This window comes from Euryarchaeota archaeon (assembly GCA_016207515.1).
Lineage (GTDB): Archaea > Thermoplasmatota > SW-10-69-26 > JACQPN01 > JACQPN01 > JACQPN01.
Genome location: JACQPN010000005.1, coordinates 56251 through 105736, shown reverse-complemented (window position 1 = coordinate 105736; position 49486 = coordinate 56251). Strand labels below are relative to the sequence as shown.

At 60.7% G+C, this 49486-nt stretch carries 38 protein-coding genes, 1 tRNA gene and 1 pseudogene (1 of these 40 cut by a window edge); 19 read left to right on the top strand and 21 right to left on the bottom strand.

The window, feature by feature from the left end; translation table 11 throughout:
• Positions 1–460 precede the first annotated feature (460 nt).
• A complete protein-coding gene (locus HY556_02875) occupies positions 461–865 on the bottom strand; it encodes a hypothetical protein (protein ID MBI4392726.1) in 405 nt (134 codons plus the stop codon).
• A gap of 184 nt (positions 866–1049) precedes the next feature.
• Positions 1050–1397: a hypothetical protein gene (locus HY556_02870; protein MBI4392725.1), complete on the bottom strand. Its 348-nt coding sequence runs from the start codon at positions 1395–1397 to the stop codon at positions 1050–1052.
• Positions 1398–2128: 731 nt separating this feature from the next.
• On the opposite strand from HY556_02870, the gene HY556_02865 reads away from it, so the two are divergent.
• From HY556_02865 to HY556_02840, 6 genes are all read left to right on the top strand, one after another.
• Positions 2129–2671 (top strand): hypothetical protein, encoded by a 543-nt coding sequence (locus HY556_02865; GenBank protein ID MBI4392724.1) that lies wholly within the window; start codon positions 2129–2131, stop codon positions 2669–2671.
• Positions 2672–3033: 362 nt separating this feature from the next.
• The gene (locus HY556_02860; protein ID MBI4392723.1) at positions 3034–3600 is read left to right on the top strand and encodes a hypothetical protein; all 567 of its coding nucleotides are present in this window, start codon (positions 3034–3036) and stop codon (positions 3598–3600) included.
• Between the two features lie 103 nt (positions 3601–3703).
• Positions 3704–4456, top strand: a complete 753-nt coding sequence (locus HY556_02855) for a hypothetical protein (protein MBI4392722.1) — start codon at positions 3704–3706, stop codon at positions 4454–4456.
• A gap of 10 nt (positions 4457–4466) precedes the next feature.
• Positions 4467–5117: a hypothetical protein gene (locus HY556_02850; protein ID MBI4392721.1), complete on the top strand. Its 651-nt coding sequence runs from the start codon at positions 4467–4469 to the stop codon at positions 5115–5117.
• A gap of 114 nt (positions 5118–5231) precedes the next feature.
• Positions 5232–7523 carry a DUF87 domain-containing protein gene (locus HY556_02845; GenBank protein MBI4392720.1) on the top strand — a complete coding sequence of 764 codons (2292 nt, stop codon included), beginning with the start codon at positions 5232–5234 and terminating at the stop codon, positions 7521–7523.
• A gap of 15 nt (positions 7524–7538) precedes the next feature.
• Positions 7539–7829: a hypothetical protein gene (locus HY556_02840; GenBank protein MBI4392719.1), complete on the top strand. Its 291-nt coding sequence runs from the start codon at positions 7539–7541 to the stop codon at positions 7827–7829.
• Between the two features lie 148 nt (positions 7830–7977).
• On the opposite strand, the gene HY556_02835 is transcribed toward HY556_02840, so the two are convergent.
• Both HY556_02835 and HY556_02830 read right to left on the bottom strand, forming a co-directional pair.
• Positions 7978–9534: a hypothetical protein gene (locus tag HY556_02835; protein ID MBI4392718.1), complete on the bottom strand. Its 1557-nt coding sequence runs from the start codon at positions 9532–9534 to the stop codon at positions 7978–7980.
• Positions 9513–9719 (bottom strand): hypothetical protein, encoded by a 207-nt coding sequence (locus tag HY556_02830; GenBank protein ID MBI4392717.1) that lies wholly within the window; start codon positions 9717–9719, stop codon positions 9513–9515. The genes HY556_02835 and HY556_02830 overlap by 22 nt, the downstream gene beginning before the upstream one ends.
• A gap of 200 nt (positions 9720–9919) precedes the next feature.
• Here HY556_02830 and HY556_02825 point away from each other — a divergent pair, with 200 nt between their 5' ends.
• From HY556_02825 to HY556_02815, 3 genes are read left to right on the top strand one after another with little or no spacing between them, the layout of a single operon-like run.
• The gene (locus tag HY556_02825; GenBank protein MBI4392716.1) at positions 9920–11233 is read left to right on the top strand and encodes a S8/S53 family peptidase; all 1314 of its coding nucleotides are present in this window, start codon (positions 9920–9922) and stop codon (positions 11231–11233) included.
• A gap of 36 nt (positions 11234–11269) precedes the next feature.
• Positions 11270–17836, top strand: a complete 6567-nt coding sequence (locus tag HY556_02820; GenBank protein MBI4392715.1) for a hypothetical protein — start codon at positions 11270–11272, stop codon at positions 17834–17836.
• Positions 17837–17875: 39 nt separating this feature from the next.
• Entirely contained in the window at positions 17876–18943 is a 1068-nt protein-coding gene (locus HY556_02815; protein MBI4392714.1) for a hypothetical protein, read from the top strand.
• 793 nt (positions 18944–19736) lie between these two features.
• Here the strand turns inward: HY556_02815 and HY556_02810 are convergent.
• Positions 19737–20084 (bottom strand): hypothetical protein, encoded by a 348-nt coding sequence (locus HY556_02810; GenBank protein MBI4392713.1) that lies wholly within the window; start codon positions 20082–20084, stop codon positions 19737–19739.
• A 1238-nt stretch (positions 20085–21322) separates the two neighbouring features.
• The gene (locus HY556_02805; GenBank protein MBI4392712.1) at positions 21323–21892 is read right to left on the bottom strand and encodes a hypothetical protein; all 570 of its coding nucleotides are present in this window, start codon (positions 21890–21892) and stop codon (positions 21323–21325) included.
• Between the two features lie 1703 nt (positions 21893–23595).
• On the opposite strand from HY556_02805, the gene HY556_02800 reads away from it, so the two are divergent.
• Positions 23596–24765: a site-specific integrase gene (locus HY556_02800; protein ID MBI4392711.1), complete on the top strand. Its 1170-nt coding sequence runs from the start codon at positions 23596–23598 to the stop codon at positions 24763–24765.
• A gap of 1 nt (position 24766) precedes the next feature.
• On the opposite strand, the gene HY556_02795 is transcribed toward HY556_02800, so the two are convergent.
• From HY556_02795 to HY556_02780, 4 genes are all read right to left on the bottom strand, one after another.
• A tRNA-Asn gene (locus tag HY556_02795) sits at positions 24767–24839 on the bottom strand.
• Between the two features lie 99 nt (positions 24840–24938).
• Positions 24939–25955, bottom strand: coding sequence for an ABC transporter permease subunit (locus HY556_02790; protein ID MBI4392710.1), 1017 nt, complete (start codon positions 25953–25955; stop codon positions 24939–24941).
• A gap of 64 nt (positions 25956–26019) precedes the next feature.
• Positions 26020–27792: a PrsW family intramembrane metalloprotease gene (locus tag HY556_02785; protein ID MBI4392709.1), complete on the bottom strand. Its 1773-nt coding sequence runs from the start codon at positions 27790–27792 to the stop codon at positions 26020–26022.
• A 39-nt stretch (positions 27793–27831) separates the two neighbouring features.
• Positions 27832–28743 carry an ABC transporter ATP-binding protein gene (locus HY556_02780; protein MBI4392708.1) on the bottom strand — a complete coding sequence of 304 codons (912 nt, stop codon included), beginning with the start codon at positions 28741–28743 and terminating at the stop codon, positions 27832–27834.
• A gap of 169 nt (positions 28744–28912) precedes the next feature.
• Between HY556_02780 and HY556_02775 the strand changes: the two are divergent.
• The 4 genes and pseudogenes from HY556_02775 (at position 28913) to HY556_02760 (ending at position 32748) form a co-directional block, all read left to right on the top strand.
• Positions 28913–29350: pseudogene (locus HY556_02775) on the top strand (pantetheine-phosphate adenylyltransferase).
• A gap of 15 nt (positions 29351–29365) precedes the next feature.
• Positions 29366–29890 carry an inosine/xanthosine triphosphatase gene (gene yjjX / locus HY556_02770; GenBank protein ID MBI4392707.1) on the top strand — a complete coding sequence of 175 codons (525 nt, stop codon included), beginning with the start codon at positions 29366–29368 and terminating at the stop codon, positions 29888–29890.
• Between the two features lie 315 nt (positions 29891–30205).
• The gene (locus tag HY556_02765; GenBank protein MBI4392706.1) at positions 30206–31543 is read left to right on the top strand and encodes an acetyl ornithine aminotransferase family protein; all 1338 of its coding nucleotides are present in this window, start codon (positions 30206–30208) and stop codon (positions 31541–31543) included.
• 53 nt (positions 31544–31596) lie between these two features.
• On the top strand, positions 31597–32748 hold the full coding sequence (locus HY556_02760) for a hypothetical protein (protein ID MBI4392705.1): 1152 nt from the start codon (positions 31597–31599) through the stop codon (positions 32746–32748).
• Positions 32749–32817: 69 nt separating this feature from the next.
• On the opposite strand, the gene HY556_02755 is transcribed toward HY556_02760, so the two are convergent.
• The 5 genes from HY556_02755 to HY556_02735 all read right to left on the bottom strand — a co-directional run bounded on the left by HY556_02755 (position 32818) and on the right by HY556_02735 (position 37675).
• Positions 32818–33099 carry a hypothetical protein gene (locus HY556_02755; GenBank protein MBI4392704.1) on the bottom strand — a complete coding sequence of 94 codons (282 nt, stop codon included), beginning with the start codon at positions 33097–33099 and terminating at the stop codon, positions 32818–32820.
• A 369-nt stretch (positions 33100–33468) separates the two neighbouring features.
• Positions 33469–35283 carry a glycine--tRNA ligase gene (glyS, locus tag HY556_02750; GenBank protein MBI4392703.1) on the bottom strand — a complete coding sequence of 605 codons (1815 nt, stop codon included), beginning with the start codon at positions 35281–35283 and terminating at the stop codon, positions 33469–33471.
• Between the two features lie 39 nt (positions 35284–35322).
• The gene (locus HY556_02745) at positions 35323–36165 is read right to left on the bottom strand and encodes a CBS domain-containing protein (protein MBI4392702.1); all 843 of its coding nucleotides are present in this window, start codon (positions 36163–36165) and stop codon (positions 35323–35325) included.
• 17 nt (positions 36166–36182) lie between these two features.
• Positions 36183–36608, bottom strand: coding sequence for a universal stress protein (locus tag HY556_02740; protein ID MBI4392701.1), 426 nt, complete (start codon positions 36606–36608; stop codon positions 36183–36185).
• On the bottom strand, positions 36584–37675 hold the full coding sequence (locus HY556_02735; protein ID MBI4392700.1) for an amidohydrolase family protein: 1092 nt from the start codon (positions 37673–37675) through the stop codon (positions 36584–36586). The genes HY556_02740 and HY556_02735 overlap by 25 nt, the downstream gene beginning before the upstream one ends.
• A gap of 200 nt (positions 37676–37875) precedes the next feature.
• Here HY556_02735 and HY556_02730 point away from each other — a divergent pair, with 200 nt between their 5' ends.
• Complete coding sequence (locus HY556_02730; protein MBI4392699.1) at positions 37876–38577, top strand: HAD family hydrolase; 702 nt, start codon at positions 37876–37878, stop codon at positions 38575–38577.
• Positions 38578–38595: 18 nt separating this feature from the next.
• On the opposite strand, the gene ilvE is transcribed toward HY556_02730, so the two are convergent.
• Together ilvE and HY556_02720 are read right to left on the bottom strand one after the other, a co-directional pair.
• Positions 38596–39510 (bottom strand): branched-chain-amino-acid transaminase, encoded by a 915-nt coding sequence (gene ilvE, locus HY556_02725; protein ID MBI4392698.1) that lies wholly within the window; start codon positions 39508–39510, stop codon positions 38596–38598.
• A 252-nt stretch (positions 39511–39762) separates the two neighbouring features.
• Positions 39763–41622: a threonine--tRNA ligase gene (locus tag HY556_02720; protein MBI4392697.1), complete on the bottom strand. Its 1860-nt coding sequence runs from the start codon at positions 41620–41622 to the stop codon at positions 39763–39765.
• A 475-nt stretch (positions 41623–42097) separates the two neighbouring features.
• Between HY556_02720 and HY556_02715 the strand changes: the two genes are divergently transcribed.
• A complete protein-coding gene (locus HY556_02715) occupies positions 42098–42322 on the top strand; it encodes an H/ACA RNA-protein complex component Gar1 (protein ID MBI4392696.1) in 225 nt (74 codons plus the stop codon).
• Between the two features lie 5 nt (positions 42323–42327).
• Entirely contained in the window at positions 42328–43275 is a 948-nt protein-coding gene (locus HY556_02710; protein MBI4392695.1) for a transcription initiation factor IIB, read from the top strand.
• 372 nt (positions 43276–43647) lie between these two features.
• Here HY556_02710 and HY556_02705 read toward each other — a convergent pair whose 3' ends face one another.
• Positions 43648–44133 (bottom strand): DUF1801 domain-containing protein, encoded by a 486-nt coding sequence (locus tag HY556_02705; protein ID MBI4392694.1) that lies wholly within the window; start codon positions 44131–44133, stop codon positions 43648–43650.
• A 149-nt stretch (positions 44134–44282) separates the two neighbouring features.
• On the opposite strand from HY556_02705, the gene HY556_02700 reads away from it, so the two are divergent.
• Positions 44283–44465: a DUF2281 domain-containing protein gene (locus HY556_02700; protein ID MBI4392693.1), complete on the top strand. Its 183-nt coding sequence runs from the start codon at positions 44283–44285 to the stop codon at positions 44463–44465.
• A 102-nt stretch (positions 44466–44567) separates the two neighbouring features.
• On the opposite strand, the gene HY556_02695 is transcribed toward HY556_02700, so the two are convergent.
• Positions 44568–44987 (bottom strand): type II toxin-antitoxin system VapC family toxin, encoded by a 420-nt coding sequence (locus tag HY556_02695; protein ID MBI4392692.1) that lies wholly within the window; start codon positions 44985–44987, stop codon positions 44568–44570.
• Complete coding sequence (locus HY556_02690) at positions 44987–45268, bottom strand: hypothetical protein (protein MBI4392691.1); 282 nt, start codon at positions 45266–45268, stop codon at positions 44987–44989. Before HY556_02690 ends, HY556_02695 begins: the two co-directional genes overlap by 1 nt.
• Before the next feature lie 999 nt (positions 45269–46267).
• Between HY556_02690 and HY556_02685 the strand changes: the two genes are divergently transcribed.
• Entirely contained in the window at positions 46268–47776 is a 1509-nt protein-coding gene (locus HY556_02685; GenBank protein MBI4392690.1) for a PQQ-like beta-propeller repeat protein, read from the top strand.
• 184 nt (positions 47777–47960) lie between these two features.
• Here HY556_02685 and HY556_02680 read toward each other — a convergent pair whose 3' ends face one another.
• Positions 47961–49486 carry the 3' portion of a DEAD/DEAH box helicase gene (locus tag HY556_02680; GenBank protein ID MBI4392689.1) on the bottom strand. Its footprint extends 538 nt past the window's final position, so the window shows 1526 of its 2064 coding nt (coding positions 539–2064); the start codon falls outside the window, past its right edge; its stop codon occupies positions 47961–47963.

Below are 49486 nucleotides of genomic sequence, written 5' to 3'. Positions count from 1 at the left end.
TGTATCTTCCCGGGAATCGGGAGAAGGTTTTCAAGGTCCGGCGGCGATACGGTCGCCGCCGGCCAGGGGGGTCGGTTTTAGAGTTACAAGGCGGGTCGGATTAGCGAGTTACACGACACCTGACGGCATGGAAATTCCAGCGCCAACGAAGAAGACCAAGGGGTTAGCTGGCGACGTTGGATTGACCGCACTGCGCAAGATGTCCTGGATGTTGTGACCATCTGCCACGGTCGAGGCTTGCCGAGATGGCGAGGAACCTTTTGTTGTCATGAATCCCAATCCGCGAGCGCCTCTCGCCGCCTAACTCCTTATTGAGAGGTTTTCCCTTCAACGACTGCATGCGCGAGTGTCGTCCGGTCTGGCAGCCGTCTGGTTAGAAGGGAGTCCATAAGCCGCGACTTCTCGCGTCCACATAATACCTCTCCATCCCACGTTATGTGGCAACGGCATAACGCCGGAGTCAGCCGCCGCGAGTCGAGCGCGGAGTCGGTTGGGCAGATTCATTGGCGTGCGGTCCTTTATTTGGTTTGCGTGTGGCGACGAATGATGAATCATCGCCTTGGTGAAAGAACATGCGTCCCTCAAGCTGTCCATCCTTTAGCACGGCGTAGCCGCGACCCGCCACCTCGTCTCCTTCATCGATTCCACGGAAACTGAACTCGATACCGGGAAGGCCGTCACGCATGACGACGCGATAGTCGAGATCCAACTCGACGGCAATGAAGGAGGCGTGGCCCTGACCCTTCGCACCCAAGGTCAACGTGGCTTCGGCTACCAGATCGAGGGCTTCACGATCCCAGACTTCGGTCTCCGTGATTCTCCAGTCGCCCAACAGGGCTTGGCCGGCTTTCGACGTCTCGTTCAAGTCTGGAACTCCTTGGCGGCGTGATCAGCGCCGGCGCGGAATGCGTCCCCGGCCTATTCAAGCCTGCCGCCGGCGTCAAAAGCAAACTCGTGATGACGGCCGGCTCCGGCGGTTTCAATTCTCTCGACGACGCTTTCGCCCGCCGAGCCCGCCCGCCCCACGAGTTCGACGGCCGACCGGCCGTCTACCCGGCGAATCCGGCGATGGGGCCGGCATCTAAGGCGCGCGCCAATTGGCTGGGTTCCCCTACGTCATCGGGATCCGGCCGAGGTTCGCCGTCCAAGTCCTCATCGCCCTCTTCCTCGCGGGCCAGGTCTTGCGTTGTGGCCTCGTAGCTCACATTGAACCCCGTCTGACCCTGCAACTGGTCCCTGGGAAGCGTCAGGCCGCGACAAGAGAGGACGACGCCGGGATACGCGCCTTCTAGCATTCGGAGCACGACGCGCGCCTGATCCTTCCGATAACGCCACCACCACGAGAAGTGCCGCCACAAGGGCTTCTTCATGATCATACGCCCCATCAGGATGGTCATCGCAAACTTGGTCAAGAGACCATCATGAATTTGGACGAGGAAATAACAACGCCCATCCTCGCCCTGACATGGACTAGGCGCGACCATCAAGCCTCGCCTCCCACGCATCCAACAAGCGAATGACGCGCTCAAGATCCCTGACACGAGTACCAAGTTCTGGCCTCACGCTGACCGCCTCCCATTTCGCTTCTTCTTGCCACCCATCTTCACCCTGTGTCGGTGCCCATTGGGGCAAACGAAGACCTCCCAAACCTCGCTCCGCTCCCTGCCGAACTCTACGTCTTGAAAAACCGCCCTCTCCGAACATTCCCCACACTGCCTCGCTATCAATCCCACATCCCCCCTCCGAACTTTTTCGCCAGGACGACCGGACCCTAGAACATGGTCACGATCGCCGGCGTAACACGAACGTTGCCGAACCCACTATTTAAATACCAATGACGACCCAGTGGGGACGACACGCGATTGCCAAAATTACGCGGTAGCTGCCGCCAGCCGATTCAGGCCATGGCTCGATCTTGTGCCTGCTGACGAGGAATTCCCCGCCTTGGATAACCTCGGCAAGCAGGCAACGGTCGGAGGAGCGGGGTAGAGCCCGGCATACGGCGGGCGCCCGGGGAGGCGGGCCGATTAGTTGAAGCAACCCGGGCGAGGGATAGAGAGCAAGACCTTATACGATTTCTGGCCCCTCTTTCCGGCGCCCGTCGCAATGGGCTACAGGAGGTTCGTGATTGCCGTCGAAAAGAACTACGAAGTCCGGCCTGTTCAAGGCCAAGAAACCGATTTGGACCGTCGAATCCGGTGGGCAAACAGTTGCCGAAGTGGCAGCCAAGACAGTCGAGGAGTCGAAGACTGCCCTGCCGCATGCGCTCGTGATAATCGCGCCTATTACCCTACGTGGCGGCGTCGGCCTTGATCATGATGCGGTGGACCTTGCCAAGCGCGTGGCGCATGGGGACCAGCGTGTGGCGATCGCGTGGGACCCAAAAAAGGGAACTATGGGTCTTCACTCGGACGAAGTCTGGCTCCGCGGCTTCATCGTCTTGGGGGAGCTCGGCCTTGGCATCCTGTCCGGCCTTGTCGTCGAATATCTCGCCAGGAAGTACGGTAGCAAGGCGCCCGAGGCCACGATGCATTTCGAGGTGGCCATTGAGGAACAAGGAAAGTCGACGACGCTCCGCTACGAGGGCCCCGCCGGCGAATTCATTGCCGACGCCCAAACGGGGAAAATAACAGCCCGCCTGCTCAAGGGTGATGACGAGCGCTCGAGGTAGGAATTCTTCTTCTGGGCCCGAGCGCCCTCCAGGACCTTCAGGGGCTCTGGACGTCTCTCCACAGAGCCGATTGGTCTACGTTCGACAAATGCTTTGCTCGACTTACGGAACGAGCCGAGACTCAAAGGCAGGCGGCACTCGCCGGCGCTGACGAACCGAAGGCCAACGCCCTACGTATAGTCCAAGTCTATCTGACGTGTGTCGGTGCATTCGCCGGCGCATGGCGGTCCTTCCGCGAAGGCAAGTACGGAGACGGGTGGAGCGATCTCGTCACAGTTGAAGAAGAGTGCAAGCGACTGGCAAGATACGTAGACCTGTCCCGCTGGGGCCTGAAAACCCTGGAAATCCTCACCAAGCGAATAATGCAGTTGTACCCATACAAGATGTTCAACAGCATCGAATTCGTTGCGCTCAAGCGCGAATGTTCGGTCTGCGGAAAGGACCCATACATGCCGGAATGCCCGCACATCCCTGGAGAACTTCACATGGGGGAGTTTGTCCATGCCACCATCTCGGACGTACAACTGCTAGGCGTCTCACTTACTGATACCCCACTTGACAAGCGTTGCATAATCACGGCAATCGAAGGCGAGCCGACCGACAACTCCAACAGCATGGTGAGGGTCAAGGCTTTGGCCGAAAGGGCCCTCAGCCCGCTTCAGGGTTTTACAGTAGACGAAACGCCGCGCGAAGTGTCGCCGAAGAGGTACCACAAGGAAGGGATGGCATCCAAATGCCGGTGCGGAAGCGGTAAGAGGTTTGGCACCTGCTGCTGGAGGCGCCGCACGATGAAAGTGCCATGGACCCACATTGGGTTGGAGCACCCGCCAAGTGTGGAGGCCCTGTACACTATCGTGCCGGCGGCATGGACAGATCCTGCCAAGACGTTAGGCGCTGACGTAGCGCCCCATGAAGGCCCAGCGTCGTGATCGTAACGGGGGCACAACGCTTCCGCTACGGCGGCTAAGGCCCACCAAGAAACCACGTAGTCTTCGTTCGATTTCAAGAAGTGCCTTCGAGAAGTAATGAGACATGGGACCATCGAACGGCACCCCCTACGAGGCTCTCCGCGACAAGTACATCGGCAGCCCCGAGGGTTTCAAGAATCCGCACGAGCGCGGCGAATGGACCCTCTACGAGGACTTCGGCGAGAAGAACGATTACAACAAGAGCCTCGCCCAACTCCTAGCGCGAAAACTACGCCAAACCGTAATCGGGCGAGAATACTGGCGGCTCGGCAGCGAATGCCGCGCCTACGGTAGCGAAGTACGCGTCTACCGCACGAAACACCAACTCCTCCACGACGACGTCCAACACGCCCGAATCCTACGACCACAGGGCCTCATGTACAGCGCGAATGAATTCTACGCCAAACCGCCCAAATTCACGGGCCAATATACGATCTGGCGCGACAAGCGCGAAATTCCGGTGACGAAGTACTATCCAGGCCTTGTGGTTGCCCTAGCAGGCGACTACCAAGCCAAACTGCGATCACACGACGGCCAACTCGCCACCATCACGAAGATAGTCGATCCCTATCACTTCAAAACCGACGTAAACGGGACGAAGAACGTCTCCATCCGTGACACGGACGTTGCTTACTGGCACAGCGATCCAAGAAACCGATACCAGTTGGTGCCAGGCCACATGGCCGAGAAGAGTCTCAAGCGGCTCGACGAAGAATGGAGCAAGAAACGGCCACCGCTACGCGTCGCAAGACAAGTCGACCAAGTCCTCGAACGAGAAGGACCCAGCCTCGCAGAGTTCGAGATCGAGACCTTGTGAGGCGTTCGACATGACCGGAAAAAAGGGGAAAATCCTCCGCTCTCGCGGACAGAAGAGCATTGAGCTTCCATACCTCATGAGCTGCGCGAACTTCCTCCTCGACAGACGATACTGGATCCTCGGAATCCGATACCCATGGTACGGCATCCGATTCGACATCGTAATCCGAGACCAAAGCCTCAACGCCCAAGTCATCCTCGTAGAAGCCAAATACAGAAGCGACCAACGACAAATACGACCCAGCGAAATCGAACACTTCCACCACGAACTCAAACGAGCAAACAGCGACACCATCTTCTACAACGGCAGAGCCTTCTTCATGACAAACACGACCCTCTCAGAAAAAGCACTCGAACTAGCAAGAAAACACGGCATCAGAACATTCCCGAACGTACCACTCATCTACAAACTGAGGAACAAAAGAGAAAACGAAGAAGCAGAGGAAACGGAAGAGGACGGAGACGCGGGAGACGAACGAGACGACGAAAAAAATGGAGACGCGAATGAGAAAGGAGAAAACGGGCGAAACGAAGAGAACGGAAAAAGAGGAGAGAAGAAAGAGAAAGAAAGGAACAAGAGAAACGAAGAGACAGAGGAGACAAGAAAGGAAAAAGAGGGGTTGAAAAGAGAGGTTGTGCGGGGTGATGCGGGTGAAGGCTGAAAAACAGCGTAAACCCGTGGACGGGCCGTCCTGTCAGCCCTATTGTAATATTCGTGCGAGGCGATGCGCCTGACACTCACCTATCTCGGCCACTACCGCCGAGCTCGAGTCAAAGTGAGCCTCTTCATGGACACGACGAAACAAGTCGTCGTCTCAGTCTTGGGCGATGAGGGGGGCGCGTCCGTCGTTCAAGCGTTCAAGAAACTCGCGACGACCGCGGTCGATGTGAAGGAACTTGACCCGGTGCGACTCGATGCCGTCCTATCGGGCCATTCCGTGAGCCTCGAACTCTTCCGAACGGCACCGACGCAGGCCATGGCCGAGCGGGGCCTCCCACCGGCCCGCGTGGAAGGCGATTATCTCGTCCACGCGCTCAAGAAAGTCGACGCGGAATTGGCCCGGGAGCGGGCGGATTACAAGGAGTGGCGCGGCGTCCGCGACGTGGACGTGGCCCAGGACCATCTCCGGAACCGGCGGGAAGAAATCTTCGGCTTGGAAAAGGACATCATCAAGCGCGCGGGTGAATCCAACTTCCTTATTGGGCACCACTACCTGACACAACCGTTCCAGGCGACCGAACGGTTCCGACTCGGCGAGTTGCGCGACCAGGCCAAGGAGCGGGCCTCCGCCTTGAAAAGTCGGATAGAGTTCACGCGCCGCAATCGCATCAATGAGCTCGAAGACAAGCGCCGAGAACTGGTTGCAGAACTCGACGCCGAAAAGAAGCAAGACAAGGCGCGGGAGAAGGAAGTCGCCACGAGGCTTGAAGCGGGTCTTGGCGTAGCTCTGCTGTTCACGATCCGGAGCACCCCGATTTTCGTCGTCGGTCGCAAGAATCCGAGCGTCCGGGAAGCCATCGCACAAGTCGCCAGAGAAAGCGCGGAACTAGCCCGAAAACTCGCCGCCATCGGGCTAGAGGTTGCTGAGGCAGACCCGTACTTTGGTCTATCTACCATCTTCGCCGCCGACCCAACCAGGATCCGCGGAGTCCAACATCCGTTGGCCGCGTCATTGGCCAATGCCCTAGAAGCCACCTTCTCGCTTACGTCCAGGGAATCCTTCGACAATGCTTTGGAGAAGTTCCTCAACAAGACATTCGCGAGTGCGGGGAATGCGCCTCTCCCCGACCTCGTCCGTTTTCCCACCTTGGAAGCCGACAAGAGTCGCCGGTTGGCATACATGGGCCTCGCGATGGGCGCAGACCTTGGCCCGAGCAGAATCCCCGTCTTCTACGACTTGGACGAGCAGGGACCACGACATACAACCGTCATCGGCGGAAGCGGCAGCGGCAAGTCCGTCACCGCGTCCCTGATCGTGGAAGGCGCCCTCTTGAACAGGATTCCGGTCCTCGTCATGGACCCGACGCGCTCCTGGACCGGATTCCTCGTGCCGGCGTCGACATTCGCAATCAAGAAGTACGAACAGTTCTCCATGAAGCCCGAAATGGCCCGTCCATTCGAACTGGAGGTACGGGATTCGTGGAACACGACCATCGAGAAAGTCATGGAACGGCGAAGCCTGACGATACTCTCGTCGCCGAACATGACGGATGAGCAAGAAGCGGGCCTCATTGCTCGAATCCTCAACGAAATCCTAGAGAAGATGAAGACGTGGCCGGACTCGAAGGAGCTACGCCTACTCGTCGCCCTCGAAGAGGCGCACCGATACCTCCGCGAAAAGAACCTCCAGCCGACCCTCGAACTCGTGGCACGGACGGCGCGCGCGAAAGGCGTCGGCCTAATGGCCGTCTCGCAAAACGCCATCGACCTCCCGCCCGCGATCAGGAACAACTGCGCCACAGTCATCCAGATGAACACCCACTACGGGGAAGACTTGAAGCGCGCAGGCCAGACCTTCGGGTCGGACTTCCAAAAAACGATACCAAGGCTCCAGCAGGGACAGGGCGCCTACCATTACCCGGAATACGGCTCCGCGTTCGTCGCGTTCCGACCGCCGCTTCACAACCACCACCCGGCGTCCGAGCCCGTCCTCCAGTTCTATGCGGTCACGAAAGAGTTAGAGAAAACGGTCGGGGGCCTCTTCGCAATGGAAGCAGTGCCTGACGTCCTCGTAGCCGATGTGCCGGACACGGAGCGGACAGATGTCCCTGAGGCGGACAAGACGACGTCCCCCACGCAAAACCACGCCAATACGGCCCAGGATGCCGAAAGGACGACGGACACGGACATCGTCCCCGCAGATGTCCGCCGTGACCCGGACGAGGCCCCTGACTGGAAGGAGGTCGCGTCCACGGTCGCCACCGATACGATGACCGCCGGCCAACTCGTCGCCATACTCAACAAACGCGATATTCGCGCGCCTACTACGCGCACTCTACGCAGATTCCTCCACGCATTCAGACAACCAGGGAGGAAGCGTCTGCCCAACGGGCCGACGCCAACATGAAGGAGAGGTGTTTTCATGACAAGATTCGAGGAGCACGAGGGCAAGCTCCACATTGACGGCAAACCCGTCCTGAAAGGATGGGAATCAGCGACCGGCTGGCATTGGTTCGCCACCGAAGACCACGGCGAAGACGTCTACGTGGTCGAGGGCCGCGAGGTCCCGGGTCGCGAATACTTCGGCCTCGTCCAAGGCCAAGAGGAGGAATGGGGATACTGGACGACGGCAGAGATGGACCCGCTGATGGAAAGGGGCAAAGTGTGGGAGATCAAGAAACACGACCTCCCATGCGCGGGACGACGAGACTGAAGGCCGCCTCGCTCAAAATGATGCCCGGGGCCTCGCCAAAGCGTCTATGCCGAAGAGGACGGCGCGTCGCCGCGGCTTGGTTTGGATATCCAAGCACCTCGCGCCACCCCATGATTCGCGCCGCCGGTCTTTCGGTGAGAAGTGCCCATCAGCGCGAAAGGGGCGGCGGACCTGACACGAAATCTGCAAACGCCGATTCCACATGAATACCCTTCTTGCGTCCCAACCTTTCGACGCGCAAGACCGCGGCGGCCGAAAGACGGTCGACGTGCCACTTGATCGTCGACTCGTGGACCCCCACGAGCCGTGCGAGCAGACGTTGGTCAACGCCGGGCCTCAGATACGCGAATTGGATGATTTGTCGCGCCCGGTGGCTTTGCATGAACGCATGGAAGACCTGGCTTGCCTCGTTGTGGGTGCCGCCGTTTTCGAAGAAACGCTTGTCTCGACCGAACTCCTTCACCACAATCAGACCTATTTCTTGAAGCCGTCGCGCATGATAATCAACGAGTTCGCGCTTGATCCCGAGGCATTCTGCCAATGCGGCCTGACGGATTCCGGGAGCACGCCGAATCTGCTCATAGAGGCGTCTTCGGACCGTGTGCTCGAGGGCCCCTTCGGGACGCAGCCTGTGGTAGAGAAAAAGTATGAAGGGGAGGACAACTAGCATCGCCGCGGCAGCCCACGCCACCAGCGGGATTTTGGGCATCGGGGCCGGCGCGCTGGGGAGTGCGGGCGTAGTAGACTTGCTGGCCGCGGCCGCACCGTCGGCGCTTCCCATGAGGAACGACGACCTGACGCCAAACCCCGGCGAGTCTTCCCGATACGTGGACGCCGGCAGGCGTGCACTGATTCCATCCTCATTAACGGTAGAGTGAGTGAAGCCGACCGGCGTTGCATCATCCTGAGGACCACCATGACCGTCACCAATCACGGCTTCGCCCCTGTGAAGCGTGTAACCAACCGCCACTTCCGGCGCCAAGTCTCGCACAGCGCCGTCAGGAAAGCTTGTGTGGTTCCCGACGCGCGACTCTGGCGTCAAGGGCGTCGAACGAATACGCGTGTTCTCAAACATGTACTCGGTCGCATTGATAAATGCCTCGACCGACGTGTTGTAGATGCCAGCGGGAAAGTGAATCTGGTCATACTCCATCGACACGCCGTACGGCGGCGCGCACCTCGGGTCCGGACAAACGTCAAACTTTCCAAAGGGGGTTCGCGCGCTCAGGTTGACTTTGTACGTGTAACGGTTGAATTCAACGTCGAACTGCTCCCTTTGTTCGGCGGACGTTCGTGAATCATAGTTCTCTTCGTCCGTCTCGTTGGCGATTCTGAAAAGCGGATAGTCGATCGTCGATTCCTGGAAATTAACGCCGTAGTCGATCGATGGGATTAGAGGCACAGCCGCAAAAGCACCCCAGCGATTGTCTACGCGGACGGACACGAGGGCCACGTTCTGCACTAGGTTTACTGAATCGTCGCCGGCCCCTGGGGACTCACCCTCGTCATAGTCAGAATGGATGGGGTCGCCGTTGGAAATCAAAAGCAGATTAATCGGGCCGATCTGCTCATTGAAGTTTCCCGCCTGCGCCGAGCCAGCAACGACAACCCAACCAACGAGGGCGACCGCTACAATCAGCGGACGATGCGATGTCTCAGACAATTCCCCTACGCGCCCCCGAACTAGTGATTTCCAGGCGGGCACTCGGGGTTTTCCGGGTCGTGTTCGCACAGAAGGGCCTCGATGAAGCAGTTGATGGTGCAATAGACATACGTAACGCACCCGGGGAGGTCCGGCTCCATGCACGCGCTCTGCTGCGGAGGGGGTGGATCGTCCGCCGCGACGCCAGGCGCGACGGCGGAAACGAACATGGCCATGATCGCCAGCATTGTTGCTACAACATTTGTTGCCCTCATCATTGAGCCCCGCCCACGCAGTTCCCCTCTGACGGCATTAACCTTTCCCGGACGCTTGGACCCGCGGTAAACAAGGTTCATATACCAGCACGCCCGGTCGACTTCTGTGGGCAAGGACTGCACAGGAACGATTAAGCGCGCCGGATTCGAACATGATGCGCCGAGGCCGGGGCATGCACACGTCGCGGAAACCAATCCTTAGCCTGCTCCTCTTTGTTTCTCTTGTGATTGGTGGATGCGTCGGCCCCACGTCCGGCCCCGGACCCCTCGTCCTCCCGCCCGGAGCCGACCCCCAACCCGCGCCGCACGTCGTCGTTGCAGTTTTCGACACCGGGATCAACCCGTATCATCCCGTCTTCAGGACGCCCGGGGCGCCCGAACCCCGAGTCATGGTCCCGACAATCGGGGATTACGCGACAATCAACCTTTCGTTCGACCTTCCGTATCCGGATGCGTTCGCAAAGGATGGCCTTGACTCGCTTGAGCGCCAAAAACTCTACTGGTTCAGGGACACACGCATATTGGCATACTCGAATGACGAGCAGGCCGCCGACCACAAGTACGCAGCGATTGACGAAGCCGGCCACGGCACGGGCACCGCATCCCTGGTTGCGCGAGCCAGCCCCAACGCGTACATCCTAGCCATAGAGAGCGTTTCGCAAACCGACGTCACATTCCCCTGGGCAGAAAAGCAGCCATGGATTGACGTGTTTTCGATTAGCCTCGGCGTTGCCGCTAATGCCCCGGTTGAACTCGCCGGCGACTTCGGCCGGACCGAGAGCCTTCGTAACGCGTCGGATTCAGGAAAGATGATAATCGTAGCCGCCGGGAACGAATTCGTCCCACCAACGGCTTCGCCATACGGCGGGCCTCCGTGGGTAATCACTGTGGGCGGCGCGTCAAGCGACACGCACGGCGAAACGATCATGGCGGCCAAGACACCGGACATAGTAAGTGACTTCATGCTCCGGATTGCAGACGACGCGACGACGGAAAACCTGTACCACTGGGCCACCGGAACGAGCTTCGGCGCACCCCTAATAGCAGGCGTCGTGGCCCAGGCAATCTACGAAGTCCGCACGACGCTAAACTACTCTGACGGCTTGCGAGGAGGCGCGATTGCGAAAAACGACACGCTCAAGATCACGGCAGCCGACGTTCGCAGCGCCATTAACGAAACGGCTACCTATTGGGAAACAGCCGACTATCAAGCACCATCCCAAACGGAATGCCCAACGTGCTTGGCCGTTTCAGGCACACTTCCCGTCGCGCCGACCCTCGACGGAACGACAGTTGGGCCATGGGTGCAAATGGGGTGGGGTTACGTCGACGAGAAGTCGATCGCCCAGATAGTGGCCAATGTTCTCGGTCATGGGCCCGGAGCGGCGAAACCAGAGGCGGCCGTTGAATACATGAACCAATTACACGCGGCACGCGAAAGTTACTGGGCCCTGCCGATTCACTCCGGACGCTTGCAGTCGTCGTAAACAATCGGCTAATACCCGCAGACGTTCTTTGCCCTCATGAAACGAGGGGCAGCTCACAGAAAGCTCGGCGCGACGATTGTATTGGCCCTTCTGACGTCCCCAGCGTTCAACGGGCTTGTCACCGCGGATCCCTTGGATCCCATCCTACCAGTCGAGGGCCTGCTCGACACAATACAGGGCGACGTGAACCACCTCCAGGAGTTCCTGCCATCTTCGGTTCTCGAACAGCCGATTCCCGATTCAAATCCGCCGCAGCCACCCCGAATTCCGTTCGACCCAATTCCGGGAGCTGGCCAAGAGGGAGCCCAAACCAGCCTGATTCTCCACTGGTCGGGCGGCGATCCGAACGGCGACCCAATTACCTACAACGTGACCCTTGGCACAAGCCCGGATCCCCAGACGGTGAAGTGCCTCACAGAACTCACCTCCTGCACGATCACTGGCCTCGCCTATTCCACATGGTACTATTGGCGTGTGAAGGTCACCGACGGATTCCAAATCATTGAAGGGCCGACGTGGTCGTTCAAAACGAAGAACCCTGATTCGTTCGACCCGCCTATCCCGGATAAAGACATATGCCCGCAGTGCCCGCCGCCGCCACCGAATAACGCGCAACCCGGATCAGCCGGCGACGGCACCCAAAGCCAACAACCAACCACAGGTAACGACTCTCTTGCGAAACCCGGCGACCCGCCACTGACGCGACCCCCTCCCACCGAGGTTCGATTCGAAAACCAAGATGGAACGTCTCGACGTCCCATCGCCGTGACCGTCGAACGCGTCCCAGGCACGAAGACACTTGCAATCCGAGTCCAAGACGCGAACCCCACCCCACTATTCCTACTGATCTCTCGAACCTACGTGTCCTCGCTTATTTCCGACCCAGCGTTCAATTACGAGTATGCTGAGACGCCCGACGGCGACTGGTATAGGATCCTACTGGGCGGTGCCACGGAAGAGAAAAAAGTCATAATCGAGCCCTTCAAGCCATCAGGGATTCCGGTCTTTACTCGCGGTTCCGAATCAAGCCTTCTCCTGGCTCAGCGTCCCATGTGGATAGGCGTAGAAAGATGGCCCCATATAGAGAGCATGCCCGGCTTGGTTACGGACGCCAACGGGACCCGTCCCGTGAACAGGACGTGGTTCGACCCACGCCTCATAATCAACTTCGACGACGCTGACCACGCGGGCCAAGAAGTGACATACAATCGGAATTGGCTCGCGCGCCTGGGACTCAAAATCCCAGAATTCTACCACGAAAGCGGCACCCAACTCCCGGCAATCGAAACGGAAGACGCGTTCCACGTTCATCCCCCACATTTCAGCCGGTTGACGGCGGACCAAGCCACCAAGGCGCTCTACCACTTCAGCGAAGGCGTCGGCCTTAGCGTCGGGGACGTCATTCTCCCCGGAAACAACGGCGAATTCCAAGGCGGCTCCTCATGGGCGACGGACAACGAGGGCGATGTCGGAAGCCGGTCAGGTATGTTCACGGGCACCAACTATGTGCGCATCGCCCACGGCACGGAGTACATGGATTTGACGATGGGGCCCACGGGACAAGAGGGGCGCCCATGTGACGGAACAGTAGAAGCATCCATATTTCTGGACGCGGCGCCAACCCCCGGGACGATCTTCAGCATCATAGACCGCCAACTGGAATGGAACCTCTACGTCGACTCAAATCGTCGCCTCGTCTTTGCCGAGGGGCCGGTGGGTTCTGCCGCGCCCATGTCGATGACGTCGCAAAGCGTACTCGCGATTGGCGTATGGAACAGCGTGTCATTCTCCTATGACGGAACCTTTTGGCAGATGCGCATCAACGGGGTAAAAGACCCGCCGTTGGCCTCCTGGAACTGCCCGGACGGCTCCGATGATCGGCTGACCGCACTCGGGGCCTACGCGGATGGATCAGGAGGAAAACTCCTCGGTCGCCTGGACGAAATCCGGATCAGTACTCTGAATCGCTTCCCTCTCGACGATGCAAAGGGCGGGTCCTACAGGTTTTCCAACTCGCTTTGGGCAGACGATGATTCAGGCAACCAAAACCCAGGAACCTATCAGGGCACTATTTGGACCGCCAATGGACGTACCGGTGGCGGCATCGGTCCAGGCTTCTCGCTTACGAACTGGCTCGCTCTTCCGAGCCCGACGATGAATCCCCTGCACAACGGAACGGTGGAAGCATGGGTGAAACTCGGATCTCAACCGGCCAACCGAATCGGATACCAAATCTTGGACTATCACGGTTACGATACTGGAATTCATTTTGCCGTAGCAAGAGACGGCGGCAGATGGGCCCTGAACGCCCGCATCGGTGACGGTGCCCAAAACTACTACTCACAATGCACGATCCAATTGTCGACGTGGGTCCATTTGGCGGTCACGTGGGACGGAATGAACGTGCGCCTCTACGTGAACGGTCGCCTTGATTCCACGTTCCCTTCCTTCAAATGGGTCAAGGGCGGCACGGGCCTCGAAACAATCTACGTCGGCCGCAGCTCGTTGAACGATGATTCTTGGAGCGTTACCGGCACCATCGACGATTTGGTCATTACTCCGTACGCCAAGACGTCGTTCTCCGTTAGTTCGGGCTGCACCTCCGGAAACGTACCACCGTTCGTGCCGAGCGTTCCCCTGCCCGTCAATGGTGCATCTCTAGTCAGCCGCTATGCGACATTGTCATGGACGGGCGGCGACCCGAATGGGGATACCGTAACCAACGCCGTATACCTGGGAACCACGAATCCGCCCACAAATCTCGCCTGCTCGACACAATATTCGCACTGTGCGACCAGTAACCTGGGAGCATCGACGACCTACTATTGGCGCGTGAACGCGAGCGACGCGAGCTCAACCCAAGCGGGCCCGGTCTGGTCGTTTGGGACCCGATCAAACCAAGGCCCAAGTGCGCCCTCCAATGTTGCCCCAGCAAACCTCGCCACGGACGTTCCCCGCGTGCTCAACGCATCATGGGCACCTAGCACCGACGCCGATGGCGACCCGATAACATACACGACCTTCCTTGGAACCACCAATCCCCCGACGAGCGTGAAATGTGTATCCTCCGCCTCCCCGTGCAATCTAGGTACCCTGGCGTCGGCGACAACGTACTACTGGAACGTCCAAGCAAGCGACGGGCTCGTGACTTCAACCAGCCCCGTGTGGAGCTTTACAACGAATGCAAACAGCGCCCCATCCGCCTGTTTCACAGTATCCCCCGTAACCGGCCCAACCACGACCGTGTTCACGGCAAATGCGTCCTGCACGACCGATGATTTCACTCCGGCGTCAAGTATCCAAGTTTGCTGGGATTGGGACACCGATGGATGGTGTAACACCCAGTACTCCGCGTCAAAAACTTACACATTCCAGTTCCCGACATCAGGCAACAAGACGATACGCATGAACGCCGCGGATTCGGATTGGGTGAATAACTGGACGACGCGCACCCTTCTCGTGAACAACCCCCCAACCCCGTGTTTCACCGTGACGCCTACAAGCGGCTCAGTTCTGACGCTCTTCACGGTCGACGCGACCTGTTCAACGGACGACGTCACGCCCGGTCCAAACCTTCGAATAAGCTGGGATTGGGAAAACGACGGTTACGACATCATCAACACGACGGACAAGCTCTCCACCCACTCGTATGTGACGTGGGGAAACAAGACCATCAGGATGCGGGTCATCGATGACTACGGTGTCACCAGTACGACGACGCGGATTGTGAATGTCATTAACAGTCCGCCTGTTCTGCAAGCCGCGTCCCTAACGCCAGACGCCGGGACGGAGTACACCCAATTCACTTTCTCGGTTGTATACTCGGATCTTGAAAACGGTACTCCCCAATACATGAATCTGCGGCTCGACGGCCAAGACTTCCCGATGAGCGCCTTCGAACCGTCGGACACCACGTACCATAACGGAAAAAGATATACGTACACGACCTCCCTCGCCGTCGGGTCACACACGTATTTCTTCCGCACGGCGGACAACGGAGGCATCAATGTCTCGACCCCGACGTTCACCGGACCCGCAGTGCGCCCAATAAACATTCTGGTCCATGACACGGAGTCAGGAACGACCGGGTGGACAGCGACAGGACTCTGGCACCTAGCAAGTAATACGACCAGCGCGTACGCAAAACCCTTCAGCGGCTCATCTTCATGGTGGTTCGGAAGGGACGACTCGGGCACCTACACCGGAGGCGTTGGAGGAACCCTCACAAGTCCTAGCATAGACTTGAGAACCTCGCAGGCCCCAATTGTCTTGAGTTACATGAGTTGGTACGAAACGGAGAACAATCGGAGTGCCCCTGATATCAAGAAACTCGAGATCAGCGTCGACGGAGGGTCGTGGGTCTCGAATGCGACTTGGCAAGTCTATGGGGACGCCGACTACCGGCGGTGGCACGCCCGGGTCATCGACCTCTCTGATTACGTCGGCCACGTCATCCAGATTCGTTTCAATTTTCAGCCGAGCGGAACAAACGACGACCACCGTGGCTGGTACATCGACAACATAGGCGTCGGGATAGATTCAGACCTTGACCAGCTGTCGGATTATCTGGAGAACTCCGTGGTCTTCACTTTGACCTCGCGTAGCGCCTACCGCCCGCTAATCGAGGACGGAAAGACCGCAAGAATACAACTCGCTGGCCTCGACAGGTATAACGTCGTGAAGGCGTACGCAGTCGTGAACATCATCCACCAGAACTGGGCCGACCTCACCATCAGGATAAGGAATGGGGAAGGAACCACGTGCTGGTTCCCAACCTACGATGAGCACGGAAACGGCCTCCTCGTGGCGGACCTATTGACCTGTGTTTCTCCATCGACCTTCCAGACTCATCAGAATTGGACACTGGAAATCACCGACTCTGCCTCCGGCGCGACAGGCCGCGTCAACGCGTTCTGGCTGAATGTTACTGGCCAACTCGACAGGTTCGACCCCGACTCGGACGGCGACTTGGCAAGAGACGGAAGCGAGGTCATAGGCCGAACCTCCAGCCCGCTCACCAGGGACATAGACGACGACAATCTCCTTGATGGGTTCGACATTAGGCCTTGGGTTGAGGACGTATACCCGACGGTGAGCGAGGTCGAAGGGTACGCCGGAGACCTGCGTAACGGGACCCAATTCCGCTTGTCTGACTTCGCTGGCATCAACGATACATCTGTGCGCGTCATTGCCCACCTGCCAGGGGCCGACGTAGGATTCATCCCAACCTACGATTCGACCAGCGACAGATGGCGGCAATTGTTTCCCACCGGAACCACGGGCTTCAGCATCGTGGCGGAGGACGTGAACCGGAATCGCTTGACCCTGCGCGCCAATCTGACGGTCTACGCCGGAGAGATTCAGAACGGCATCCATGAGCTAAGGTTCGCTGCCGGAGCCGCAATGGCCGCCAAGGACGCAGGAACCACACTTGCCATGGGCGCCGTTGCGTTTCCCGTAAAGAGCCAATTGTCGATTGGCGTAGTAGTCGCAGGAGCCGCCTTGTTCGCTGGCGGCATGATTCTCTCCACGATCGTGGATACCGTTGACGACACCCAAACCGTGACCAGAACGGAACTTGATTGGACAGGGAACAACGTTGCCAATCTGCACGAGTTTTGGTTCAACGGCGACAGATACGGCTTGGATGAAGGCAACGATCAAACCGGCTGGAAGCGCATTTACCGCGAACACGGTGAGGTGTGGCCAACTTGGGAGAGCTTCCGCGACTATCTCGCGAACCACCCGGTCGGGGACACCACCGTGGTCACCATCGACGAGAACACGGCCGAGATCGTCCTCCGCGATGTCGGACGAGTGGTGACGGCTCTCGTAATCGGGGGGAAGATAGTGGACGCAGACATCTTCCAAGTAGAAATCGACATTTGGACGCAACCGGCATTCTCCCCTGCAATTTTCCTCAAGCTCTACATGCAAATGATGGAAGCTTCGATCGGACACGGCTATTGGACCGATTATCCGCCGCCGCTTCATTTCGACGAAGAAGACGAGGCAAAGATGCCGTGGATTATCATGTCAACGAACGGCAAGGATCACAGTCAACCTCTGGGACGAGAGCTTGAAGGGACCATTGGGAGGCAGTTCACCGCTGAGCTGATTGCAGCAGGAAGGATTGCGGATTTGTTCGCTGTCGGTGTTGCAGAAGCCGGAATTAGTTTCTACGCACTTGGCAAGGTCCAGCAACAGAAGAAGGATCAAAACCTCGAAACTGTGGCGGATTGGTATTGGGGCACGCCGTCAAGCCCCGGATGTCCCGAAACCACGACGAAGCGCCGGTGCGACACGTTGGATTCTCTCGACGATGCCGTGCCCGGCATTTGGCCTGACTACTCGCGGTCCATCTTCGGCTGGGACGCGACGAACAAGCAGGACGCCGTAGCAATACGAAGCTTCCTCCTCATGGATCCCGCAAATCCAAGTAGCTTCGCAAGCATCGACGAGGTGCTGAGCCAAGCCGAGGACGGGTTCGCCGACCTGACGGGCCAATATTCGGCCAAGATACCAATAGGGATGGTCGTGTCGATGTCCGACGCCAACATTGCCTTCGAGTACGCCGAAAGCCAAGCGGATTTCAAGTACTAGAGCACCGATGCAAAGAGTCAATCAATGAAGCCCCGGACAATGGCAGTCGGGATCGGTGGAGGCATGATCATAGCCGGCCTTTTCGCTTTTGGTCCCAGCCTCCTTCAGGGGGAAAAACCGCCAATCGGCTGCCCGATCGATCACGGCTTGCCAGTAGATGACGGCCAAGTCGAAATCAGGGCCCCCCAGATATGGAACGACTGGATCGTGTGGCACGCGCGGAGTGACCATCCCACGATTCTCGCGCCAGGTGAGACGGATGTCTACGCATACCGGATCTCGACAGGTGAAGAGCGAGTTCTCGCAACAGGACCGTCGTTCCAGAGCGTACCCATAATATACGGCACGACGGTGGTTTGGCGCGACTTTCTCGAGTCAGAACGGCGAATCCAACTCTGGACAACCGACCTAGATACGGGCCGCTCGTCTATTCTCCCGATTCCATTCAAAACGGAGCTCGGAACAAGAGGTCTCTACGAAGACCTTGTGCTTTTCGAATCCCAGACGGACGACGTGACCGTTCGCGGCCTCTACGTCCTAAACACGACGAGTGGGAACCTGACGCGCTTGACGGAATACATTGTGGGTTTGAGCGAGATCTGGAAGGATAAGGTAGTCTGGCTATCCGAGCCCGATGAGAATCCGAGCCACCGGTCCCAGCTGATTCTTCATAATCTTTCCACGGGAGCCAATCAAGTACTAGCGGAATCACCACCTGGCCTTAGCGAGATGGACGTATACGAAAACCTCGTCGCGTACATGGTTGGGTCGGGACCCACGCCGCGGGACGACTGGGACATACATCTACTTGATCTTGCTCGTGGGTCGTCATCTGTCGTAGCATTCAACGAGACGGGGCCCGCAATTCAGGACCGTCCGCGAGTGGCCGGCTCGTGGATAGCGTATCAAGAGCACGTGCAGGGAAGCCCCCGCCGGGATGCGGTGAAAGCGTATTACGTGCCGACGGCCAAACGGATTACAGTCGCCGAAGGCAATTTCCAGGTTGGGATCGACGTCTGGGAGAACCGCGTCGTGTACACGGAATTGAACTTGCAAGGAGACCGTGACCACGTGTTCCTCCGGTGCCTCGAATCGCCACCCGCTTGACCATCACCGATACTTGAGCCCCTTCGATGGCACGGGGGAGTGCCATGGGTTTCAATACCGTCACGCCCCCCATCGCCTAATTGAACCCCCACGTGTCGTGCGCGGGTTTGGCCGGGCGCCTAAGCGGTTTCGAATACTGGCGCGGGCGCCCGTCACGCCGATTTGAACCCCCGCCAACCTCCGCTCGGCTGAGCATCCAAATATTCCTCCAATACGAGAATAAACTCCCATCCCTGCTTGCCCAATGCAGCGCGCGGCGCAGCCTCCCGCCCCCTTGGTTTTTGTCGGCGCTGCTTCACAGCCAATCAGCGCTAGCCCGTGAGCGGGAGTTGACGGCTACCGGCACCCTAAGGTTGGCTGCGTCCGTAAGCAGGGGCCGCACCAATCGCGTCCAAACACCCCTTCTCACCGTTCAAGGAGAAGTATCGATCGTGATATTTGCCTTGCTGGTCGCCAGTTCTCAACACTCGTGGTCAGCATGGGTATTCGCCGCCGTCTTGCTGCTAAAGACCATTCAGGGGGCGCATATGAGGGTTCTCCCTCCAAGAAATTGAACGGCCGAAAAGACTAGTCCCCGTTAAGCCACCGAGATCTTGGCGGGCCCGGCGCCCTTATGCCGGGCCCATTTCCTGGCACGCCCTACCATTGAGTTTGCGGAGCCGCGCGCCGCTACGGGGGCGCCGCCTCGGCTCATCAAGATTCGCGCCTTCGGCGCCGCTTCGCTCGAATCATGATGGCCTCGGCGGCTCAAACCTCTCCGCCGGCGCGCGGCCGGGCGGGGGCGTGAACACGATTAGGCCCTTGTCTTGTTGATCCGCCGACCCGCGTAGGGGAGATCGTGCTTCTCGACCGGCCAGACGCGCGGCTTCATGAGGTCGAGCTCGGTCTCACTGAAGTGGCCCCATTCCTCCTCGTGGCCGTGAACGTATCCGAACCAGATGCGGTCGTTCGGATAGACCTCGCCGCTGATCAGGCTGTCCTGGTAGTGCGAGACGTCGACGCCGAACCAATACCAGCCGTTGTCGCTCTCCCACGCCTTCTCGACCTTGTAGCCGTCCACGTACAGGGCGCCGTTTTTCTCCTCTAGCTTCGCGATGAAATCACCCCACCGGTTTGGAGCCGGGCACGTAAAGGCGTCCATGGAACCGGCGTTCCGCTATGCCGGAACAGAAGGATTAGATGGAAGGAACAGCGCGACGGAAGGGCCTTACGCGTGCCAGATAGTATGAACTTCAGGAAAGTGGAAGAGGTCTTATTCGCTCAAGAACACTGATCCCGAAGCACGCCTGTGCGGAAACATCTCCACGGAGCCTCGCTGCGGCCTCGCTTGCTGCCCTAAAGGGCGACGCTGCGCTCGGCCGTGACGCCTGCGGGCGTCATCGCTCGGCGCCGCCGGAGATCGATGATGTCACGGCGAACACGTGCAAGATTCTATGACAGATATCGCCTTGCCCTAATACGTGACGACCGAGGAGAGGGTGGCGACGAAGGTCGGACACCACTTCCATCGCCGCGAATGCGAATGGGCCCGGCATCCGAAGCGGTTCTTTCGAGATCACGATGAGGCAGCGAGCGCCCGAGACCTCGACGGGAACCTACTCAAACCGTGCAAGGGTTGTCGCGCGTAGGATAGGCGGAAACAGCGGCGCCCGGCAAGCGTCGCACCCGAGCCCGGGAGGGGGAAGTGCGTCCGCCTCGAAAGGGCGAAAACAGGTCAACCGACAGCATAATACACCCAGCCATTGTGCGCCGCCATTAATCTGTAACGTTTTTGGCATTCCAACATCATGTTGACCACGAGCGGCCACCGTGCATTTGCCGAGAGCTGTTCCCGTGTTCTTGATCTCTGGCGTTTGAGCGTCTTGGCGTTGCTGCCCCACAAGTGACCACTTTTTCCGGCGTTACTGCGACCTCATGCCACCTAGGGACACATGAGCCGGCGTGCTCGGGGGCGCGGCGCATCCTATGTGAATCCCGCTGCCGCATGGTCATTCAGCGTCACCGGGGACGTGCCCGTCACCGTCCCGGTGTTCTCCACCTTTGGTCTTCACGGCCGTGACGTTGTTGCCCCAAGAGCGGGGCCTTCATGACGTATGAATTCACTCGTTATTCCGCGATTGGGAACCGGGGCTTAGATCGTGTCACCTGGGTTGCACTTGACTTCGTCGAACCTAATCTTTCCTGCTCAAGTGGTCCGGGTGGTTGGCGTTCAGGAACGTGCCGTTCGGACTGGCCGTAACGGTGGTCGAACGGCGCTCCATCTAGGGCGGTCGTTGTATACTGCACCCATTGTCCCGAAGGCCTCGTAGCGCCCGGAGGGCGCTCGCTGACAGTCGATCTCGGGGGCCCAATGGCATCAGACGTTACCGGGGCACCACGTCACAAAAGCTTGTCCAAGACCTTGAAATCCTCTTCCTTTACAACCTTGGACATCCTGAGACAGGCGGCATACAGGTCGCGGAGAGTTACGCGATCAAGGGTGGACCAGTAGCGCGGAATTGTGGTTTTCATGTGGAATCCTACGAGCTCTGCAATCTCGTCTACATCTTCGTGTGGCTCCCGTAGGCGCAGTCCTCTTTCCTTCACCATAGCCTGGAATTGAGCAACGTAGGCGTCATCAATCAACTCCAAATTCTCCGCGGCCCAGTAGGCACCTCGACGTCGCAAATCCACGACGTTTTGGACACCGCCACGGGAGAGAAACGTATTCGGATAGGCTGCCCGAACAAACCCCGTTGGCGTCACCTCGGCCCCGCCTTCCGGCCGCGTGACGATTCTATGGAGAAAGGCCTCGTAATGGACGTAGACGGCATCCAACCCACCAACATAACCCGGAGGAAAAGCGGCTACCTCGTCATTGGTCAAAGAGTGGTTGTCCGGAGCGATTTCCCGAAGCCGACGAACGAATACCTCGTATTCACTGACCGGCAAGTCCTCGCCCCCATCCATTGCACCCATCCCCAATTGTTGAGTGCATGAAGGTTGGGCCGGGTCGAATAAATAGACGTGGCACAGAGCCATGCGTTCGTACTCGACCGGCTTTCGGGGTTCCGCCGCTCGCGCTGTTAAGGGTCTGGCAGATTGAGGTCTGTACATGCCCCAAGGCATAGATCACTTCCCGAACCAAGAAAAAAAGTATCCAAATAACCGAAGTCAAGAATAGGGCGATCATGCCTGCTTGCAGTAGTTTTTCTTGCGTGTCATGCATCGTTTCTTCCTCCATGATCCTTTTCGAATCGCGGCTGCGTCGCGAAAACCAAGTCACAAAGGTCGACCGAAAACACAGGACGCGCAATCCGTGCGGGTAGCGCAGCGGAGCGAGCACGAGTAGCGACGGGTGTGGCCGTCGGAACGCGTAAATCGCTTAGGGCTAATAAGCGTGTCGGTGTGCGTTGCGAGCGACGAGAGTGTCCATGGTTTCGCGGGGCCTCATAGGACCCGCGTGGGTGGTGTACTTTGTGGCGGCGCAATCCCTTTGCGCGTCACTTTTGACCCTGCTTTCCGACGAGAAAATCACGGTCGTTTTTGGTGCACTTTCCCGCGTCGATAGTCTGACCATTTGCGGCGGAACATTTTGGAGTAGCTGAATTGTCCCAAGTCAGGTTTATGTAGTGTTATGAACCTTTCAGGGCGGAAAGGTGGAGCAAGTGGCGGCGCGGTGTGGCCCGAAGCCCTACTTATTCCATAGGAGCGTCGAGCTTGTGGCCTACGCCATCCGCGTGCTCGCACGTGGCTGGGGTTGGTCCACAGCCCCCACTCCGCACTTTCTCGCTGGAGTGATGGATGTGGCAACAACAAGCGTGGTATGGAAGGGAGGGGTGAACGCTCGGCCTCGGGTTCTCCCCGCCCTGAGCGGAGAGATGAGGCAGCAGTTGCGCAAGGGGGGCTTTTGATGGCTCGTGGACCCACTGGTCCGCCCTTCGGGCAGATGATTCGGCCGTCCGCCGTAAAAAAGGCGGTCCTCGAAGCGCTCGAAGTGTTACTGGGCGCGCCTAATGCACTCATCTTTTCCACCCAGTCGCTCTGGGTGATGGCCGAAGCGTGTTGGCAATTCGCCTTCATCGTCGTACAGGGATCCATCGAAGAACACAACAGGGACATCGCTCGACACGTGGCCAGAGGCGTAAAACCGCCCTCGTCGGTACGAGACTATTCGGTCCGACGGATGGCTGAGAAAGCACTCCGCAAGGCTCGCGAGGCACTTGACGAGTCCGAAGGCGGCGATAAGGACAAAAGCGACGGTAAGGACAAAGGAGACGATAAGGACAAAGGCGGCGCCCATGGTAGTTCGCAGGGGTCTCCGTCCCCGCCGGGCAAGCCACCGCATGGCGGCGGCTCTCACGATGATGGACGAGCCAAAGATGGTCCGTCCATCGACGATGTCCGGAAGAAATACCGAAAGTAACTCGGCGGTCGGGCGGCCGCCCGTGCGCCCGTCTTTTTCTCCCAGATTCCACATTAGTTTTCATCGGCGTAGCGCTATTCTCTTGACCTCGGCCATCACCCAGTGTTAAGAGGTTCGCCGACCCCTGACCGACAACGCCAAGCCCCCACGCGACGATCCAGGCGCAGGAGGTGATCCGCAAAGCTGGTCGCCCGAGTCCCGTGCTACGTTAGAGCATGTTGTAGAACACACCCTGCGAAAGCTGGGATTGGAGGTGAAAACGAATCAGATACTCAGCGACCAAGTCGCTGGGGCTGAAACACATGGACGCTTGAGCGGTCTGAGCGGCGTCTCGCCGCAAGAGGTCGACTCCATCGTCCGGGCGGTGCTCGCTGTCCTCGACTCCGAGGGCAAGCTCCTCCCGACATTGAGACGCGACCCGGTGGCGTGGACAGAAGACGGATACCTGAGTTTCTCTGTGGCCCGAAAGGGGCTCGACCCGAAAACGGCTGCGAGAAGATACCGGATGCTCCGCTACTACATGGAGCACCCGCAGATGCCCGTCAAGTTGAACCCGCTCACGCCCGAATCCGAGAAGACGCTCGAAGAACACATTCGGTACAGGCGCGAGAAGTGCGGCGACACGCTCGGTTTCCTGCTGAGTCTCCGAAAAGCGATAATCCCGCTCTTGGAGATGCACTCGATCCCCACGTGGCCCGCGCTAAAACGACGCGCGAAAACGGCACCCAAGGAGTATTTCATCCCGGACGAGGAGACGGTGAAACGGATAATCTATTCGCGTCACGGCGAGACAACCTACACCGACCGCCTCTACAGGACCATACTCTATTTGGGGTTCCACACCGGACTGCGACCGTACGAGATCGCCAGCCTACGAGTCGACGACGTCGACGTGGCGGCCGGCACTCTGCGGGTCCACGTCACGAAGGGACGCCAACGGGATCGCATCCTGTACAATCCCAAGGTCGTCTCGGCCCCGAATCGCCCGAGTCTCGTCCACTACCTAAAACACCATAGACCGTCCGTTGACGCGAAAAAGAGCGACGCCCTGTTCCTCACGAGCAAGGGCGAGCCCTTCACCGCGGACGGACTGGTCGTGAAGCTGAGGCGCGTTGGGGGTCGCATCTGGCCGAACTTTTCTGGCTACGTGATGCGCCACACCTTCGCGACGATGAGCCTTCTGGCGTCAACGAGGAACGATCGCGGCGAGATCGGGAAGCGTCCTCCGGACGTGAAGCGAGTACAGCGGTTGCTCGGCCACACCAACGTGGCGATCACCGACCAGTACTACATCCACAACGGAGCCTTCGACAAGGCTCTGGAACGGGCCCAAGGGCAGGAGAAGCGGGAGAAGTCCAAAAAAGGGGTAAACCGACGAAAATCGGCCCTACCCCCCGCGGATCCTCCTGTCCAATGAACGGCCCCGCGTGGACTCGAACCACGACCGCCGGATTAACAGTCCAGCATCGCTACCAATTAGACTACAGGGCCTTCACGCGGAAAACCGGCAAAGCGCCAGGTGCCGACATCCGCGACTTTCGATGTGAGACGCCTTTGTGACTTAAACCTTTATGAAGCTACGCGCGCGGTCTATGCGCTTTCGTCCTTCACCCCGCCAAGGATCTTGAGCACGACGGCAAGCGCGAAGCATGCCAGGACCGCGGTGAGGACCGCCCCGGCGACGAAGCCCACTGTCGAGGCATCCGCGGAGCCGCTTGCGAGGCGAGCGATGGCGTTCACCGGCGTCGGGGAAAGGCGAAGCGACGACACTATGAGGAGCATCAAGAGCCCAGCGTAGATGGTCTGCGTCTGGTTGCGGTCGCGTAACGTCAAGGCGACCATGGCGGCCAGCACGCAGAACACCACGGCGGCCGCCGTCGTGACCAGCATGATCGTCACTACGTCGCCTCCTGACACTGGAAACCCGTTAAGGCCCAAGAGGATTAGCGAGGTCGCGGCTAGCGCCGGAGCGATCGCCGCCGTCGCCAACACCTTCCCCGCGGCGACGTCGACGAGTGTCGCCCCCGAGGAGAGAAGGATCTGCAGCGTTTTTCGCTGCGTCTCCTCTGTGAGGGAATCCGCCACGAGCGATCCGGCAAGTAGCGCCGGGAGAAGGACAAGAAGCGGCACGAGGAGTGAATAGACGAACTCGTACGGGCCACTCGTCTCCTTCGCATCGAAGTAAAGGGGATCGTCCACGAGGCGATCGACGCGTTCTTCGCGAAGGTCGCGCTCGAAACGTTGGAGGGGTGCTTTGAGCAGTGACACGACGAGGGTCCCGCGCAGTTCCCCGTCGGGGACGATCAATCTCATCGTGACGGGTTCCGAGGCGTTCGTCGAGGGGCCGACCATGAGCGCTGCGTCCACGGAACCGCGTTGGAACGCCGCGAACGCCTCCGTCACCGACGGGTACTCTTCCACGGCGAGACGTGCGTCCCGAAGCGCCGCCGCCACCTCGCTTGAACCCGTGACCGCGACGCGGGCCCCGGAATCGAACGACACGGACGATGGATCCGAAAGCACGGCGAGGCCCGCGACGAGGATGGAGCTGAAGCCCGCCACGAAGACCTGGATTATCACGGCGAGAACGATCGTACGTTCGGCCACGATAGAGCGCGCCTCTCGCCTCGCGACAGCTTTGATAGCACGGATGCTCCTCGAACCGCCCGACTTAATCGAGACCACCGCCGGCGAGCTGGAGCACGAGAAGATTGTACCCGAGGTGGATGAGGATCGCGAGTGCCACGGCGGAAAGGAAACCGCGCCGTCCCATCGTCGCACCCTTGGCCGAGATGGACGCTGTGACCGTGTGGAGGACCAACGGGGCCAACAAAAGCAATGCCAGGACGCCGCCGGTGGCCCCGGCAAGGCCTTCGCCAAGGACGGCGGCCCCGATGGGGACATTGTAGAGTCCTATGAGCGAGACGAGAAGGAAGCTTTTCTCCGCGACGAAGAAACCGGCTCCCGTCAACGCCCCGAAGAGGGGGGCCTTCCGGGCTTCGATGGCCCCACGGGTCACGGCCGCGTAGCTTGGCAGGGCCTTGAAAACCTCCTCAAGCGCCGCGGTCCCGAGGAGGGCGCCTGCGAGGCCGAAGGAGATGGGCGACGTGAAAAGCAATGCGACGAGGAGCAACTCCGCTACGAGGACGAAGGGTAGAAGAAGGAGTGAAAGGGCGAAACCGCTCCTGATACCACGCACGGGCCGGGCAAGGGCGTCGAGTAGCTTCGCGCCGACGCTTTTCTGGTGGAAGAGGTCCTCCTCGGTGTAAAGGCCCGAACCAAGGTGGAAAAGCGCGCCTGCCACGAGGGTCAATGGGGCGACTGCGTAGAGCACTTGCGCCAATTCCACAGGCCGTGAGCGCAGTTCGAAGACGACGAGCGTGATCGGCGAGATGAGCGCTATCGGATGCACTTCGGAGAAGATCGCCGGGACGAACGCGTACGCCGTAAGGAGGACGCCGCCCATCACCGTGAGGAACGTGAGCTCCCTGAACGAGCGCGAAAGCATCGCGGCGACGAAAACGAGTCCAAGGAAGGCAAGGCCCAAGGCGAGTACAGCAAGTAGCGACACGAAGCCGGCACCGATGAAAAGACCGGTGAACATGCCGAGGATAATGATGAGGAGGAGGTACGGGAGCGTCTTTCCTGCGATTATCTCGAGGCGCGTCGAGGGGGTCGCAAGGAGCGCCTCGCCGCGGGAGGCGAGGCGTTCGTTCATCATGCTGCCCCCGTAGACGAGGACGACGAAATTCATCGGGACAAGGAAAAGGTAGGCCAAGACGAGGGGCTTGAAAGGGAAGGGCGGCGAGAGCGTCGACGGAGTCTGGGTGGTGGTCTCCTGTGCGGCGAACGAGAAGTAGCGGGAAAGCTGGTCATCGTCCGTCGCCCCCGAGGCCGTGGTTTCGGAGCCCCCGGTCGCAGTCCCGCTGGCCTCCTCGCCGCTTCGCTCCGCCGGACCGAGCGCTCCGGCGTCGCCAGGGCCCGGGCCTTGTGTTCCGCCGGTCGTCGTTGTCGTCCGGGCCACGTACTCCAGTTCTATCTCGACCGGGAACGCCGCGGCCTTGTCCTTCTCAAGAAGGAGGCGGGCATGAGTGTATGATGCGACGGCTTTTTCGAGCGCGGCGAGCGCTGCGTTCCCCTTGTCGGTGTCCCACGCCGTCAGGCGCTCGCCGGAGACCCAGATGTCGATCTCGCCGCGGCTAAGGGCGCCTCGCGGGTCCATGACGATCCGGCGCTCGAACTGGGGGGCGCTCGCAATCGCGGCCTCAAGCGGCGAGGAGGAGTCGATGGCGACGCGGTAAAGCCCGTGGTCGAAATCGATCCCCTTGGCAAACACCGCGGGGCCCGCGGCGACAAGGCCCGCGCCGAGGAGAAGCCCAAACACCGCCACCTTGGCGTCGATCGAAGCGGTAGAACGGCGTAACTCCGCCCTGGAAATCGACAAGATGCGTTGGAACGAAGCGGCAGCGGGCAATTTCGTCCGTCACCGCGCCGAGCGTGAAAGGAAGATGTCCTCCAGGCTTACCCGCCTCGGGCGGACCTCAAGTATCCGGCCGCCTTTCGATGCGGCGAGGGCCTCAAGCACCGAAAGCCCCGTGAGGTCCGGGATGTGCGCCTCGAAGCCGCCGTCGACAAGCCTCGCCCCGTCCACGGGGACGCTTGAAAGGACAGCGTAGCCAGCGACTCCCGCGCCCGCCCTGATCTCGTCCATCGTGCCGAGCGCCCGCACAAGCCCTGAATCGAGGATGAGCAGGCGGTCGCAGACGCGTTCCACGTGGAAGAGGTTGTGCGCGCTGAAGATTATCGTCTTTCCACGCGCTTTGAGCTCGCCTAGCATGGCAAGCAGGCTCGCCGAAACGAGCGGGTCGAGACCGCTCGCCGGCTCATCGAAGATGAGGAGTTCCGGGTCATTGACGAGGCTACGCGCGATGGCCACTTTCCGACGCATCCCTTTCGAGAGGTCTCCGATGCGCGCGCGGCGTGGGACGTCGAGTTGGAGGCGTGTGAACGCCTCGTCGATGCGGCTCTTCGCCATGGCCGCCGGAACACCGTAGAGTTCCGCGAAGAAGCGGAGGTAGGCCCGGGGAGTCATCTCCTCGTACAGCGCGCTCTCCTCGGGAAGGTATCCGATGCGCGAACGGTGATCGGGTTGTGTGATGCTGCGGCCGCCGATCTCGGCCGTCCCGGTCGAAGGGTTGACCAGGCCGGCGAGCATGCGAAGGACGGTCGATTTCCCCGCCCCATTGGGACCGATGACGCCGAAGATCTCGCCGCGCGATATCTGGAACGACACGTCCTTGACGCCCCACGCGGCCCGGTACTTCTTCCCAAGTCCCTTGACCGTGACGAGCGGGCCTTCGCTTTTCGTCGCGGCGAAGTCAGGTCCAGATGGCATCGTTGAAACACTGTCGCCGGCCATATAAATCCTGATGCAAAGGGAAGATGCTGGACGAGGAACGGGACCGCGTAGAAGGCCCCCATGATGGCGCCGGTCCGTCCGCCGAGGGGTCCGTCGCCGTCGCTTCCCGCCGAGGTTAAATCCCGCGCCCGTAATCACCCCTGCGATGCGAGTCTGCATGGGCGGGACGTTCGATCCCCTTCACCGGGGCCATTTGGCGCTCCTGGAACGCGCCTTCGAGGTTGGGGACGAGGTCTTCATAGGGCTCACATCGGGTGAACTCGCTTCGTCGCGGCGGGCGCGACCGGTCGCAACGTACCGTTCGCGGCTCAGGGCCTTGAAAGATGTCCTACGCGCCCGCGGGTGGACGGGACGGGCCATCGTCTCAAGGATCGTGGCGCCAGAGGGACGGGCCCTTGAGAAGCGGTTCGAGTGCATCGTAGTGTCGCCGGAAACGAGGAAGACCGCCGATTCGATAAACCGGGCCCGTCGAAAGCGAGGGTTGAAGCCTCTCAAGGTCGAGGTCGTCGCCCACGTGTTGGCCCATGACGGGCGCCCGATCAGCGGCACGAGGATAGGCGCGGGCGAGATCGACGTGGACGGTCGGTCGCTTTCGCGCCTGCGCGTCGCCGTCGGCACGAAGAACCCGGCGAAGCTGGCGGCGGTGAAGAACGCTTTCGCACATTATCACGCGAACGTAATCGTGAAAGGCGTCGGGGTCTCAAGCGGAGTGCCGGAGCAACCGTTCGCGCAGGACACGTTGAAAGGCGCCGTGAACCGGGCCCGCGCGGCCTTGGACTCGACGGGGGCGGACCTTGGCGTAGGCATAGAGGCTGGCCTGTTCTGGAATCCGTTGATCAAGGATTACCTTGACGTCCAGTTCTGCGCGATAGTTGGAAAGCGCGGCGGGCTCACTCTTGGCCACGGGCCCGGCTTCGCGTATCCGCCGAGGGTCGTGAAGGACGTCGCCGCGGGGCGAAGCATCGGGGAAGCGATGGCGCGCCTTACAGGCGTTTTCGGGATCGGTAATTCGATGGGGGCGGTGGGTTGGCTCTCGAGTGGCGCGTTGGACAGGACGAGGCTTACGGAGACGGCGATCATCTGCGCGCTCATTCCCCGTCTCAATAGACGCGTATACGAATGATGGCGGTGGGGGCCATCGCAGGACTGAGGCCCGACCCGAAGCCGCTTCCCGGGGAATCATGTGCGTCGCGTCCCACCGGTTCCGCCGGGCGCCGACCCGTCCTGCGGTTCGCCACTCTGGCCCTTGGCTTGTCGGCAGGAATCGGCCGTCCGGCAGCGGAAACGCCCGACGAAGATGCGGTTCCCGCGGCGTGGGCGACGCTTCCCTGCGGCTTCCGCCGCGCGCCATGGGCTTTCTGGGGTCCGTGCCCGCAACGCAAGCGTTTTAACTCTTGAACAACTGACCTGATTACGAAATTCGTAGGCGAGTGTTCCGATGGACAAGACTTCCGTGAAATCTCCCCCTCCCGGCCCGAACGCCAAGAAGCTGATCGCCGACGACGAGCGTTTCCTGGTGACGACGACCAAGACCGCCCCGATAGCTGTCTCTCACGCACAAGGTGTCCACGTGCACGGCGTCGACGGCGAGGTCTTCCTCGATTTCACGGCCGGCGTCGGCGTGAACTCCACAGGCCACGCTCACCCCCGCGTCGTCAAGGCGATCGCGGAGCAGGCGGCCAAGTTCATCCACTTCGCCGGGACCGATTATTACTACGCGGTCCAAGTTGAGCTCGCAAGACGGCTCACCGAGATCACGCCAGGTCTCGTCGCCAAGAAAGTATTCTACACGCAATCGGGAACGGAGTCGAACGAGGCTGCGATCAAGATCGCGCGCCACAAGTCACATAGGAAACAGATTCTTGCGTTCTACGGCGCGTTCCACGGCCGCACCGCGGGCTCGCTCTCGCTCACCGCCAGCAAGATCGTGCACAAGGAGCGCTTCTTCCCCACGATGCCCGGCGTCACCCACGTGCCCTTCGCGAACCCCTACCGTAACCCGTGGGGGATAGACGGCTACGCCGAACCCGATCGGCTCGTCGACGCGACGCTACGGTACATCCAGGACTACGTCTTCGAAAACGCGGTCCCGGCGAACGAAGTCGCGGCCCTATTCGTCGAACCCGTTCAAGGAGAAGGCGGATACATCGTCCCGCCGAAGACGTTCCTCCCCAGACTCCACGAGCTATGCCGCGAAAACGGCATACTTCTGGTAGCAGACGAGGTCCAAAGCGGCATCGGACGCACGGGAAAGATGTTCGCGTCCGAGCATTTCGGCGTCGAACCGGATATCGTCTCGATAGCCAAGGGCATCGCTTCAGGGATGCCGCTTGGAGCGTGCATCGCGCGCTCCGACCTTGACTTCGACCGCGCAGGAGCGCACAGCAACACGTTCGGCGGAAACCCCGTCTCGTGCGCCGCAGCCATGGCCACACTCGACGTGATCAGGGACGAGAAGCTCGTCGAGAACGCGGCGACTCTCGGAAAGCACCTCTCGAAACGGCTGGCCGGGTTCAAGGAGCGCCACGACCTCGTCGGAGACGCGCGGGGCCTTGGCCTCATGCAGGCGATCGACCTCGTCAAGGATCGCAAGACCAAGGAACACGCGGTGAAGGAACGCGCCGCCGTGATCGAAGCGGCGTACAAGCGGGGTCTCCTGGTTCTGCCCTGCGGGAAATCCTCGGTGCGCCTGATCCCGCCGCTCATCATCGACCGGGAACAACTCGATGAAGGCCTGGACATACTTGACGAGTGCCTGAAGACCATCGCACGCTGAGCGACGTGATCGTCCGGGAAGTCTTAAGGATGGCACGCGTCGTTCGCCCCCGCATGAGTACGCGCCTATGCCCCGTCCTCCTGGCACTCCTCTTGATGGCCCAGGTCAGCACGGCGGAGCGCATGGTCGACCAACGCGAGGCCCTGCCGGCCGCTTTGGCCGGCGCGATGGTCGCCACGGACGGTGCGAGCGTGTACGTCTTTGGAGGACGCGGGGATTCGAGCGTAAGCGGCGATATCCTTCGGTTGAGCCCGACGGCGCTCACCGTCACGAAGGTCTCAAGTCTTCCCTCTCCCCGATACGAAGGTTGCGCGGCATACGTCGCGGCCCGGGCCTATGTCTTCGGAGGCGTGAATTTCGTGGCTGGAGCCCCGGTCCCTACCGATGAGATCGTCGAGTTCGACCCGGCGACCGGCATCGCGACGGCGCTCATAACCACGCGTCTCCCATGGGCCATCTGGGGTTGTGCGGCCGCATCCGACGGGAAACGCATCTACGTGAGCGGCGGGTTCGATCTGAAAGCGGGCGTCGATAGGGACGCGATCCTGGTGTTCGACCCTGTTGCGAAGACGATCGCGGACACCGGGTCGAGGCTCCCTTCCGGGCGGCTCGACCATGCGGCCGTCTACGACGGAACCCGCGTGGTCATCGTGGGTGGTCTTACCGACCACGGTATGAGCCGCGAAGTCATATTCTTCGATCCCGTCACTCGTTCGGTCTCGATTTCGCCCTTCAGGCTCCCTACTACTCTTCGCGCCTCCTCGGGGGTCGGCGACGGAGGCGTGGTTCATCTTTTCGGCGGTTCGATCGACAACGCAAAATCTAGGGGCACGCCCGTCGTTTTCCGGATCACGACCGACGGTGTTGTCAACCTGACGTCGCGGGTCGCGCCGGCGCGTTGGGACGCGGGAGCGGCGCTCGTCGCAGGCCGCGCCTACATAGTGGGTGGAGATGGCCCCGACGGGAGGAGCAAGGTCGTGAACGTCTTTGATACAACGGTCGAGGCGGGCTCGGTAGATTCGGGGGATGCAAGCGGGGAGACCTTCAAGGTCGAACCCGATGAACTTCCGAGCTCAGGGGAAACGCAAAAGGGGCGACAGGAGACCGGTCAGACGGGCACCGTCATCCCGGACCTTGGACTTTTTCAGGCGTTGGCCGCCGTGATCGGTCTTTCGCTCGTGGCCCGCGGGCGGAGGCAGTCATAGTAGGCAATAAACCCCAAAAAATCGGGAGAGCCCGGGGAATTCCCCCGGGCCCCGTGTCTCGTAGCTCGTTTACGCGAGCAGGTTGTCGTCGGACGGCATGTCGGCGTCGCAGATGACCTCTTCGAAGTCATCGGACGTGTCGTCGGGCGTGCCGTTGTCGTTGATTTCGACGTGCGAGTCGTGACAGAGAACGACCGCTGACTGCAGTCCGCTCTCGGTGTTCGCTTCCTGCCAGACGCTGCCGGCTCCAACGTAGAAGCCGCCTGCGCCTGCATCCTCTTCGCCTGGGTGTGCCATCGCGATCGGGGCAACGAGTGCTCCGAGCGCCAATATTGCCAATAGTTTGTTCATCTTTTTACACCTCCAACTTTCTTAGCGAAGCCTCTGGGCACTTGTGGCGCCCTTCAGCCTCCGGGATGGTGATTCACGTCGTAGGTAATGAATTTTATCCTTCACAGAAAATAATTATCAAAGCGCTGGAGCTGAACAAGAAACGCAAGTCCGTTCGAGCCAGCCCCTCCGATTGCCTCCGGATCGGGTGCCCCGCTTGCTCCTCTGACCGCCCAGTTGAGGCCCAGTGGGGAGATATTCGATTCCCTGTAACCGGAGTAGGTGAAGCCGCCTACAAAATATGTTCCAAAATCATAGGATCCAACGAATACTGATAGTCTATTCCTTGGGGTGAAAGGTCCTTTCTGGCGTCAAGGGAATAGACAATCACTAGCCTTTTTTGCGAAACCGCTCGACCAGTGAAGCGATGGCGACGCGCTCCTGCTTTGTCGTGTCGCGCTCGCGCACCGTAACGTCCTTCTTCTCCAGCGAGTCGTAATCGACGGTCACGCACCACGGCGTGCCGATCTCGTCCATGCGGGCGTAGCGCCGGCCTATCGCGCCCGCGTCGTCGTAGTACGTCGCGATACCGGCCGAGCGCAGACGGGAATCGACTTCCATCGCAAGGACATCGAGCCCGTCGCGGTCCATCAAAGGAAAGACCCCGACCTTCACCGGCGCCGTCACGACCGGCAGCCTCAACACGGGCCACTCGCCCTCGGACCACGAGCACTCGAGCACGGCATACGTTATCCGATCGAGGCCGAACGAAGGCTCGACCACGTGGGGCACGACGTATTCGCCAGCCACCGTTTCAGTGACGGGTCGGACCTCGAAGAGGTCGGAGGACACTTCCAGCTCCTCGCCGTCGATCGTGAGGTGGAGCAGCCCCTCCTTGGCCGCCTGTTTTGCGTCGTAGTCGCCCATGGCGGCCGCCACCTTCGCCGCCTTCGCCCTGAAGGCGGGTCCGAGCTTTTCCTTGCGGGGGATCACCCTGTCGACCGTGGCGGTCCTTGGCGAATCGAATTGCTTGAAGACTTTGAACGGGGAGCTAACGGAGGTGAAGGCGGGTGTCTTGTGGTCGTGTTCGTTCGCGTGGCCGCTCGCCTTCGCGTGCGCGTCCAGGTCATAGGTACCACGGTCGGCGATGCCGACTATCTCCACCCACCCGAAGCGTTCGGAGAGGAATTCGGCGTCCCAACAGTCGCTCGCATAATGCGCCATCTCGTCCGCCTCGTGCTGGCGGAACCGGAGCCGCTCGAGAGGAATCCCGACCTCGACGAGGAACTTCTGCGTGAACCAGATGTAGTAGGCAAGAGCCTCGTTGCCGCCCTTCTCGTTGCCGATGATCTTGTGCGTTACGGCCTCGCCGAGCGCGTGGAGTTCGGCATCTTCCTTATGCGCCCTTCCGGGGCGCTTGGCGGGGCGAAGACGGACCTTCTCGTTTCTCACCGCGGCGAGCCGCTTGTGCGTCTTTTCGCCGGGGTCGAAGAATATCTCGGCCTCGGCTTGCGAGAATTCGCGTAGGCGCAACAATCCTTGCCGCGGCGCTATCTCGTTCCTGTAGGCGCGCCCGATCTGCACGGCGCCGAAGGGCAGTTTGTCCCGGAAGTATCGGAGAAGCCACGGGAACGTCATGAACATGGATTGCGCGGTCTCGGGGCGCAAATAGCCTTGCCGCGCTGAGTCGCCGGCCCCGATCTTGACACCGTACATCAGGTTGAACGCCTGCACGTCAGGCCAATCACCTTTCTTCTTACAAGTCGGGCAGGCGACTTCCGCGCGAACGTGCCTCCACTGCGCCTTCACCTCTTCGAGGCCTAGCCCGTTGTACTTCGCGGAGATCGCCTCAAGCAGGTGGTCGGCGCGCGATACTTCCCGGCAGTTCGGGCACTCGACGAGCGGATCCGCAAACCCCGCCAGGTGCCCGCTCGCCCGGAAAACCTGCTCTGGCGCCACGGTCGGCGAGATTATCTCGGCGAATCCTTCCTCGTGGACAAAATAACGGCGCCACGTGGATTCGATGTTGTTCCTGATCGCGGCTCCCAGCGGGCCGTAGTCATAGAAACCGGCCACCCCGCCGTACGGTTCGTAAGCGGGTTGGATGAAGCCGCGCCGCTTGAGAAGCGCCATGAGTCTGTCATGTACATCGCCCGCCGTGGCCTCTTTCTCCACGTCCTTCCCTCCCTTCTTCTCATCGACCATCGAGTTCACGCCCCGATTCCCGCTAAGATCGCGGGCGACTCACGTCATGACCTGCATGAGGTCAAGATCCGTCACGACCCCGACGAGGCGATCGTGCGTGTCGAGGATGGGCAATTGGTTGACTTTGAACTTGCGCATCTTCTTCGCGGCCTCCGAGACGCTCGCCCTCGTGAAGACGGTCTCGACCTTGGACGTCATGACCTCGCTTACGGCCGCTTTGGGGAGCTTCACCTTCGAATTCGATAGGTACAGGGGCATGATGCTTCGGAGGCTGTCCCACGTCCAGGCGTCCTCGTCCTCCCCTATCGAGAGTTTCGACTTCTTGATGACGTCATCGACCTGGCTCTTCTTGAAGAGGTCGCTGTCGGTGACTATCCCCGCGAGGCCGGCATCGTCGTCGAGGACGGGAAGCGCGTTCTGGTGGTTGAGGTTCATTATCTCCCACACGACCGCAAGTGGTGTCGCCGTGTGGACCGGGAACGCCGTCGCGGTGCCGAGGTCGCCGATGGTCTTCTTGCTGGAGCTCTCGGCGATGACTTTCAGGATATCGCTCGGGGAGATGACCCCGAGAAGTTCCGAGTCGCTACCCACGACCGGGAGGCCGTGGATGCGCTTCTCGAAAAAGATCTTCGCGGCCTTGGCGACGTCATCCCGGGGCCCGATGGTGAAGGGCTTCGTCGTCATGACGAGTGCCAACTGCTCCTCGTCGCTGTGGCGGAAGATGTCGGATCGCGTGACTACCCCTGCGAGTTTCCCCGTTTTCGCCTTGACCACGGGAACGCCCGAGACCGAGTGGTGGGCCAGCAGTTTCAAAGCGTCGTCGCGGGTCCCCGGGACCTCCACGACGATCGGGTTCTTCGTCATGAGCTCGTCAACGCGCATCGATTCGCCGCTCCGCATCATTTGAGCCGGACGACCATGACGGGGCATGGGGCGTGCCGCATGACCTTCTCGGCCACGGAGCCCATGAGCAGGTGGTCCAGCCCGGTGCGCCCCAAAGTGCCCATTACTATTAAGTCGTGACGGCTTGCAGCCTTGACTATCTCGTCCGCGGGGTGTCCGGAGACGATCTCGGTCCGGATGGGGACCTTCGCCTCGGCCGCGAGCTCCGCGACGTAAGAGACCGCTTCCTCGCCCTGTTTCGTCAGAAGCTGGTTTATCGCCTCCCATTGGTAGTCGAGGTGCGAGAACGTCTGCTGGTCGACGACGAAAAGCGCCGTCACCGAACCCTTGGTGAGGCTCGCCAGGGCGACGCCTTTCTCCACGGCCGTCTTCACTCGCTCGGAGCCGTCCGTCGGGATCAGGATTCGTTTGTATTCTTCCATCGGGCTTCCTCCAATAGCGTGTTCACGAGGATCGTCGGTCTGCCGCCGAAGAGGCATTCGAGCGGGTCGTTGGCCGTCTTTGCGAAAACCACGAAGTCCGCTGAAAGGCCGACGTCCATAGGTCTATCGCCGCCCGGACGACTTAAGGGTTTCCCGGGCCCGGCGGTGGACATCTGTACGAGCCTCCTTCGATTGGCCGGGCGCACGAGTTTCGAGGCGAATCGAGCCTCCTCCAGGACGTCTAGGGAGTTGAGCATCGCATTGTCCGTCCCAAGGCCAAGTCTCAAGCCTGATCGAACAAAGGCCTCCAGGTCGGGCGCCTTCGTGAAGTAGGCGTTGCTTCGCGGGCAGAGCACCACCGGCACATTTTCGGCGCTGACACGTTCAAGGTCGCTTTGATCGGCATGCGCCATGTGCACGAGGAACGTCGGTCTCAATTCGAGGGCGGCGTCGATATCCTCCCGCTCTCCTTCGCTCACATGGAGTGCGAAGATCTTTCGGCGCTCGCGGGCCGCGCGGGACAACCGTGAAAGGACGTCGGGGGCGTAGTCCGCCATCCCCGAGACCGCGATCCCGTCGGAGGCGGCGAGGATGGCATCCACCTCGTCGGGGTCGAAACCCATGCCGCACGGACGGGAAAGCGCGAGTCGCGTCGCCTTGGAACCCGCGGCCGCCCTCTCGAGCATTCCGAGGCCATCGAGCCCGCCTTCGCGAAAGTCGACGAAGCGCCCGACACCATTGGTCTCCATCTCCTCTACGGCGCCTCTAATTCCCCTTTCGACGTCCTCGCGACGAGCGCCTCGCAGGGCCACGTGTTTGACGCCGTCCGGCGGAGCGACCGCGGCCTTGAGGTCTCTTGGGAGGCTCGTGCCGCGAAGGAACATGTCGCCCACGTGGGTGTGGGCGTTGGTGAAGGTCGGAAGCACGACACCCTTGACCAGTGGCTCCCTGGGGGGCGGTCCGCGACCGCTGTCGACAACCTTCCCCTCGGATATCCCGACGTAACCCTCGAGGAAGCGCTCCCCGTCGAAGACGTCCCCGTAAAGGTAGCGTGGCTCTGCGCCCATCGAAGGCCCTACGGGCAAGGCGCTATTAATTGCTCGTCATCGCCCCATCGAAGCCGGAGCCTCCAGGCGCCTCCGGGTACACGATGCCGTCCGACCGGGAGTTCCTCCGACGCGGTTTGTAGTCGAGGCGTTTTCGACGCTTCGGCGGGCCCGGTGAGCACCTTCGACACCCGTATCTAATACGAGGCCCATGGCCGCCCATGGAAAAGGTAGAGGCCCTGTCGTTCGACGCGTACGGCACCCTTTTTCGGGGGACCACGCAGGCCCTTCGCGACCTCTTCGCCGAAGTCATCGAAAGCCACCGGTTGCAGGCGACGGTCGACGGGCTCCTACGCAGGCGCGAGGAGTTGATCAGGGACCTATTCACGCGACCGTTTGTGAACATGCACGACCGCGACTATTGGATAATCTCGACGATTCTCCAAGAACAGGGCGTCGAGCGCGACGCGGCGAAGATCGCGCGCGACCTCAACGCCTCATACTACGAGGCCGAACCCTACCCCGACGCCCTCGCCGTCCTGTTGGAGCTTTCGAAGGCCTACCCGCTCGCGATAACGTCCAACGCCGACATCGGCATGTTGGACGGGCTCCTCCGGCATAACGGTGCCGTGGACCTTTTCAAAGTCATCGTGACAAGCGAAGGCGCCAAGTGCTACAAGCCCGCGCGGCCCATTTTCGACCTCACGGTGCGCGGCCTGGCGACGCGGGGCGATGCAATCCTCCACGTGGGCGACTCGCTTGTGGCGGACGTGGCGGGAGCGAAGGCCGCTGGGCTCCAGACGTGTTGGATTGATCGTGAAGGTGGATTGCCACACGATCCCCTCATCAGGCCAGACCATCGGATGGGAGACCTCAAAGGATTGCCGGCGCTCCTCTCTGGAGAACCCGCCGTGCCCGGCTGACGCCACCCTTTGCGCGGCCTATCTTCGGACCTTCGCCTGCGCTTGCTCGCTGTCTGTCTCGAAGATGGGCGTCCCGTGCGATTGGGCGAACCTCTTGAAGGCCGCCATCAGTGTAGTCGTTATGCGTCCCGGCCTTCCAGAGCCGATAGTGCGCCCGTCGACGATGACCACGGGAGCGAGCTCGGCGGCGGTGCCGGTGATGAATATCTCGTCGGCCGAGTAGACGTCAAAGAGCGTTATCGGCTCCTCCTTGATGGTGAAGCCTTCCTTCTCGGCGACCTCGATCACGGCCTGCCGAGTGATCCCCTTCAGGCTATTGTAGGTGGGCGGCGTTATCACGGCACCATCCTTCACGGTGAAGATGTTGTCCGCCGACGCCTCCGAGACGAAGCCCTGGAGGTCCAACATGAGGGCCTCGTCGGCGTTCCTCAGGTTCGCCTCGATACGGGCGAGGATCTGGTTGAGGTAGTTCAGCGACTTGATGTTCGGGCTCAAGGCGGCCGGGGAATTGCGACGTGTGGCCGCCGTGATGACCGTGAGGCCTTTGGCGTACTTGTCGCCGTAGAGGTCGATGAGCGGTTTCACGACGACGAGCACGGTCGGCGTCGCGCACTTCCTGGGGTCAAGGCCGAGGTCGCCGATCCCGCGCGAGACCACCGGTCGGATGTAAGCGTCGCGGAGGTTGTTGAGCCTCAATGTCTCGAGGATCTTCTCAGCCATCTCCTCGCGCGTGAGCGGGATCTGGAGCGCGATCGCCTTTGCGCTGTCGTAGAGGCGGGCGATGTGCTCTTCGAGCTTGAACACGCGGCCATTGTAGGCGCGTATCCCTTCGAAGACGCCGTCGCCGTAAAGGAACCCGTGGTCGAACACGGAAATGCGCGCTTCGGATTCTGCTACGAACCGTCCGTTGAAGTAGGCCTTGAGTTCGGGCATTGGGTTTCCCACCGGCCGGCATCCCTCATTGCCAAGCCTTGTCAATCTTGATTGCGGTCGGTATTTATATCGATTGCCCGGGCGGGCGTGTTCAAACGTCTCGCCGCACGCGTTCAAAACGGAACATGCTGCAAAACGGGCGTACGTCCCGAGGGCGTTTGGTCACAGGCGAGCGGGTCGCGACCGGTCAGATGCGAAGGACCCGGAAAGCGATGCCTCGGCCCTTGGTCAAGGGGGTCGCCGACACTTTGTCTACCCGCGAAACGCGGGCCGCTTCGAAAGATGCCTCGGGAGAGGCAGCGGTAGCCAAGGCATCTCGCCTTGTGCTTTCATGATGTGGTTGTGAAGCTCTTCGACGGTGTACTCGCGTTGGCCGTCGGTGCGCGATCGGACTGGCAGTTTCGTGGAGGTGGCCTCTTTCTCGCCGTAGACGAGGATGAGCGGCACCCATTCCTTTTCCGCGTCCCGGATCTTGCGGGAGACGCCCTCGTCGCGGTCGTCCACGTCGACACGGACGCCTGGAAGCGATGTTGCCAACCTTTCGCACGTCGGCAGGAACTCGTCCTTTACGGGGATGAGCCGAAGTTGGGTCGGCGCAAGCCAGAACGGGTAAGTGCCCTTGCCGCCCTTCGCGATCTTCATCGCCTCCTGTTCGAGGAACGCGTAGACGTTCCTGTCGATCGAACCTGAGACGGAGCAGTGTAGAAGGAGAGGGAAGTTCCTGGTCCCGGTCTCGTCCACGTAGCTTATCTCGAAGCGCTCCGTGTTCTCGACGTCTATTTGCACGGTCGAGAGCGCGGACGCCTTGCCGCTCGTGTCCGGGACGTTGAACTCGAACTTCATCACGAAGTAGAAGAACCGTTCGTCCCACATCTCGATCAAGACCGGCCGGTCCAAAAGGCACGCAAGTTCGACGGCGAACTCCCTGTTCTCGTCGAAGAACGGGCGCACGAAGCGGATGGCGGCCTCGTACTGGAAGCCGAGGTCGGCCATCCAATTCATCGACAACTTGAACTGGTTCTTGAACTCCTCCTTCGCCTGGGCAGTGTCTCGCACAAGGGTGTGCATGTCGGGCATCGTGAACGCCCGTAGCCGGCGAAGCCCCGCGAGTTCCCCGGATTGCTCGCGCCGGAAGGAGTAGTGCGTCAGCTCATAGAGCCGGAGAGGCAGGTGGCGGTAACTCACCGTCATGTCGTGGGCGATGAGGTACTGGCCGAAGCAGGCGGCAAAGCGCAGGAAGAACTCCTTGTCGTCCGATTGGACCGTGTACTGGCGCGCCGGGAACCGCTGAAGGTATTTGTTCAAGGCCGGGTGAGCGAAGTCGTACATGATCGGCGTCTCTACCTGCATCGCTCCCGCAGCGAGGACCATGTCGGACGCGCGCCTTTCTAGGAGACGCTTCATGAGCGAGCCCTTCGGGTACCAACGGAAATTCCCCTGGTCGCTTCCGGGCTCGTAATCGACGAGCTCCAGCTCGTGCATGAGTTTCACGTGCGGCGGTTCCCCCGTCGCCTTGCGGCTTTTTGCGACTTCATGGCGGTAGAGAAGCTCGAGGCCCTCATGGCCCTTGAAATCGAACTTGTCGGCCGTCACCAACTCGCCGGCCGGTGTGAGGACGTGCCACTCGCTCTTGAGCTTTTTTTCGGATCTTAGTGCTTCGGATTCCTTGGGCTTGTGCTCGCCGGTCTCGTCGATCGTTATCGAGCGCGAGAGTTCGGCAAGCGGGTGGCCTTTCGCTTTGAGGCTGAAACTCTTGTACCAGCCGAACGGCGCGTGGATCGTCTTGTAGCCGACGGCTTTCACGGCGGCGTCGAGTTTTTCGCCCGTCGCTTTCGCGACGTCGGGCTTGGCGAGGTCGCTTGAAAGGTGCGCGTACGGGTAGAGGGCGACGTTCTGCGTCTTCACTTGGCCGGTGACGTCTTGGATCTCTTTCACCGTCTGCGCGACGACGGCATCGATGTTCTTCTCATCCGGCTTTTCGACCGAGTAGAAGACGACGAGTGCCTCCTCCAGCCGGTCCTTCGGCATGGCCGGCTCCCCTTGGATCGAGCGTAGGGCCGGTTTCTTGGCCTCGTACTCGATGTAGTCGGAGTGGATGAAGAGGAGGCGCATCGGTCGCCGCAACATTGTCCCTTTAAATAAAGTGCGCTAGTGAGCGGGATGGGGGGGGGACCGAGTGCGTGTCTCCCGTGGCGCCTTTGTTTAGTGGCCGAAAAGAAGCTTTGCGATCGGGCGGAGGGTGCGCACTGGAGTACGGAAGCGAAAGGCGGCGGCGCCGGCGCGGCGTTTACGCGCATCGACGAGCTACCGGCATTTCCAAACTCTCCGTTGTTCACGGGCTCCCGTGGTCCCGAGGCCGCTGAAGGTCGTTTCGACCGCGCTCAGGGCTCATCCGGAGGGGCCACCCTACCCAAGTTCGGCCCAATTAGCAACCCTTTTTAGGCGCCAGATTCTCGCCCCATTTAAGGCCGTGTGGCAGTTTATTTAAATAACATCAAGCAGGCCCACGCTAAAGTTTAAATACAAGAGCTATTCTACACGTGACTCGTGGTAATAGGCCTTTCGGCCCGTTGCCACGTGGTGCGGTATGGAGTCGCTTGGTGTCGTCCACAAGGTCACCCGAGAGGGTGCCATCGTCATCCGTTCTTCCGTGAGGGCGCGTATCGGCGCCCGCGTCGTAGACAACAAGCACATGGAGGTCGGGCGTATCCAAGAACTCATCGGTCCCGTCAAGGCCCCGTACGTCGTCGTATCGCCGAAAGGCAGTGTCCAACTTCACCGGCTCCAGGGCCGGGAATTATTCGTTAGGTGAAATCTATGGCCGAAAAGAACAAGCCAGCGCCAGGCGAGGAAGTCGAAGAGATCAGTCAATGCCCCGAGTGCGGCGGCAAGTCCCTGTCGCGCGACTACGAGCGCGGCGAACTGGTCTGCGACAGCTGCGGCCTTGTGCTCGACGAGCACTTCATCGACCAAGGCCCCGAGTGGAGAGCCTTCGACCACGAACAGCGTGAGAAGAGGGCCCGCGTCGGCGCCCCGATGACCTACACTATCCACGACAAGGGTCTCTCCACCGAGATAGGTTGGAGGAACAAGGACTCGTACGGGAAGAACATCCCCACGAAGTCCCGGGCCCAACTCTACAGGTTGAGAAAATGGCAGAGGCGCATACGCGTCTCGAACGCCACCGAGCGGAACCTCGCCTTCGCGCTCAGTGAACTTGACCGCATGGCCTCAAGGATGGGTCTCCCGCGAAACGTCCGTGAGACGGCGGCAATGGTCTACAGGCGCGCGGTCCAAAAGAACCTCATCCGCGGTAGGTCCATCGAAGGTGTCGCCGCGGCATCGCTTTACGCGGCGTGCAGGCAGTGCAACGTCCCAAGGACCCTCGATGAGATCGCGGACGCGAGCCGTGTCTCAAGGAAGGAGATCGGGCGCACTTACCGTTTCATCGCGCGTGAGTTGAAATTGAAACTGATGCCGACGAGCCCCATCGACTACATTCCCCGGTTCTGCTCGGAGCTTAAGTTGAGCGGTGAGATCCAGGCGAAGGCCGTGGAGATCCTCAAGCAGGCCGCCGACAAGGAACTTACGAGCGGAAGGGGCCCGACGGGAGTCGCGGCAGCAGCGCTCTACATCAGCAGCATCCTTTGCGGCGAACGCAGGACGCAGAGAGAGGTGGCGGATGTGGCGGGCGTCACGGAAGTCACGATACGCAACCGTTACAAGGAGCTGGCGGAGAAGCTGGATATCGACATCATCCTGTAGGGCCATCGATTTGGGCGCCGGGCCCGGAATACGCGCCGACTCATGGGTCGCGAGAGCGTCACGTTCTTGTAGGTCCGCGTGATTCGCTCTTCATTGCGCGGCGAAGGCTGCATCGAATGCGCGTGGCTGCGTCTCCACACAAGTCCCTGGCTCGCCGATGACGACGGCCACTGGATTTCTCACATCAAGCGACTGACCCGCGAAGATTTTCGCCGGGTAGGCGCGATGACGACGGAGCAACGACTCGATGGGGCTCTCAAACTGATGGCCGAGGCGCGGAATCGGGTGAAGCCAAAACCTCGATGGCGGGCGTAAACTTGGCGGCGGTTGGAAACAGGCAGCTCTTGCGCCTACCGCCAAAAACCGAAACGATCAGGCCCCCCACGCCGGCAACCTCGCCGCCTGCCTCACCCACTCCTTCATCGGCGCCGCCTCGTACTCTTCCAGGCTCCGTAGGTCCACAGCCCGCGTGTTCCCGCTCTCCCCCCTCGGCGGCACCGGCTTCAGCGACGTCCCCTTGAAGAAATTGACCTTCACATGTGCCTTGAACGCCCCGAACGCGGCGAACCAGCCCCGGCCTTCGAGACCGTAGAATGGGGCGCTCCACTTCATCGCTCTCTTCACGCCCGGGACTTCCCGCGCGACAAGCTTGTCGAAGCGCTCTGCAATGCCTCGTTGCCACGGGGGGAGTGACGCAATGAACGCGCGGACGAGGACGTCGGCGTCGCCCTTTTGGGCCGTCCCGGCACGCCCGGTGGCGCGTTTCGATCCCGCACGTTTGGATTGGCGCCGCTTTGGCGGCGAAGTGCGGTTGGCGGATTTCGTCGTCGATTTCCGGGGGGCGCGCTTGGGGGACACGGCTAGGAAACGAACGAAGGGAGAATAAAGGCACCCCAAGCCGCTTGGGCATCGTACTTTCGGCGTCCATCCCATGAAAAAGACCAAGCCATCAGCGGCCTCCTCCATCCACAAAGCCATATACGCCCAAGGTCCACTCTATGGACACGATGAACGCCCGTGATGATCTGCTCCGTGAACTCGCCGACGTCCCGGAGCCCGTGCTCCTCGACGTTCTCGCGTTCCTGAAGTCCCGCAAGCACCACGTGACCGCCACTACCCTCCTCGCGGAGTCGACCTTGGCCGAAGATTGGCTTCGAAGCGAGGAGGACGCGGCGTGGGCCGACCTGTAGCAGGCGACATAGTGGTGGTGCCCTTTCCGTTTGCGGACTTTTCTTCCCCCAAGCGAAGGCCAGCCCTTGTGGTCCTGGGCCCGAGGGCCTCCCGCTTCGGGGCTACCGTGCGATTCGCTCGACGAGCCCGTCGAAACCAGTATCAAAGGATGCGATGGGTGCGTCCATGTCCTCGGCCATGACAAGGAGTACGCAATCGACCACACTCAGGCGCTTGGCGAAGTGGCGGAAGTGCGCCTCGACGGCGCGGCCCAGTTCCTCGCGCCCGGTTCGTAGAGGATGGACCAGGCTCGGCACACCATTACCTCCCGTGAAAAGGGCTGCATAGCACCTGGAGACCTCCGGCCGGCCGGCCCTTCGCTGGAGCAAAGTAAGTCCCTCGATGAGGATGTGCTCCGAACTCACGGGCTTTCCCAATTCGCCGCCGCTGCATCGCTCCAAGATTTCCTGTGCGGCCTTGTGTAGCGGATCGCGGGGATTCACGAACGCCGCAAGCACCGACGTGTCCAGAACGACCGTCATCATGCACCGTATACAATGTCGTCGATCTCGGCGGGGGAAACGGCTTCGAACCCCTGACCCGCCTCGACCAAAGCGACCCATTTGCGAAACTCCCGCGGCGTGAGGGGCGTCCAAGTCGCCTCGGCGACGAACTGGTCGCGGTGCCGGACGGCGAATTCGATGATCTTCGCGATCGTCTCCTGCTGCGTCGGTCGCTCCCCCTCGGCAGCGAGGATTTCCCGACGGAGGCGCTCCAGTTGCGCCTTGTCCTCCTCGCGGATGCGGACCGGACTCGTCGCCATGCTCTATTTTGTAGCTTTTGCTACAGCTTATAGTTTTCCCTGGCCTTCGAGCTTGTGGACTTGGTCAGCTTCGCGTTGCGGGCGCCCCTATGGCCGCACCAGGAAAACATGCGAGGCCAAAAACTGGTACTCAGAACGGTCTCCCGAGACCAGTGGGAGCGGCAGAGGATCTTCTTCCGCGTTATACGAAGAAAATCGGGGTGCGGCCGTCACAAAGTGGACAGGCGCCGCAGTAAGGCTTATTTGAGGCCGGCCGGATGAATAACGGTGAGCACACGGTCTCCCGTAAGGCCGGGACGATGGCGCATCCCTACCATGATTGGCCTTTTGCTCCTCCTTGGCCACGATGGCGCGGCCGCCCCGTGGCTTCAGACGTCTGGCGATGCCGCCCGGACCGGCCTGACCACTGATGCCGGCCCCGAAACGGATGATACCGCTTTCATTCTCCCACTTCCCGGAGTAACAGAAACGTGGTCCGGGCCGTTACTGTTTGACGGCGGGGCTTTCGTGGCCACTCGGGCATTTGGCGGACGAGGGGAGACCGGACTCTTTCGTGTTGACCTGAAAACGGCCCAGATCACTAAGACATCACCCGTTGACGACGTTTCGGCCGGGGACCTAGCTAGCGACGGACAGCAGATCTTCGTCCCTGTAAATCGAGGTATCCACGCCGCTTGGGTCTCGAACGGGACGCAGGCCTGGCGTTGGATCCCCGAAAGCGCGGTTTCGGGCCACTTTCTGACTTGGTGCCGGGGCCTCGCTGTCACCCCGAAAGAACTAATCGCCGGATGCACCCATTGGGGCCAGCGGGCAGACGGAGAGACAACCGGCGCCAGCATCGTGGCGTCGTTGGATGGTGTGACAGGGCGCCCTCGGTGGACACGGGTTCTGTCGGTGGAAGCTGCGGCTGCGCAGGCGACTGGGGGATTGAGAGCCGAGCCGCCGATAGGAGGCACGGGCTATACCACGCTGCTATGTGTTTCCATCATTGGCCAACGTGTGTTCGTCATAACGTACTCAAGCCTTCCCGCGTCTGGCCAGCTACCGACAACGCCGTATTCCGCGGAGGACAGCCACACTTGGGCGACCCTATGGACCTTCGGCCTCGACAACGGCGACATGTATTGGACGGCCAATAGCAGTTTCCAGCGCAGGACAACCGTATACGAGGGTAACCAGCCTATCGGGCAGGGCGGTTACGCCTATGTTTCCCCGTGCGCCACGGGCCAAGAAAACGTGGTTTACGCTCGTTTCGACAACCGGGTCACGGCGTACAATGCCCAGAATGGGAACGAGCTCTGGACCTCGGACATCGGGGCAGAGGACGTTCTTTCGGGGATTGGATACCCGGGGCTCGCGTACGACGACCCATTTCTATACGTGGCCTCGGCGTCTACGATCTACAAACTCAAGTCTACGGACCAGACCGAAGAATGGCAGCGGTCGCTCCCGCCGGGGCCGATTGAAAGACCCACCGACAGCGCCGTGGTGCGCGCTGGCCCGAACCTTTTCGTTCCCGTAAACGTGTACGCCAGCACGGCGTCAGGGGTCGGAAGCGCCGTGCACTCCCTTGATGTCAACACGGGCGCCCATCTGTGGCGCCTTGAGCTTTCGAACGATCAGAGTGGATACACGAGCGTGGGGGAGTCCGTGCTCGCATGGATTCCTCATGGGGCCCGGGGAAACATCACCATTGTCGGGCGGACGCCCGCCTCGCCGACGGTCGTCGCCCGCGCGTCGACCTCCTTTCCGCCCCCCGGCATTTCTTTCTCCGTGAGCCTGGCGAATACGACCGCGGGAGCCATGGGAGCAGCGACGGCGTTTCGAGCCTATTGGGGGGACGGAGGCGTAACCGATTGGCAATCGTCACCGGTATTGGAACACGCGTACGCGACGGCGGGCCAATACCGGGCGCGCTTCCAGGCACGAAACGACGCCGGTCAGACCAGCAGTTCGCTCGAAGTCTTCCAGGCGGGAGGTTCTCCGCCGGTCGAACCCGACCTCGCCAGCACGGTGCTCGCCCCCGAGAACCAAGAACGTACTTTCTTCATTGCCGGCATCGCCATTACGGCGATTGGATCAGCCTTTGGGGCATGGCGCATCTATGGCCGACGACGAGTGTATGCCCGCGAGCTGAGGGCCCTTGAGTCGGAGGAGTTCATGAGTCGCACCGAGCCGGCCATCCATGATACACGGCTGTCGGCAAGAAGGCAGCGGATCCATGGACTTCATGCCTCGGGCCGCCTCGATTCCGGCCAAGTGAACCTATTGCAGCGTCGCGTCGACGAGCTCGCTCGAAATGCGCGATTAAACGTTTTGCATCAGGATTATGGGTTCCTTCCGGTCGGGCTAGCCGGTCTTCTTGAGAAATGCCTAATCGACGGAAAGCTTGGTCCGGCGGAACGGGCCGCGCTGGTGGCCGCAATGGAACGGGAACCAGATTTGTCATCGTCGAGCAAAGAGAAGGTCCGTCGCCTGATCGAAGAATGGTCACGTCACGACGCGTAGCCATTACCATCCCGATACTGGAGCCCCTGAAGGGCGTCCCCGTGCGGGCCTCGAACTAAGAAATCGGGCAAACGTGCCAAGTCATCGGGCGGGCTTTGAAACCGGGGCCGATGCCCACGGGCCCCATGGAAACCGTACCATGGTCCGACGCCCGAATCCTTTTCTTTCCAGCAACGGCCCAGCATCAGCGTTCCCCAAGGGAAGTGTCAATGGCCGCCGTCTCCGCCTTTACCCTCCTCGCCGCATCCTCCGCCAACAACCTCGCCACCTCGTTCCTGTTCATGATGTCGCTTTCATCCGCGAGGACGAGGTTCTGGTCCGCTTCCTTCCTTAGTAGGATCTTGACCATCCGTTCGTCGATCGTGTCCGGTGTCACAAAGAACTCCACGAAGACGGGCCTGTCCTGTCCGATTCGGTGCACGCGGTCCATCGCCTGCGCGTGGACGGCCGGTGTCCAGCCGAAGTGGACGAATAGGACGTGGCGCGCGGCGGTGAAGTTCAATCCGACGCCGCCGGCTTCCATCTGCGCGAGAAGGACTCGTGGGCCGCCTTCCTGGCCAAGGCGTTTGGATATCTCCATGCGCCCCTTCGGGGGTGTCGCGCCTTCAATGGTCGCGGCGAGGGGTCCAAGCTCCCTGGCGAAGGCGTGCAGGGGTTCCAGGTAATGGGCATAGACGACGATGCATTCCTGCGCCGCCAATAGCTCGCGGATCCTTTCGAGGACCACTGGCACGCGCGAAACGGCAAGGTGTTGTCGAAGCGCGTGGATGGCGGCAAAGACCGCCAGTTCGTTTCCAGAAGCGGCCCCCTCACGTATCGCTTCTTCCGCCCGTTCTTCCAACTGGCGGTACTCGCGGAGCCGGTCGGGCGCGAGTTCGTGGAGGTTCACGCTCACCGTGCGCGGCGGCAGGTCCTTGAGGACGTCGTCCTTGCGGCGGCGAAGCATCACGTCGCGCGCGGCGCGCTGAAGGAGGTTCGCCGTAGTGGTACGTACTTGTACGTATTTGTTGAATAGCGCCGGTTCGACGAGCCACGTTTCGCGGAAAGCCGAGCGCGAGCCCCACCTGTCCGCGTCAACCTGCCGCAGCAGTTCGTAGTAGTCCTCGATGCCGTTCACGAGGGGCGTGCCCGTGAGGAGTATCCGCCGTTTCTGTGGAAGTGCTCGCACGAGCTGTGAGCGAAGCGTCTCGTGGTTGCGGACGTAATGGGCCTCGTCGAGGACGAGGACCGGTCGTTCGAGCGCGTCGCCCGCCGCGGCGCCCATGCGTTGCAGCGAATCGTATGTCGTGATGAGGAACCGCGCATCGGCGGGGCCGCTTCGCTGTCCCTGATGATAGATCGCCGCCTCCTCGTCAGTGAAGCGCTCGACCTCGGCCTTCCAATTGTACAGCACATTCGCCGGGCCCACGACCAGAGCGCGCTCGTTTGCCGCCTCCACCGCCGCGATCGCCTGGATGGTCTTTCCCGTGCCCATGTCGTCGGCGAGGATCGCGTTCAGGTCGCGCTCGAGGAGAAAGCGCACGCCCTCCAACTGGTAAGGGCGCAGTTTCCCGCGGAAATGCGCAATATGTTCCGGCATCGGCCTTCGGGGGGATGCAGGCTGCAGCGGGACCTTCTTCACGGCATCGTGCAGGCGTTTCAGCGCGGCGTGCGCGGCGTAGGCGTCTTCCCCCGCCACACCTCGCAGTTCGAGGGCGAGTTCGCGAGCCT

Excerpts from the sequence above, each read along its gene's own strand:
- HY556_02870 (MBI4392725.1), bottom strand. The coding sequence starts at position 1,397 with ATGACCATCCTGATGGGGCGTATGATCATGAAGAAGCCCTTGTGGCGG.
- HY556_02860 (MBI4392723.1), top strand. The coding sequence starts at position 3,034 with ATGCAGTTGTACCCATACAAGATGTTCAACAGCATCGAATTCGTTGCG.
- HY556_02855 (MBI4392722.1), top strand. The coding sequence starts at position 3,704 with ATGGGACCATCGAACGGCACCCCCTACGAGGCTCTCCGCGACAAGTAC.
- HY556_02850 (MBI4392721.1), top strand. The coding sequence starts at position 4,467 with ATGACCGGAAAAAAGGGGAAAATCCTCCGCTCTCGCGGACAGAAGAGC.
- HY556_02840 (MBI4392719.1), top strand. The coding sequence starts at position 7,539 with ATGACAAGATTCGAGGAGCACGAGGGCAAGCTCCACATTGACGGCAAA.
- HY556_02830 (MBI4392717.1), bottom strand. The coding sequence starts at position 9,719 with ATGCTGGCGATCATGGCCATGTTCGTTTCCGCCGTCGCGCCTGGCGTC.
- HY556_02825 (MBI4392716.1), top strand. The coding sequence starts at position 9,920 with ATGCACACGTCGCGGAAACCAATCCTTAGCCTGCTCCTCTTTGTTTCT.
- HY556_02820 (MBI4392715.1), top strand. The coding sequence starts at position 11,270 with ATGAAACGAGGGGCAGCTCACAGAAAGCTCGGCGCGACGATTGTATTG.
- HY556_02815 (MBI4392714.1), top strand. The coding sequence starts at position 17,876 with ATGGCAGTCGGGATCGGTGGAGGCATGATCATAGCCGGCCTTTTCGCT.
- HY556_02810 (MBI4392713.1), bottom strand. The coding sequence starts at position 20,084 with ATGGACGCCTTTACGTGCCCGGCTCCAAACCGGTGGGGTGATTTCATC.
- HY556_02805 (MBI4392712.1), bottom strand. The coding sequence starts at position 21,892 with ATGGATGGGGGCGAGGACTTGCCGGTCAGTGAATACGAGGTATTCGTT.
- HY556_02780 (MBI4392708.1), bottom strand. The coding sequence starts at position 28,743 with ATGCCATCTGGACCTGACTTCGCCGCGACGAAAAGCGAAGGCCCGCTC.
- HY556_02765 (MBI4392706.1), top strand. The coding sequence starts at position 30,206 with ATGGACAAGACTTCCGTGAAATCTCCCCCTCCCGGCCCGAACGCCAAG.
- HY556_02760 (MBI4392705.1), top strand. The coding sequence starts at position 31,597 with ATGAGTACGCGCCTATGCCCCGTCCTCCTGGCACTCCTCTTGATGGCC.
- HY556_02755 (MBI4392704.1), bottom strand. The coding sequence starts at position 33,099 with ATGAACAAACTATTGGCAATATTGGCGCTCGGAGCACTCGTTGCCCCG.
- glyS (MBI4392703.1), bottom strand. The coding sequence starts at position 35,283 with ATGGTCGATGAGAAGAAGGGAGGGAAGGACGTGGAGAAAGAGGCCACG.
- HY556_02745 (MBI4392702.1), bottom strand. The coding sequence starts at position 36,165 with ATGCGCGTTGACGAGCTCATGACGAAGAACCCGATCGTCGTGGAGGTC.
- HY556_02740 (MBI4392701.1), bottom strand. The coding sequence starts at position 36,608 with ATGGAAGAATACAAACGAATCCTGATCCCGACGGACGGCTCCGAGCGA.
- HY556_02735 (MBI4392700.1), bottom strand. The coding sequence starts at position 37,675 with ATGGGCGCAGAGCCACGCTACCTTTACGGGGACGTCTTCGACGGGGAG.
- HY556_02730 (MBI4392699.1), top strand. The coding sequence starts at position 37,876 with ATGGAAAAGGTAGAGGCCCTGTCGTTCGACGCGTACGGCACCCTTTTT.
- ilvE (MBI4392698.1), bottom strand. The coding sequence starts at position 39,510 with ATGCCCGAACTCAAGGCCTACTTCAACGGACGGTTCGTAGCAGAATCC.
- HY556_02720 (MBI4392697.1), bottom strand. The coding sequence starts at position 41,622 with ATGCGCCTCCTCTTCATCCACTCCGACTACATCGAGTACGAGGCCAAG.
- HY556_02715 (MBI4392696.1), top strand. The coding sequence starts at position 42,098 with ATGGAGTCGCTTGGTGTCGTCCACAAGGTCACCCGAGAGGGTGCCATC.
- HY556_02710 (MBI4392695.1), top strand. The coding sequence starts at position 42,328 with ATGGCCGAAAAGAACAAGCCAGCGCCAGGCGAGGAAGTCGAAGAGATC.
- HY556_02700 (MBI4392693.1), top strand. The coding sequence starts at position 44,283 with ATGAACGCCCGTGATGATCTGCTCCGTGAACTCGCCGACGTCCCGGAG.
- HY556_02695 (MBI4392692.1), bottom strand. The coding sequence starts at position 44,987 with ATGACGGTCGTTCTGGACACGTCGGTGCTTGCGGCGTTCGTGAATCCC.
- HY556_02690 (MBI4392691.1), bottom strand. The coding sequence starts at position 45,268 with ATGGCGACGAGTCCGGTCCGCATCCGCGAGGAGGACAAGGCGCAACTG.